The organism is Modestobacter sp. L9-4 (assembly GCF_019112525.1).
In the GTDB taxonomy this organism is placed as follows: Bacteria; Actinomycetota; Actinomycetes; order Mycobacteriales; family Geodermatophilaceae; genus Modestobacter.
The window spans coordinates 4108487-4164217 of the sequence record NZ_CP077800.1 but is presented as its reverse complement, the minus strand read 5'-3'; the positions used below and the strand labels follow the sequence as shown (position 1 = coordinate 4164217).

Genomic DNA, 55731 nt, shown 5'->3' with positions numbered 1-55731 from the left:
CGGCTGGTGCGGCTGTGCGCCGCCGGGCTGGCCGGCGGGGCCGTGGGCGCGGTGCTGCTGCTGCTCACGCCCTCCTCGGCGTTCGAGAAGCTGGTGCCCGTCCTGATCGCCGCGGCCTCCGCGGCGATCCTGGTGCAGCGCTCCCCCCGGGAGCTGGCCGCCGAGGGCGCCCGGACCGGGCACCAGCACCGCGACCACTGGGGCGTGGTGCTGGGCACCTTCGGCATCTCGATCTACGGCGGCTACTTCGGCGCGGCCGCCGGGGTCCTGATGCTCGCCACCTTCCTGCTGGTCATGGACGTGGGCCTGCCGCAGGGCAACGCGCTGAAGAACTCGGTGCTGGGCGTGGCGAACTCGGTGGCCGCGCTGGGCTACGTCTTCTTCGCCGACGTCGACTGGTCCGCGGTGCTGCCGCTGGCGATCGGCTGCCTGGCCGGTGGCCGGCTGGGCCCACGGGTGGCCCGGGTGGTGCCGCAGCTGCTGCTGCGCCGGGTCATCGCGGTGGCCGGCCTGGGCCTCGCGGTGCACCTGGGGCTGGACGCCTTCGGCTGACCGGGCAGAGTGTGCAGGGCAGTTCGCCCCGGCACCGCCGGGCGTGACGACGACGGAGGAACCAGATGACCGAGCCGGGTCCGGCAGCACAGCGCTTCCTGGCGGAGCTGGACAAGCTGCCGCCGCCGGAGCTCCGCGGCCCGGAGATGCTCGCCGTCCGGCTGGCCCGGGCTGCCGTGGCCGCACTGCCGGTGGACGGCGCGGGCCTGAGCATCCACGACATGGACGGGCACCGGACGCCGATCGGCGCCAGTGACGCGACCGCCTCGCAGGCCGAGCGGCTGCAGTTCACCCACGGCGACGGCCCCGCGCTGCGGGCGCACGACGACGGCGTGGTCATCGCCTTCGACGAGGCCGCCATCGCGCGCAACTGGCCCGAGCTGCACGAGGCGCTGGTCGGGAAGACGAAGTTCCACGCGGTGCTGTCGGTGCCGCTGCTGCCGCCGCTGGGTCCGCTGGTCGTGCTGGACCTCTACGTGCGCAACGCCGACCAGCTGCCGGCGACCGACCGTGAGGACGTCGCCGACGTGACCATCGCGATGACCCGGGCGATGGTCGCCGCCGCCCTGGGTGCCCCCGTCGAGGAGGGCCGCCGCGGCTGGTGGGACGGCCCCGACGCGCTGCGCCGGGCCCGGGTCTGGCAGGCCACCGGCATGGTCAACGTGGGCTTCGACCTGGACACCGCCGACGCCCTGGCCGTGCTCAAGGCGCACGCCTTCGCGACCGGCCGGGTGGTGGACGACGTCGCCGACGACCTGGTCGCCGGGCGGCTGGACCTCGACGAGCTGCGCACCCCCGACCGCGAGTGACCCGCGGCCCGGCCGGCACCCAGGGTTGCCGGCCGGGCCGGTGGTCGGTCGGTGGTGACGCTCAGTCGGTCGTGACGCTCAGTTGGTCGTGACGTAGGCGCTGAGCAGCAGCGAGAAGGCGCTCGCGGTGATCAGCAGCCGCGCGGGGGTGAGCCCGTTGAGCAGCCCGGCGATCATCCCGGCGTTGGCCGAGCGGGCCTCGACGGCCTGGGTGCCGCGGCGCAGCAGCCGCACCTCGTCGGCCAGCAGCGTGCCGCCGGCGCCGAGCAGCGACAGCCCCAGGACGACGAACACCAGCGCCATCCGCTGGTCGAAGGTCTCGGCGGACGAGGCGAGGAACGCCACCACGAGCAGGCCCAGCAGCAACCCGATCGCAGCACCCGCGACCGGCGCCCAGGGCCCCATCCGGATCATCGTCTCCGGGCGCGGCATCCGCGGCCGCGGGCGCGGACGCGCCTCCACCGGCGTCGTCGGCTGGTGCCCCGGCGCAGCTTCCTGACCGACCGGTTCCGCGGGCACCGGGTCGGTGGCCGCAGGGGCCGCCGTCTCGTGCTGTCGCGGTCCGACCATCGGCACCCCGGGCTGGGTCAGGTGCTCCGTCGCCGGCTCGGTCGGCGGGGTCACCGGGTGGGCCTCGGTGCGCTGGCCGGGCACCACGGCGGTCGCCCCGGTCTCCGGTCGCGCCTGGTCGACCCGTCCGGCCGCTGCCACGTCCTGCTCGTCACTCATGTCTGTGATCACCTCGGGTCAGACGCTAGGTGCACCCTCCGACGGGACCGGGAGGCGGCGGGGTGTGGCGCGCGGGGCCGGTGGTGTCGCGGCGCGGAGTGACCCTCCGTGGTCCGCCGGGGCCGCACGGTCAGAGCAGTGGGTGGCTGTCCTCGGCGACGACCCGCAACCAGTAGTACCCGTGGGAGCCGATCACCGTCGTGGGCCGTGCCCCCCGGGGTCGGTGACCCCCCGCAGGGTCCGGTGCGCCGGGCCACCTGACCGGCGTCCGAGGGTGATCACCTCGGGCTGGGCGTGGTCATCCCGGTCGCGAGGCCACCACCAGCCCGATCTCGTCCTTCCGGGACGGCGCCCCCGGGTGCCGGGCACGGACGGCGGCCGGTCAGGCCGACCGTCCGGCAGAGGAACGGTTGCCGGTGAGATCGGCCGGCCGGGCGGGTCGCCCGGCGCAGGAGCGGCGGCAGGTCAGGCCGACCGGGCGGGTCGCCCGGCGCAGGAGCGGCGGCAGGTCAGGCCGACCGGGCGGGTCGCCCGGCGCAGGAGCGGCGGCAGGTCAGGCCGGCCGGGCGGGTCGCCCGGCGTAGGAGCGGCCGGTCAGGTCGGGCGGGTCGCCCGGCGCTGGGGCGGCGGCCGGTCAGGTCGGTCGGCCGGGCGGGTCGCCCGGCGCAGGGGCGGCGGCCGGCACGGGCGCCGGCGTCCCGTCCGTCCCGGCTGCCGGCTGCCTCCGGTCGGCCAGGTGCTGCTGCACGGTGACCCCCACCCCGACGACCAGGGCCAGTGCGTAGCCCCCGCGGGTGACGGGGTCGTTCGGGGCCCCGAGGATCGCGATGAGGTAGCGGGTGTGGTCGGCGACGACGACCAGGCACCACTGCCACCGGCCGGTGAGCGCGATGAGCACGAGCAGCACCAGCTCGTACCAGGCCTCGCCGGGGGTCGCGACCAGCAGCAGGGTGACGAAGACGGTCAGCGCGGCCGGCAGCGGTGGCCCGAGCCGCCGCAGCAGCGCCAGCAGCAGGACGCCGGCCACGATCGCGTAGGCCAGCACCTTCACCGGCGTCCCGGTCAGCCCGGTGAGTGCCAGGAGCGCGAACCGCCCGCCCTCGTCGTACCCCTGCTCCTGCAGGTAGCCGCGCAGGTAGCCGAGGACGCCGCCGCCCACGCCGAGCACGTAGGGCAGGTAGGCGCCCAGGGTCAGCACCCCGACGACCAGCCACGCCAGCGGGCGGTGCCGCCGGAAGAGCGCCGGCAGCAGGACGAACGGGTACAGCTTCACCAGCCCGGCGGCGGCGAGGAGCCCGGCCGCCGCGACGGTGCGCCGCCGGCTGAGCTCGGGTCCGGACCGGTCGGGCGCACCCCGCGCGGTGAGCAGGACGGCCGCGGTGCCCGCCACCAGCAGGGCGGCGAGGGAGTCGACGTGCGCGTTCTGCACCGCCTCCAGCGGCACCGCCGGGCAGCACGCCCAGAGCACGACCCACCGCGGGTCGCGGCCGGTGCGGTGCAGCACCCAGGCGATCAGCACGCCCGTGGCGGTGGCCACCAGCAGGCCCAGCACCTCCCAGCCGAGGTCGCGGGCCGCCACGGGCAGCACGAGGCGCCCGAGCACGAACCAGACCTGCGCCCCGGGCGGGTAGATGGTGCGCACGTCCGGGCGGTTGATCCGCGTGCAGGGGACGTCCTTGCCCCGCTCCGCGCACTCGGCGGCCGACGGCCACAGCCAGGGGTCCCGCTGCGGGGCCAGGGCCGGGTCGCTGGGCGCGTACCGGTAGGGGTTCGTGCCGGACACCTGCACCCGCCCGTCCCAGGCGTACCGGTAGAGGTCGTCGGACAGCACCGCGGTGTGCGCCATCGCGGCGATGCCGGCCGCGGCACCGAGCACCAGCGCGGTGACCACCGCCAGCCGCCGGGGGGCGTGCAGCAGCGCGAAGGCGGTGACCGCGAACAGCAGCCACCACACGCCCAGGTCCACGAACACCTGCACGAGGACCTCGTGCCGCCGGCCCGGCGCCCAGGAGTCGCGGTTGATCGGCGGCAGCGTGCTGGTCAGGTGGGCCGGCACGAGCGCGGCCGCGCCGGTCAGCGTGCCGAGCACCCACCACCTGCGGGCGTGGTTCACGCGGCGACGCTAGCGGAGAGAGGCCGTCCTCCCGGGTCGACCCCACGAGGTGGCGCTCACCCTCCGGGGCGTCCGGTGGCGCGCCGTCGGGCAGCCCCCAGGACGAGCACGTAGCGTCCCGCCGCGTGCGTGTTCTCGTGACCGGCGGCGCCGGCTTCATCGGTGGTGCCGTGGTGTCCGCGCTGCTCGGCGCCGGCCACGACGTCCGCGTCCTCGACGCCCTCCTGCCCGCCGTCCACCCCCGGTACCCCGGGCGGCCGCCGGGCACCGAGGACGTCGACCTGGTGGTCGGCGACGTCCGCGACCCGGCCACCGTCGACGCGGCGCTCGCCGGGGTGGACGCCGTGTGCCACCAGGCGGCGATGGTCGGCCTCGGCGTCGACGTGCAGGACATGCCGGAGTACGCCGGCATCAACGTCCTGGGCACCGGCGTGCTGCTGGCCGCGATGGACCGCGCGGGCACCGGCCGGTTGGTGCTGGCCAGCTCGATGGTGGTCTACGGCGAGGGCCGCTACGTCTGCGCCGAGCACGGTGTCGTCCCCGCGGCGCCGCGCTCCCGCACCGAGCTCGACGCCGGCCGGTTCGACCCGCCGTGCCCGGTCTGCGGCCGCGCGCTGAGCTGGGGCGAGGTGACCGAGGACGCCGCGCTCGACCCGCGCAACACCTACGCCGCGACCAAGCTCGCCCAGGAGCACCTCGCCGCCGCCTGGGCGGCCACCGGCGGCGGCACCGCCGTCGCGCTGCGGTACCACAACGTCTACGGGCCACGGATGCCCCGCGACACCCCCTACTCGGGCGTGGCCGCGGTCTTCCGCAGCGCCCTGGAGGCCGGGCGGGCCCCGCGCGTGTTCGAGGACGGGCGCCAGCAGCGGGACTTCGTGCACGTCCGCGACGTGGCGCAGGCGAACCTGCGGGCCCTGGAGGCCGGACCGGCGGCCGGCACGCTGCGCGCCCACAACGTCGCCTCCGGCAGCCCGCACACGATCGGTGAGATGGCGACCGCGCTGGCCGAGGCGTTCGGCGGCCCCGCCCCGGTGGTCACCGGGCAGTACCGGATCGGCGACGTGCGCCACGTCGTCGCCAGTCCGCAGCGCGCCGCCGACGAGCTCGGCTTCCGCGCACAGGTGACCTTCGAGGACGGGGTGCGCGAGTTCGCGACCGCCCCGCTGCGGCCGGCGCCGTGACCGGGCAGCAGGGCCCGGCTCCGGTGGACGTCGTCCTGCCCTGCCTGGACGAGGCAGCGGCCCTCCCCTGGGTCCTCTCCCGCCTGCCGGCCGGCTACCGCGCGATCGTCGCCGACAACGGGTCGACCGACGGCTCGCCGGACGTGGCCGCCGCGCTGGGCGCCACCGTCGTCCCGGTCCCGCAGCGCGGTTTCGGCGCAGCCGCGCACGCCGGCCTGGAGGCGGCCACCGCCGACCACGTGTGCTTCTGCGACGCCGACGGCTCGATGGACCCCGCCGACCTCCCCCGGCTGGTGAGCCCGGTGCAGGCCGGCACCGCCGACCTGGTGCTGGGCCGGCGCCGCCCGACGACCCGCGGGGCCTGGCCGCCGCACGCCCGGGTGGCCAACCGGGCGCTCACCGTGCTGCTGCGCCGCCGCACCGGCCTGCGCCTGCACGACCTCGGCCCGATGCGGGCAGGACGGCGCACCGCGCTGCTCGACCTCGGCATCACCGACCGCCGGTTCGGCTACCCCCTGGAGATGGTCGTCCGGGCTGCCGACGCCGGCTGGCGGGTGCAGGAGCTCGACGTGCCCTACGCCCCGCGCACCGAGGGCGGGAAGTCCAAGGTCACCGGCACCTGGCTCGGCACCGCGCGCACGGTCCGCGACATGAGCGGGGTGCTGGCGCGGTGACCGCCGCCCAGCTGCTGGTCATCACCAAGGCGCCGGTACCCGGCCGGAGCAAGACCCGCCTGACCCCGCCCTGCACCCCCGGCCAGGCCGCCGCGATCGCCGCCGCCGCCGTCGGCGACACCCTCGACGTCGTGCGGGCCACACCCGTCCAGCGACGGGTCGTGGCCCTCGACGGTGCCCCCGGCGAGCTCGACCTGACCGGCTGCACGGTGGTCCCCCAGGTCGAGGGCGACCTGGGCACCCGGCTGGCTGCGGCCTTCGCGGCGGCGATGGCCCCCGCGCCGCTCCCGACGCTGCTGATCGGCATGGACACCCCCCAGGTGACGTCCGTCCTGCTGCACGACGCCCTCGAGGCGCTGCTCGCCGGCGGCCCGGGGACCGCCGTGCTCGGCACCGCACCCGACGGCGGCTGGTGGGCCCTCGGGCTGCACGGCGCCGCCGCGGCGCAGGTGCTCGTCGACGTGCCCATGTCCCGCGCCGACACCGGCCGGCTCACCCGTGCGGCACTCGAGGACGTCGGTCTGCAGGTGGTCGACCTGCCGCCGCTCACCGACATCGACCACTTCGCCGACGCACTGGCGGTCGCCGCCGACTGCCCGCCGGAGAGCCGCACCCGCCGGGTCGTGGGCGCGGTGGCGGCAGGACTGGGTGACCTCGGCCGGGTGCCGGGGCCCGGCCACCCCGGTGACCGGCCGCACCCGACCGGTGGGACCGGTGGCCTCGAAGACCGGGACGACGCGGCGCGCTGACGACGCGGCGCCCGCACCACCCCGCAGACCGCGACCACCACCAGACCTGCCGGGACACCGGCCCAGCCCGCACAGGAGTGACGTGACGGCGAGCGAGACGTCCGCGAGGTCCCACGACCGCGAGGGGGCCGAGGCCATCGGCTGGCGCCCCCCGAGCGGGCCGGGGCACCGGCTGGGGTCCGGGCACGCGCACGCACCGGGTGGGGGCGACCTGTACGGCCGGGCGCTGCTGTCCCGGCTGCCGGCCCGCGGCGTCCGCCAGTCCGGGTGGCGGGTGCGCGACGGCGACGGCGTGGTCCGTCCCCTCGACGCCGCGCTGGACCGCTGGCTGGGCCCGTGCGACGACGCCGACCGGACCGTCCTCGAGCGGTGCACCGGCGCCACCCTCGACGTCGGGTGCGGGCCCGGACGGCTGAGCGCGGAACTGCGGTCCTCGGGCGTGCTGGCCGTCGGCATCGACGTCAACGACGTGGCGCTGCAGATGACCCACGACCGGGGCGGCGCCGCCCTGTACGCGGACCTCTTCGGCCGGGTCCCGGACCAGGTGCGGTGGGGCACGCTGGTGCTGCTGGACGGCAACCTCGGGATCGGCGGTGACCCGGCCCGGCTGTTCGCGCGCTGCGCGGAGCTCCTCGTCCCGGGCGGGCAGCTCCTGGTCGAGGTCGAGGCGCCCGGTGCCGGCCGGGGCCCGGGCCGTCGCCGGCTGGAGAACACCACCGAGGTGGGGCCGTGGTTCCCGTGGGCCACCCTGGACGTCGAGGGCGTGACGGCCGCCGCCGCGGCGACACCGCTGGTGCTGCGTGAGTCCTGGTCGGCGGGTGACCGGTGGTTCGCGGCGCTGACGGCATGACCGGCGCGGGTGCCCCCCGCGAGGAGCCCGGTGACCGGGTCGCCGGTCCCGAGCCGTTCCGCCGCGCGGTGGGCCTGCTCGGTGAGCGGGTGCCCCCGGGTCCGTTCCGCCCGCCGTTCTGGCGCAGCCCGGTGCGCGGCCCCTGGCTGACCGCCGTCCTCGGCTCGGTGCTCCTCGTGGGGGTGACCGTCGTCTTCGTGACCGGCCTGCTGTCCTGGACCGCCTACAACCCCGGACTGCCCGGCAACGACCCGACGCCGGGGACGGGGTGGCTCGCCGGCCACGTGTTCGGCTGGCCGACGCGCCCGGCCTGGCTGTTCCGGCTGAACGAGGGCGTCCACGTCACGCTCGGGCTGGTGCTGGTCCCGGTCCTGCTGGGCAAGCTGTGGTCGGTGCTGCCCCGGCTGTTCACCTGGCCACCGGTCACCTCGCCGGCCCAGGCACTGGAACGGCTCTCGCTGCTCCTGCTGGTGGGCGGTGCGCTGTTCGAGTTCGTCACCGGCGTGCTGAACGTCCAGTACTGGTACGTCTTCCCCGGGTCGTTCTACGCGCTGCACTTCTGGGGCGGCTGGGTGTTCATGTCCGCCTTCGTGCTGCACGTGTGCCTCAAGTTCGGCCGCATGCGCAGCAGCCTGGGCTCCCGCCGGCTGCGCGACGAGCTGCGGACGCCGACGGCGGCGACGGTCCCCGAGCCGCCGGACGCCGACGGTCTGGTCAGCCCCGCCCCGGACCACCCGAGCGTCTCCCGCCGCGGCGTCCTCGCGCTCGTCGGCGCCGGCGCGGGGGTCGTGCTGGTCTCCACCGTCGGGCAGAGCCTCGGCGGACCGCTGCGCAGGACGGCGCTGCTGGCACCCCGCAACCGGGACCCCGGGACCGGCCCGAACGGGTTCCAGGTCAACCGGACGGCCGCGGCCGCCGGCATCGACGCGCAGGCGGCCGGGGCGGGCTGGCAGCTGGAGCTGCGCGGGGCCGGTGCTCCCGTGGTGCTCACGCGCGCGGACCTGCTGGCCCTCCCCCAGCACACCGCGGGGCTGCCGATCGCCTGCGTGGAGGGGTGGTCGACCGGTGACCAGACGTGGACGGGCGTCCGGCTGCGGGACCTCGCCGCGCTGGCCGGTCAGCCCGCTCCGTCGTCGGTGCTCGTGGAGTCGCTGGAGCAGGGCGGCGCGTTCGCCACCGCCCGGCTGCGCGGCAACCAGGTCGCGGACGGCGACTCACTGCTCGCCCTCACGGTGAACGGCGCCGACCTGTCCCCCGACCACGGCTTCCCGGCGCGGGTGATCGTGCCGGCCAACCCCGGGGTGCACAACACCAAGTGGGTCGCCCGGATGACCTTCGAGGCCTGAGCCGTGGACCGCTTCCGCCGCCTCTACGGCGCCTCCCCCCTGCACCTGGCCGGCACGCTGGCCGCTCTCGCCGTCGCCGGGGTCGCGGCCCGGCAGCTGCTGGGCGACCGGCCGGTCGCCGTCCTCGTCTGGCTGGTCGGTGCCGCGCTGGTCCACGACCTGGTCCTGGCACCGCTCTACCTGGCCCTGGACCGGGCCGGCCGCGGCGCCGGTGCCCGGCCCTGGTGGTGGGGCCACGTCCGGTTCCCCGCGGCCCTGTCCCTGCTCCTGCTGCTCGTGTGGGCACCGGAGATCACCCGCCGCAGCGAGGGCACCTTCCGGGCGGCGACCGGGCTGGACCAGTCGGGGTACCTCGGGCGCTGGCTGGCCCTCACCGGTGCGCTCTTCGCGCTGTCCGCGGTCCTCCTGCTGGTCCGCCTCGTGCGGTGGCGCCGGTCCCACCAGGCCGGCACGGGCCGCGCCACGCCCGGCGCGACGTCCCGCGCCTGAGCCGGACACGGGGTCGGGACCGCCGTCCCACCCGTTCGGGTGACCGTCGCGACAGGGTCCATCCGGTGCGCCGCACAGGCTCGAACCCCTGGTGATCGACGAGGTCCCGCCCACCCGGTGGGGCGCCGTCAGGTCCCAGACACGAGGAGTTCCCATGCGCACCACCACGGCTCTCGCCCGCACCTCCCTCGCCGCCGCCATCGCCGTCAGCGCGGCGTTCGGCCTGAGCGCCTGTGGCGGCTCGGCCAGCGCGGACACCGGCACCTCGTCGGTCAGCGCCCCCGCCGCGACCGCCACCGTCGCCGCCGTCCCCGGCGGCAGCTCCGCCGTCGCCCTGGACCCCGGCTTCACCGCCGCCCTCGGGCAGCTCGGCCTGACCCCCGGCACGGTCGGCACCGCCACGCTGGCCGACGGCTCGGTCAGCTTCCCGATCACCGGCGGCACCGTGACGCTGTACGACAAGGACTCGGGCTACCGCCCCTTCGTGCAGGGCGTCCTGTTCCACGAGGGCAGCGGCCTGAGCCTGACCGCGGGCGGCACGACCGTCGAGCTGACCGACTTCACGATCGACCCGGGTGACCCGGCCCGCCTGTTCGGCAACGTGTCGGTCAACGGCGAGCTCGCCGCCGCCAGCGCCCCGCTGTTCGACCTGGACGGCTCGACGCTCCAGCCGATCACGATGAACGCCGACGGCGCCGCGGTGCTCACCGGGACGCGCGTGCTCATGTCCGCCGAGGCCGCCGACCTGCTGAACAAGACCTTCAGCACCAGCGCGGTCACCAAGGGCCTCGTCGTCGGTGTCGCGACCCTCACGGTCGAGACCAAGTAGTCCCTGCACCGGGCCGCCCCGCGGCCCGAGCGACAGCCACGAGTCCCCGCCCGGTCCGCCGGGCGGGGACTCGTCGTCGTCCCCGACCCCGGACACCGGCGCAGGACCGAGGTGCACGACGGTCCGCGTGCGCCCGGACGGTGGGCCGGGTGGGCGCCGCCTCCACGGCCTGGGCTCCCCGGGTGGCGCGCCGGCCCCGGCACCCGCAGGCTCGTGTCCGCACCCGCCGGCTCCCACCCGCGGACGTGCACGCGGGTGACCGGGTCCCACAGCGCGGCCCGGCCCCCGTCCTGGTCCCCACCCCGGTGGACCAGCGCAGCCGAGAGCCTCATGGACATCGCCGCCCGCTTCACCACCGCGCTCGTCGAGGCGCGGTCCTCCCCCGACCGCACCGACCCCCTGCCCGACCAGCTGAGCCGGGCCGCTGCCGCGGCCCTGCGTGTGGACGGGGTGGGGTTGTCCCTGGCCGCCGAGCAGCCGACCCTGCTGGGTGCCAGCGGTGCCATGCCGAGGACGGCCGAGCAGCTGCAGTTCACCGTGGGCACCGGCCCGTGCCTGGTGGCGGTGGACACCCAGTTCCCGCTCTTCGCCGTCGAGTCCTACCTCCACCGGCGGTGGCCGGTCTACCACGACCTGCTGCGCACGCAGACCCCCTACCGCAGCGTCGTGGCCCACCCGATGACCCACGGTCTGACCGGCGTCGGTGCCCTGGTCGTCTACCTGGAGGACCCCGCCGGGCCGCTGCAGCTGGACAGCTTCGACGCCTCCGCCGTCGTCGGCCTGGTGTCGGCCGCGCTGACCACCTCCACCAGCTGGGCGGCCCCACACCAGCCGGGCCTGCAGCACTGGCTCGACACACCCGGCGCCCGGGTCCGGGCACTCACCTGGCAGGCGGTGGACCTGGTCCGGCAGGTCCTCGACACCTCCGACGTCGACGCGCTGGCGGTGCTGCGGTCCCGGGCCTACGGCTCCGGCCGCCTGGTCGACGAGATCGCCGGCGAGCTGCTCCGCGGAGAGCTCTCGGTGCACGACCTCGGCTGAGCCTGCTCCGCGAGACGGGCTCCGGCCCGTCCGCTGCGGACAGCTCGTGCACCACCCGATCGCCGGTCACCTACTCTCGCGCTCATGCGCGCAGCCGGTCACGACGGCCCCGCCCGGGGCGGGACGCCGGCCGCCGCGACCCCGGCGCAGGGCGGTCCGCCCGAGCCGACGAGCACCGACGCCCGGGCCGACGTCCTCGCCCGGACGGCGTCCGCGGTGTCGGCCTGGCCGGGCGACGCCGGGCGGGCGCTGCCCGCGGCCCTCGGCGACTCGCTGGTCGCGGTGCTGCTGATCGACCGGGCCGACGGCCGGGTGACCTTCGCCAACCGGGCGGCGATCGCACTGGCCGGGGACGTCGCCCTGCCGGTGGACCTCGACACCTGGGGCGCCGCGGCCGGGTTGACCGACGCGGACGGGCAGGCCCTGGCCGGCCCCGAGGGTCCGCTGGCGCAGGTGGCCCGGGGCCTGCCGGTGGACGGTCGGCCGGTCCGGCTGCGCCCAGCCGCCGGCCGTGGACTACCGTCGGACCCCGACGCGCGGGACCTGCTGTCGATGACCGGCGTCCCCCTCACCGGCGGCGCCATCGCGCACCCGCGGGGGCAGGACGGGTCCGAGCACCCCGGCCTGTCGCTCGTGGTGCTGGTGCCGCACCCCGGGCCCCGCGACACGGCGGGCCCGGCCGCGCAGCAGGAGCGGCTGCAGCGGCTGCGCGAGGAGGCGATCGCGGCCACCGAGGTCTGCTTCACCATCTCCGACGCCCGCCGGCCGGACAACCCGCTGGTCTGGGTGAACCCCGCCTTCACCGCGGTGACCGGCTACCCCGCCGAGGCGGCGATCGGCTTCAACTGCCGCTTCCTGCAGGGGCCCGCCACGGACCCGGCGGCGGTGACCGCCGTCCGGGAGGCCGTGGCCGCCGGGCGCCAGGAGACCGTCACCCTGCTCAACTACCGGAGCGACGGCTCCACGTTCTGGAACCAGCTCACCCTCACCCCGATCTTCGACGGCGCCGGCGAGCTGACCAACTACGTCGGCGTGCAGCACGACGTGACCCGGCAGGTCGAGCTCGAGCACCAGCGCGAGGCCACCTTGGCGGCCGAGCGCGTGGCCAGGGAGGCCGCCGAGGCCGCCCGGCGGCGGCTGCAGCTGATGAACGAGGCCTCGGCCACGATGACCGGCACGCTGGACGTCGACGACCTGATGGAGCGCATCACCGGGCTGTGCGTGCCCGCGCTGGCCGACTCGGCGTTCATCGCCCGGCTCGGCGCCGACGACGTCATCACCGCCACCGCCGTGCGCCACCGCGACGGGCGGGCCGACACCCTCGCCCAGCTGACCAGCCGGGTCACCGGCCGGCCGCTGGCCCACCACTCGGCTGCTGCGGACTCGCTGCGCAGCGGCGTCGCGACGCTGATCGAGGACGTCTCCTCCGCCGAGGCCCGGGCGCGCTACCCCGACTCCGAGGTGCACCACCTCGCCGACGTCCTGGCCATCGGGTCGCTCGTCGCGCTGCCCCTGCAGGCGCGCGGCGCCACGCTGGGCGTGCTGGTGCTGACCAGCGCACGGGCGGGCGCGTTCACCCCGGACGCGGTGGAGCTGCTCACCGACCTGGCCGGCCGCGCGGGCCTCGCGCTGGACAACGCCCGGCTGTACCAGAGCGAACGCTCGGTCGCCGAGACCCTGCAGCGTGCGCTGCTGCCCACCCTCCCCGACCTGGCCGGGGTGCAGGCCGCCGCGCGGTACGAGTCGGCGTCGGCGGCCGCCGCGGTCGGCGGGGACTTCTACGACCTCATGACCCTGCCCGACGCCAGCATCGGGATCAGCATCGGCGACGTCGCCGGCCACGACATCGACGCCGCGGCCACCATGGGCCAGCTCCGTGGGCTGCTGCGTGCCAGCGCCTACGACGCCACCCGCCCCGACCCCGCCGACGTCCTGGCCCGCGTCGACGAACTGATGGACGTCCTCGCCGTGCGGGGGCTCGCCACCCTCACCCACGTGCACGCGCACCGGCCGGTACCCGCGATCGAGGACCGGTGGCGACTGGTGATCGCCAACGCCGGCCACCCGCCGCTGGCCCTGCGGGACCCCGACGGCACCGTGCACCTGCTCGAGGAGGTGCACGGGCTGATCCTCGGCGTCGAGCCGGCCACGGTGCGCGCCTCGACCACGGTGTGGGCGCCCCGGGGCAGCACGCTCGTCGCCTACACCGACGGGCTCATCGAGCGCGCCGGCGACCAGCACCTGGACCAGGGCCTGGACCGGCTCACCGCGACGCTGGCCGCCCAGCCGCCCACCGCCTCGCCCGGCGAGCTGTGCGAGGTGCTGATGCGGCTGGCCGAGACGCCCTCCGACGACGTCGCCGTCATCGCCGTCCGGCTGGGCTGAACCGTCCGGCTGGACTGAGTCGCCCGCGCGTCCCGTCGCCGGGCGGGGGGCCCGGCGACGGGACGACCGTCAGAGGCTCTCGCCGGCGGGTGCGGCCAGCGGCTCGATGGCGGCGAGCTCGGCGTCGGTGAGGTCGGGACCCTGCAGCGCCTGCAGGTTGCCCTCCAACTGGGCCACCGAGCTGGCACCGATGATCGCGGTGGTGACGCGGGGGTCGCGCAGCACCCAGCGCAGTGCGAGCTGGGCCAGCGTCTGGCCGCGGCCGGCGGCGATCTCGTTCAGCGCGCGGGCGCGCTCGGTGAGGTCCTCGGTGACGTCGCCGGCGGAGAGGTAGGCGCTGCGGGTCGCCCGGGAGCCCTCGGGGACGCCCTTCAGGTAGCGGTCGGTGAGCCGGCCCTGCGCCAGCGGGGAGAACACGGCCACGCCGGCACCGGCGGTGGCCGCCGCGTCGAGCACGCCGCCCTCCGGGACCCGGTCGAAGATCGAGTACCTCGGCTGGTGCAGCGTCAGCGGCGTCCCCAGCCCGGCCAGCAGCTCCGCGGCGCGCGCGGTGTCCTCGGGCGAGTAGTTGGAGATGCCGACGTAGAGCGCCTTGCCCGCGCGGACGACGGCGTCCAGGGCGCCCATCGTCTCCTCGAGCGGGGTGTCGACGTCACGCCGGTGGGAGTAGAAGACGTCGACGTAGTCCAGGCCGGTGCGGCGCAGCGTCTGGTCGAGGCTGGCCACGAGGTACTTGCGGGAGCCGCCGTCGCCGTACGGGCCGGGCCACATGTCGTAGCCGGCCTTGCTCGAGATGAGCAGCTCGTCGCGGTACGGGCGCAGGTCGCTGGCCAGGACCTGACCGAAGGTGGTCTCCGCCGACCCGTAGGGCGGGCCGTAGTTGTTGGCCAGGTCGAAGTGCGTGACGCCGAGGTCGAAGGCCCGCCGCAGGATGTCCCGCGCGGTGGCCAGCGGCCGGTCGGCGCCGAAGTTCTGCCAGAGGCCCAGCGAGACCGGCGGCAGCAGCAGCCCGCTGCGCCCGGCCCGGCGGTAGTCGGTGGCCTGGTAACGGTCGGGCGCAGGCGCCCAGGTCTGGTCGGTGCGGTCGTCGGTGATCACGGTCGCCGATCCTCCCAGGACGGGCGGGCTGCGGCGCGTCCCACGGCCGGGCGCGAGTGGGCGCCCGGGGCAGCGGCCGCTCAGACCTCGACCCGTCGACCGGTGGCGGCGGACCGGGTGATCGCGTCGAGGAGCCGGTGCCGCACGACCGCGTCGTCGAAGTCGGGCACGACGGTCGCACCGCCCAGGAGCTGGTCGCGGATGCCCGCGTACGCGTGCGCCAGGGTGTGGACCGGAGACCGGGCGAGCTCGGGGAACCGGTCGTAGCGACCGGGGAGCGTCAGCTCGGCAGGCCGGCCACGACCGCGCACGCCGTGCACCGTGACCGGCGTGACGTGCGGGTGGTCGGGTGCCGTGGCCACGATCGTGCCGTCCGAGCCGTCGATGGTCATCGAGAACCCGGCCCCGGAGGCCGTGCCGCCCCGGTGGTGGGCGGAGAGCACCGCACCGCCGGGCAGGGTGCCCGAGACGGCGATCTGGTCCTCCGCCGTCATCGGCACCTGCCGACCGCCGGAGGCGAGTGGGACGTACCGGTGCCGGGTCGCCGTCGTCGCGACCACGTCCTGCAGCTCCCCGACGACCATCGACACGGAGTCGATGGCGTGACCGAAGGCGATGGCCATCATGCTGGCACCGAGATCGCGGTCGAGGGTGTGGAGCATGCGGTCCGCGACCGGGCTCCCCCACTCGGTCGACGCCGCGGAGACGGTGACCGAGAGCAGGTCGCCCACGTAGCCGTCGGACACGAGGTCGGCCAACCAGCGGAAGGTGGGCGAGGACCGGCCCTGCAGGCCGACGGAGGTGGGGATGCCCTGCGCCGCCGCGGCGAGCTCCTCCGCCTCCCGGAGGTCCACGGCGAGGGGCCACTCGCAGAACACCGGTGTGCCGGCGGCGAGTGCGGGCAGGACCAGCTCGCGGTGGCGAGGGGTTCGGACCGTGACCACGACGAGGTCGACGTCGGCTGCCGCGGCGAGCTCTCCGGCCGAGGGGTACGCGGGCACGCCGTACGCCCGGCTCGCCGCACGCGCCGACGTCGGCGAGCTGCCCACCAGACCACGGAGCTCGAACCCGCCGACCGCCGACAGCACCGGCAGGTGCGCCCCGGCACCCCAGCCCCCCGCCGCACTCAGTCCGACGACGCCCACGCCGATCGGCCGGCGCCCGTCCGGCTCGACGGCACGTCCGCCCGCACGAGGGTCTGTCACGTCCGCTGCCTCCTGGGATCCCGCATTCGACACTGCCGCACCACCTCCGCGCCCGGGCGCCACCGGCGTCCGGGGTCCTGCCCCGCGGGCCGACCGGCCCGGCCGGCCCCGACCTGACGACGTCGGGACCGACCGGGCCGGCCGCGGACCGTCAGTGGTCGATGGCGGCCATGTTGTCCCGGTCGTAGCGATCCCCGGAGGCGGGTGTGAGCGCGTCGAGGCGGGCCACCTGGTCGGCGGTGAGCTCGACGTCGGCGGCGGCGGCGTTCTCGGTGACCCGGTCGATCCGGGAGGTGCCGGGGATCGGCGCGATGCCCTCTCCCTGGGCGAGCAGCCACGCGAGGGCGACCTGCGCCGACGTCACCCCCGCCTCGGCGGCGACCGCCGACACCTCGTCGACGATGCGCAGGTTCCGCTCCAGGTTCCCGTCGGCGAACCGGGGGTTCGTGCGGCGCCAGTCGTCGGCGTCGAGGCCGTCGAGGGACCGGATCGTGCCGGTGAGGAAGCCGCGTCCCAGTGGGGAGTAGGGCACCAGACCGATCCCCAGTTCCCGCAGCACCGGCAGGACGTCGGCCTCGACGTCGCGGGTCCACAGCGAGTACTCGCTCTGCACCGCGGCCACCGGGTGGACGGCGTGCGCCCGGCGGATGGTCGACGGACCGGCCTCGGACAGGCCGATGTGCCGCACCTTCCCCGCGGTCACCAGTTCGGCCAGCGCCCCGACCGTCTCCTCGATGGGCGTGTCCGGGTCGACCCGGTGCTGGTGGTAGAGGTCGATGTGGTCGGTGCCCAGACGCCGCAGCGACCCGTCGACGGCGATGCGGATGTTCTCCGGCGTGCTGTCCGGGCCGGGGCGGCCGGTGTGGGAGACCAGCCCGAACTTGGTGGCCAGCACGACGCGGTCGCGGCGACCCGCGAGGGCGCGCCCGACCAGCTCCTCGTTGAGGAACGGCCCGTAGACCTCGGCGGTGTCGACGTGCGTGACCCCGAGGTCCAGGGCGTGGTGCACCGTGCGGACGGACTCCGCCTCGCCCCGTCCGGCGCCCGTGTAGGCGATGGACATGCCCATGGCCCCCAGGCCGATGCGGGAGACCTCGAGGCCCCCGAGCGATGTGTTCCTCATGTGGTCGTCCTCTTCCTCGAACAGGTCGCTGTGGTCGTCCCACCGGTCCCGGCCGGCGCCGGGCGTCGGAGGTGGGACGGTGCTGGTCGCCGAGACGCCGCCCGCGGTGACGTCTCCCTGCCTCGAAGTCACACCACCGGAGTTCTATTCCGTGCGGTACAGAAATAGCCACGAGTCGACTCCCGGGCCGTCGGTGGGGCGACGGGTGAGGTCCACCTCGGCCCCGGGGGGTGCTGCGGTCGGTCTCGACGACCGCACCCCCGGCCCGGGCGCCGGTCGGGGCGTCAGCCCTGAGGTCGCCAGTTCTGCTTCGCCACGTCGGCGACCAGCTGGAGGTCCGCGCGGCCCACGCCGCTGGCGGCCTGGACGGCGATGCCGAAGCCGACGGTCATGACGTACCGGGCCAGACTCCCCGGGTCCACGCCGGACGGGAGGTCGCCCTCGTCCACGGCGCGCCGGAAGCGCGCCTCCAGACGCGTGCCGGCGTCGTTCCGCCAGCCCGCGAGCACGTCGTGTGCGGTCCGGCCGGCACTGCTCGACGCGAGCGCACCCTGGACACCCAGGCACCCGGCCGGCCCCGCCTCCGGGGTCGTGGCGCGCACCGCACCGTCGAGGAACGCTGCGACGACCTGCCGGGCCGTCGGCTCCTCCAGCGCAGCGAGGGCGTAGGAGGCCGGCCCCTCGGTGTACCGGTCCAGGGCGCGCCGGAAGAGCTGCTCCTTGTCGCCGAACGCGGCGTAGAAGCTCGGCTTCGAGATGCCCATGGCGTCGGTCAGGTCGGCGAGACTGGTGCCCTCGTAGCCCCGTTCCCAAAACAGGCGGACGGCGACGTCCAGCGCCCGGTCCACGTCGAACTCCCGGGGGCGACCGACGGGACGCGACGGTGCACCCATGCGCGCAGGCTACCCACCGGTGCACGGCGGTGACCCCGACGGACACACCGGACGGGTCCGCCGCACCGGTCGGTGTGGCGCGGGCGGCGCCGAGGGTCCGTGGGCCCCGGGCCGCCGGGCACGGGAGCGGGGCCCTCCCCGGCGCGAGCCGTCGGACGACGCCACCGAGTCGGTCAGACTGACCCGGTGCTGCCACCGACCGGGACGCCGGGGACCGACCTCCCCGTGCGTTCGGTCCTCCAGGACCTGGACGCCGCCCTCGACCGCGGTGGCGCCGCCGTCCTGGTCGCCCCGCCCGGCACCGGCAAGACGACGCTCGTGCCGCTCGCGCTGGCCGACCGGCTCCCCGGTCGCATCCTGGTGGCCGAGCCGCGCCGGGTCGCGGCCCGCGCCGCCGCCCGGCGGATGGCCGCCCTGCTCGGTGAGCCGGTGGGCCGCTCGGTCGGCTACAGCGTGCGCGGGGACTCCCAGCGCAGCGCCGCCACCCGGGTCGAGGTGGTCACCACCGGGCTGCTGGTGCGCCGGCTGCAGGCCGACCCGGAGCTGCCCGGCATCGACGCCGTGGTGCTCGACGAGTGCCACGAGCGCGCCCTGGACACCGACCTCGCACTGGCGTTCACCCTCGACGTCCGCGGCTCGCTGCGCCCGGAGCTGGAGCTGCTGGCCATGTCGGCGACGGCGCAGGCCGACCGGCTGGCCGAGCTGATGGGGCACGCCCCGGTCGTGGCGGCCACCGGGTCGCTGCACGACGTCGAGCCGGTGTGGTGCCCGCCCTCTCCCCCGGTCGCGCCGGCGCACGGGCTGCACGTCGACCCGCGGCTGCTGGCTGCGGTGGCCGACACCGTGCGCCGGGCGCTGGCCGAGACCAGCGGCGACGTCCTGGTCTTCCTGCCCGGCGCCGCCGAGATCGGCCGGGTCGCCGGGCTCCTGTCCGGGATCGACGCCGACGTCCGGCCGCTGCACGGTCGGCTGCCCAGCGCCGACCAGGACGCCGCGCTCACCGCCGGGCCGCGGCGACGGGTGGTGCTGTCCACCGATGTCGCCGAGACCAGCCTGACCGTCCCCGGCGTGCGCACCGTGGTCGACGCCGGGCTCGCCCGGGTGCCGCGCTACGACGTCGCCCGCGGGCTCGGCTCCCTGGTCACCGTGCGGGTGTCGCGGGCCGCCGCCACCCAGCGGGCCGGTCGCGCCGGGCGCGAGGCGCCGGGCCGGGTGTACCGGCTGTGGTCGGCCGCCGAGCACGACCGGCTGCCCGCCGCGCCCGAGCCGGAGATCGCCGTCGCCGACCTGACCGGCCTGGCGCTGGAGCTGGCCTGCTGGGGCGAGCCCGACGGCACCGGGCTGGCCCTGCCCGACACCCCGCCGGACGCCGCGTTCACCGTCGCCCGCGCCACCCTGCGCCAGCTCGGTGCGGTGGACGACGCCGGCCGGGTCACCCCGCGCGGGCGGTCGCTGACCGCGGTCGGTGCACACCCGCGGCTGGCCCGGGCGCTGCTGGACGGCACACCGCTGGTCGGCCGGCGCCGGGCCGCGGAGGTGGTCGCGCTGCTGTCCTCCGACGTCCCGTCCCGCTCCGACGACCTGGTGTCCGACTGGCGCGAGGTCCGCCGGAGCCGCGACGGGCGCTGGCGCGACGAGGTGGCCCGGCTGACCCGCGCCGCCCCGGACGCCCCGGACACCCGGCTGCCCGACGACGTCGCCGCCGGCCTGGTCGTGGGGCTGGCGCACCCCGAGTGGCTGGCACGCCGCCGCCCGGGCACCGAGCGCACCTACCTGCTGGCCGCCGGCACCGGTGCCGAGCTCGCCCCGGGCACCGCGCTGGCCGGTGCACCCTGGCTGGCCGTCGCCGCGGCCGACCGGGCGCCGGGACGACGCGACGCCCGGGTCCGCACCGCGGTCGCCGTCGACGAGGCCACCGCGCTGGAGGCCGGGGCGGCCGCGCACACCGACGGCCCGGAGGTCACCTGGCGGGACGGCGACGTCTCCGCCGCCCGCGTCGAACGGCTCGGTGCGATCGTGCTGGCCGAGCGCCCGCTGCCCGACCCCGACCCGGCCGCGGTCACCGCCGCCCTGGCCGAGGGACTGCGCCGCGAGGGCCTGGCCCTGCTGCGCTGGACGCCGGCGGCCACCGCGCTGCGCGAACGGCTCGCTGCGGCCCGTGCCGGGCTCGGCGACCCCTGGCCGGCCGTGGACGACGAGTCGCTGCTGGCCGCGCTGGGACAGGGCCCGGCGCTGTCCGGCGCCCGCAGCCGCCGCGACCTGACCCGGGTCGACGTCGTCGCCGCGCTGCGCTCCCTGCTGCCGTGGGAGCTGGCCGGCCGGCTCGACGAGCTGGTGCCCGAGCGCGTGCAGGTGCCGACCGGGTCCGCGGTGCGCGTCGACTACTCCGACCCGGATGTGCCGACGCTGTCCGCGCGCGTGCAGGAGCTGTTCGGCTGGGCTGCGGCACCGGTGGTCGCCGGCCGGCCGTTGCGGCTGCAGCTGCTCTCCCCCGCTTCCCGGGTCGTCGCCACCACCGCCGACCTGGCCGGGTTCTGGGTCACCGGCTACCCGGCCGTGCGCAGCGAGCTCCGCGGCCGGTACCCGCGCCACCCGTGGCCGGAGGACCCGGCGTCCGCCGCGCCGACCCGCCGCGCCAAGCCCCGCGGCACCTGACCGCCCGGAGCCGGTCCCCGTCGGTGCTCGGTCTTCCTGCCGCCGATCGGCGGCAATGTTGGGGATAACGGTGGTTGCGACACGCCGGTGTCCGTGTGTACGACCGTACGCATCGTTGTGTACGGTCGTACACATGACGTCCGACGAGCGCTCGATGCGCGACCGCATGCTGGCCGGCGACGCCTACATCGCCGACGACCCGGAGATCGCCCGGGACAGCACCCGCGCCCAGGCCCTCGCCCACCGCTACAACTCGATGGACCCCACCGACGGCGCCCAGCGGCGGGCCGTGCTCGAGGAGCTGCTCGGCGCGTTCGGCCCGGGCAGTGAGATCCGCGCCCCGTTCCACTGCGACTACGGCTACCAGACCACGGTCGGCGCACGGACCTTCGTCAACTTCGGGCTGGTCTGCCTCGACGTCGCCCGGGTGACCATCGGCGACGACGTGCAGATGGGCCCCGGCGTCCAGCTGCTCACCGCCACCCACCCGATCGAGCCCGGCCCCCGGCGGGACAAGTGGGAGGGCTCGCAGCCCATCACGATCTCCGACAACGTGTGGCTCGGCGGCGGCGTCATCGTCTGCCCGGGCGTGACCATCGGCGCCAACACCGTGGTCGGTGCCGGGTCCGTGGTCACGCGCGACCTGCCCGCCGACGTCGTGGCCGTGGGCAGCCCGGCCCGGGTCGTGCGGTCGATCGGGTGACCGCCGAGCTGGACCGCCCGGCCCGCCGGCACGACCCCGAACGCCGGCAGCGCATCGTCGACGCCGCCATCGGGGTCATCGCCGAGCACGGCGTCGCCGGCACCACGCACCGGCTGGTCGCCGCCGCCGCCGACGTCCCGCTGGGGTCGATGACGTACCACTTCAGCGGCCTGGAGGACCTGCTCGAGCAGGCCTTCACCGTGCACGCCGAGCGGATGGCGGTGAAGTACGAGGCGCACTTCGCCGACGTCCGCAGCCGGGACGACGTCGTCGAGGCCGTCACCGCCCTCATCCACGCCGACGCCGACGCCGACGAGCGCGACTGGGCGGTGTCCTACGAGCTGTTCCTGGCCGCCCTGCGCAACCCGGCGCTGCGCACGGTCACCGAGTCCTGGATGCGCCGCAGCCGGGGCGTGCTCGAGCGCTTCGTCGACCCGACCACGTCCCGCGGGGTCGACGGCCTCATCGAGGGCCTGGTCATGCACAAGGTCCTCTCCACCGGCCCGGTGTCCCGCGCCGAGACCGCCGAGATCATCGCCCGGGCCGTCCGGCCCACCACCGAGGGAGCAGCACAGTGACCAGCACCGACGCCCGCCGGGCACCCGGCCCGGCGCAGGTCGACGCGGCCAAGCGGGGGGTCTACGTCGCCTTCATCGGCGCCGGGTTCGCCTTCGCCAGCTGGGCCTCGCGCATCCCGCAGGTGCGCGACCGCCTCGACCTCGACCCGGCCGCCCTGGGCCTGGTGCTGCTGGCGATCGCGGCCGGCTCGGTGATCGGCCTGCCGCTGGCCGGCACGGTGATCGCCCGCCTCGGCTCGCGCCGCACGGTCGTCGTCATGTCCCTGTCGCTGGCCGCGGCGCTGGGCGTGGTCGCCGCAGGCTCGGTCACCGGGGTCGCCGTCCTGGTGACCGGGCTGTTCGTGATGGGCCTGGCCAACGGCGCCTGGGACGTGGCGATGAACGTGCAGGGCGCGGTGGTCGAGCGGCACCTGGGCCGGGCCACGATGTCCCGCTTCCACGCCGGCTTCAGCCTCGGCACCGTCGCCGGCGCGCTGCTGGGCGCGGCGATGGTGCACCTGGGCGTGGGGGTGCCGGCACACCTGGCCGGTGTCGCGGTGCTGATCGCCGTGGTCGTGCCGGTCTCCGTCCGCGGCTTCGTCAGCGACGTCCACGTCGACGCCGACGGCGCCCCGGCGCCGAAGGGCAGCGCGCTCACCGCCTGGCGCGAGCCGCGCACCTGGCTGATCGGCGTCGTGGTCATGGCCTTCTCCTTCGCCGAGGGCACCGCCAACGACTGGCTGGGGGTGGCGCTCATCGACGACCACGGGACCTCCGAGACCGCCGGCACGCTCGGTTTCGCGCTGTTCCTGACCGCGATGACCGTCGCCCGCTGGTTCGGTGGGTCCGTGCTGGACCGGTACGGGCGGGTGCAGGTCATCCGGGGCCTGGCCGGGCTGGCCGTCGTCGGGCTGCTGCTGTTCGTCTTCGGCTCTCCCCAGCTCGCCTTCGTCGGCGCCCTGCTGTGGGGCGCGGGTGCCTCGCTGGGCTTCCCGACCGGGATGAGCGCCGCCGCCGACGAGCCCGCCGCCGCGGCCGCCCGGGTCAGCGTCGTCGCCTCGATCGGCTACTGCGCCTTCCTGGCCGGCCCGCCGCTGATCGGTCTGCTCGGCCAGCAGGTCACCGTGCTGCGCGCGCTCACCGTGGTCGCCGTCCTGCTCGGCGTCGCCGCGCTGGTGGCCGGCGCCCTCAAGCCGCCGGCGGGCAGCGACCCGACGCCGGTGTGACGGTCCGCGCAGCCGCTCCACCGGGCAGAACACGCCGGGACCGTCGAGGATCGGGGCGTGACGAGCACCGACCCGAAGCCGAAGCCCACGACCGACGCCTGGGGCATCGACGCCAGTTGGCTCGACGCCTTCGACGAGGAGCACCACGTCGCCCCCGCGACGATCGACCGCCTCCGGGAGGTCATCGGCACCCCGCCGGCCGACCTGCTGGACCGGGCGCCGATCGTCGCCCGCCCCGGCGACGCCCTGGAGGTCGAGGCCGGGGACGTCGAGTGCGAGGACGGGACGACGCGGCACGTCGACGGCGTGCTGCCCGCGGACTTCCCGCTGGGCTACCACCGGCTGCGCACCCCCGAGGGCCGCACCCGCTCGTTGATCGTCTCCCCCGGCCGCTGCTGGCTGCCCGAGGACTGGCGCGCCTGGGGCTGGGCCGTGCAGCTGTACGCGACCCGCGGCCGGGGCAGCTGGGGCATCGGCGACCTCGGCGACCTGCGCACCGTGCGCGGGTTCGCCCAGGCCCAGGGTGCCGGCTTCGTGCTGGTCAACCCGCTGCACGCGGTCGCCCCCACGCCGGAGCAGGAGGCCAGCCCCTACCTGCCGGCCACCCGCCGCTTCCGCAACCCCGTCTACCTGCGCATCGCCGACGTCCCGGGCTCGGACGCCGTCGACGTCGAGGCCGACGCCGGGCGGGCGCTGAACGACGGCGAGCTGATCGACCGCGACGCCGTCTGGGCGCTCAAGCGCCGGGTGCTGCAGCGGGTCTTCGACGCCGGGTTCGACGAGGCACCCTTCCGCACCTGGTGGTGGGACCAGGGCCAGCCGCTCATGGACTGGGCCACCTGGTGTGCGGTCGCCGACGAGCACGGCCCCGACTGGCACACCTGGCCCGCCGCCCTGCAGGACCCGCAGGGCGAGGGCGTCGCCACCTTCGCGAAGGCCCACGAGCAGGAGATCGCCTTCCACGCCTGGCTGCAGTGGCAGCTGGACGTGCAGCTGCGCGCGGCCGCCGAGGGCGTCACCGTGATCCAGGACCTCCCGATCGGTGTCGCCGGTGGCGGCGCGGACGCGTGGGCCTGGCAGGGCGTGCTCGCCCAGGGCGTGAGCGTCGGCGCCCCGCCGGACGCCTTCAACGCCCTCGGTCAGGACTGGGGCTCCCCGCCGCTGGTGCCCTGGCGCCTGCAGGACGCCGACTACGAGCCCTTCATCCAGTCGATCCGGGCCACCATGGCCGGTGCCGGCGGGCTGCGGGTCGACCACGTGATGGGCCTGTTCCGGCTGTGGTGGGTGCCTTCGGACGGCTCGGCCGCCGACGGCGCCTACGTGCGCTACCCGTACGAGGACATGCTCGACATCGTCGCGCTGGAGAGCCACCGCGCGAAGGCGATCGTGGTCGGTGAGGACCTCGGCACCGTCGAGGACGGCGTCCGGGAGGCCATGGCCGAGCACGGCATCCTGAGCTACCGCCTGCTGTGGTTCGAGGACGACGCCCCCACCGAGTGGCCGGCCGAGGCGATGGCCGCGATCACCACCCACGACTTGCCGACCGTGGCCGGGCTGTGGACCGGGTCGGACATCGCCGAGCAGCGCGAGCACTCCCTGGGCACCGACGCCGACCTGGAGCGTGGGCGCAGCTCGCTGCTGGAGCACCTCGCCGGGCTCGCCGAGGACGCCACCCCGACCGAGGCGGTGCTGGAGGCCCACCGCCGCCTGTCCACCGCGCCGTCGGTGCTGCTGTCGGCGACGCTGGACGACGCCCTGGCCGAGGAGCGCCGGCCGAACATGCCGGGGGCGAACGAGCGGCCGAACTGGTGCCTGCCGCTGCCGGTGGCCACCGAGGACCTGGCTGCGCACGCCGGTGTCCAGGCGGTGGCCGGGGTGCTCGCCGAGGGGCTGCAGCCCGCGCCGGTCACGAGCAAGCACAAGGTCAAGGACGCCAAGCAGGGCAAGAGCGGCGGGAAGAGCAGGAAGAAGTGAGGTCGGCGCGGGAGACCGCGCCGACCGGAGGGCGTCGCCGGGGCATGCCCGGCCCCGGCGACCAGTCCCCCACGCGACCCGTCCGGACGGAGCTCCCCCCGGACGGGTGACCGCGCTGTTCCCTGACTCACCTCCCGGAAGCCGATGATCAACTCACCGGTTGCCGCCCGTGGGTCGATCGGCTGCCCGGCCGGTCTCGGGGCGGAGCGAGGGACGACGTGGCGATCGTCAGGCAGGCGGGGACGGCGCACCGGCACCGCTGGGGCATCTGCCCGGTGGCCCTGCGGGAGACGGCCCTGGTGCTGGCGATGCTGTTCGCCTACACCCGCATCCGGCTGGTGGCCAGCGACGACAGATCGGTCGCCGAGGGCCACGCCCGCGACGTCCTGTCGGTGGAGCGGTGGCTGCACCTGGACGTCGAGTCGACCCTGAACCGGGTCCTGGGCGCGCTGCCGCCGCTGGAGGTGGCCGCGTCCTACTGGTACGCGGCGCTGCACTACACGGTGACGCCGCTGGCGCTGGTCCTGCTCTACCGCTCCCGGCCGGCGGAGTACCGCCGGCTGCGGACGGCGCTGGTGCTGGCCACGGCGGTCGCGCTGATCGGCTACGTCACCTTCCCGACCGCACCGCCCCGGCTGGTCGGCGGCTACACCGACACGCTGGCCGCGACGTCCTCGGTGGGCTGGTGGGGTGCGGAGGGCTCGGCGGTGCGCGGCGCCGGCGGCGCGGTCAACCAGTTCGCCGCGATGCCCTCGATGCACGTCGGGTGGGCGCTGTGGTGCGGCCTGGTGTTCTGGCGGCTGGCCCGGACGCGCCGGCAGCGGGCGCTGGCTGCCGCCTACGCGCCGGTGACGGCGCTGGTCGTGGTGTCCACCGCCAACCACTGGGTGCTCGACGTGGTCGTCGGGGCCCTGCTGATGACGGCGGCCTGGGTGGCGGTGCAGCCCCGGACCCGGCGCCGCACCCCGGCCGCCGTCCCGGGCGTGCGGGCCGTCGTCCCGGTGCCGCGGTCCGGTACGGCCCCGCTGCCGCCGGCCGTGGCGACCGGCGGCAGCGGGGCCGCGGACGTCAGCTCTGCAGAAACGCCAGCAGGTCCGCGTTGATCGTGGCGGCCTCGGTGGTCGGCATGCCGTGCGGGAAGCCGGCGTAGGTCTTCAGCGTCCCGTTCTGCACCAGCTCGGCCGACAGCGGGCCGGAGTCGGCGTAGGGCACGACCTGGTCGTCGTCACCGTGCATGACCAGCACCGGCACCGTGATCTTCTTCAGGTCGTCGGTGAAGTCGGTCTGGGAGAAGGCCACGACGCCGTCGTAGTGGGCCTTGGCGCCGCCCATCATCCCCTGGCGCCACCAGTTCTGGATCACGGCCTCCTGCGGCTCCCGGTCGGGCCGGTTGAAGCCGTAGAACGCCGTCGCGGGCAGGTCGCGGTAGAAGTTCGAGCGGTTGGTGGCCACCTGCTCCTGGATGCCGTCGAAGACGCTCTTGGGCAGCCCGCCGGGGTTGGACTCGGTCTGCACCATGATCGGCGGCACCGCGCTGATCAGCACCGCCTTGGACACGCGGTCCTCACCGTGCCGGGCGATGTGGTGAGCCACCTCGCCGCCACCGGTGGAGTGGCCGACGTGCACGGCGTCGTGCAGGTCCAGGTGCGCGACGACCGCGGCGAGGTCGTCGGCGTAGTGGTCCATGTCGTGGCCGTCGGCGACCTGGGTCGAGCGGCCGTGGCCACGGCGGTCGTGGGCGACGACCCGGTAGCCGTGGGCCAGGAAGAACATCAGCTGGGCGTCCCAGTCGTCGCTCGACAGCGGCCAGCCGTGGCTGAAGACGATCGGCTGACCGGTGCCCCAGTCCTTGTAGAAGATCTCGACGCCGTCGGTGGTGGTGACGAAGGGCATGGTGCTGCTCCGTTGCTCGGGGCGGGTGCGACGCGTTCGGTCGCGCTGGACATGGCCCGGCCCGCCGCCTCGCGGGCTGGCCGGACCGCACCGACGCTAGGGCGCACCGGCCGGCACCGGGTGTGCTCTCCGTGCCAGGACCCGGACCCTGCCTGCCCATCGCGATCGGGCGCACCGGGAGGGGGTGCCTTGTCACCGGACGGACCGACCCACCACGATCGACGGGGTCAGGGCAGCGCCGCCGCGGACCCGTCCGGAGAGCTCCCCATGGTCACGCTGGTCGACACCGACCTCCTCGCACCGTCCGAGCGCCGTCCGTCCACGATCGGCGCGCTGCTGGAGGAGGCGATCGGCTCCCGCGTCCGCTTCCCGGGGCGCCGTCCGCCGTCGCGGTCACACGTGGAGGCCTGGGACCTGGGCGGGCTGACCGTCACACGCGCCGAGCACACCGGTGGGCTCGAGCTCACCCGGTCCGCCCGGCAGGCCAGGGAGGACACCGAGCCGCTGCTGTCCTTCGCCGTCCACGAGGTGGGCCGGGTGCTGCAGGACCACCTCGAGGGCCGCCGGGTCGTGCCGGTCGGCGGCCTCACGCTGACCGACGTCTCCTCGCCGTGGACCTACCGCTGGGCCGACCACGGGGTGTGCCGGTCGCTGCAGGTGCCCGTCGCCCGGCTCGGGCTGTCGGTCGACGTCGTCCGGCAGGCACTCCCGCAGGTCCGCCGGAGCCCGCTGTACGGGCTGGTCAGCGCCCACCTCGAGCAGGTGACCCGGGACGCCGAACGGCTGGCGACCGAGCCGATGGTGCACTCGCTGGCCTCGGCGACGGTCGACCTCACCCGGGCGCTGCTCGCCTCTGCCGTCGGCGCGGGCCCGACGACGGCGGACGCGAACGCGGAGACGGTGCTGAGCCAGGTGCGCAGCTACGTGCGCCAGCACCTCACCGAGCCCGACCTCGACGCCGAAGGGGTCGCCGCAGCCCTGGCCGTCTCGGTGCGCCAGCTCTACCGGCTGTGTGCCACGGCCGGGTTCAGCCTGGAGCAGTGGGTGATTGACCAGCGACTGGAGGGCGCCCGCGCCGAGCTGGCCGACCCCGGCAGCCGTGGCCGGTCGATCGCGGCGGTGGCGCGGCGCTGGGGGTTCACCGACGCGTCCTACTTCAGCCGCCGGTTCCGGCAGGCGTACGGGACCACCCCGCGGGAGTGGCGGCTCAGCGGGCCCGTCGCGCTGCCCGTGCCGCGCCCCGGGAGCTGAGCCCGTCCGTCGAACACGTGTTCGATCGGCATGAGAGCATCACCCGGTGGCCGGAGGGATGAACCGTGGGCAGCACGGCATCTCGCTGGCCGACCGCGCCGCGCGCTCCGGGGTCCCCGCGCCGCCGTCCGAGCCCGAGCCCCGGCCGGCTCCCCGCCGCCCCGCCGGGGACGGCTCCGGGCGGCACTGCTGGGTGCACGACCCGCCCGACGCCCCCGGCACCTGGCCGGGCCTGCTGGTCGAGTGGCGCCAGCAGGAGGACGGCTGGCACGGTCGGGTCGCCTACGCCGTCCCCGGCGTGCACGGCCCGGTGCTGGTCGAGGCGTGGCTGCCCGCCGACCAGCTGAAGCAGGGCTGACCGCCCGGCGCCCCCTGCTGCCACTCGGTCCCTCGGTCCGGCCGAGGCCGTCGGACGTGCACGCCAGCCCCTCGATGTCCACGTCGGCTCGCTCGGGACCAAGCCGGTTCGCAGAGCTTCCCTGACCGACGCCCGGCGGGTGCTGGCCGAGGCGGAGGTCGCCGACCCCCAGGGTCACGCGGAGGCGCGGCGCGCCGGGTGGAACTCGGCCGATCTGAAGGCTGTCGGCCAGGGCTGACCCCGGCGCCCAGATCGGCGGTGCGCCCGGCGGTGGATCGGTCAGCCCGGCTGCGGGCCGGTCGGCGTCGAGGGGACGAACATGCTGCCTGCGCCACGACTCGAGGGGTCGCGAAGCGGTCTATCCCGACGTCGAACCCGGCGTGGACCCGGTGGGGAGAGCCGGGTCAGAGAGCCGGGCGGGCGGCACGAGGCGGACGACGAGGCGCGGGAGGAAGCGCTGGACGAGGGGCCCGATGGACAACGCGTAGAGAAGCGTGCCGAGCCCGACCGTGCCACCGAGAGCGAACCCGACGCCGACCACCGCGAGTTCCTGCACGGTGCGGACGAGCCGGATCGACAGTCCGCTACGACGGGAGATCCCTGTCATCAGGCCGTCGCGCGGGCCGGGACCGAGTTGCGCCCCGATGTACATGGCGCTGGCGAGCCCGTTGAGCACGATGCCGAGCACGAGGAGCAGCGCGCGCAGCCAGAGTTCGGAGGGGCGAGTGAGCACCGAGAGGATGACGTCGGAGGTCACGCCGATGACCAGGACATTGGCGATCGTGCCGACCCCGGGGGCCTGCCGCAGCGGGATCCAGGCGAGCAGGACCACCAAGCTGACGATGGTCACGACGGCCCCGAAACTGAGCGGGAGGTGACCGGTGAGGCCGTAGTGGAAGACGTCCCACGGGTCGAGTCCCAGGGCGCCGCGGATCATCATGGCCATCGAGACGCCGTAGAGGACGAGACCGGCGAGCAGCTGGCTGAGCCGGCGTGGCAGTCGGCCGGCGCGCAGCTGGGCGCCTGGGCCGAGGTCGGCCAGCACCGTCGAAGTGGTCGGCATGCGCCCAAGTCTGTCCTGTAGTGGCCTGGTGGATGAGAGCCAATGCGGGAACAGTGGCCTGCATGAACCGCACCTTGTCAGGGCCGCGAACCGCCACCCTGCTCGGTGACTTCCCCACGTCCCCCGCCTACCAGGGTCTGGCCGACGGCTTGCGCCGGCTGATCGCCGACGGTCGGATCCCGCTCGGCACCCGGCTGCCGAGCGAGCGTGACCTCACGGCCGCCCTCGGAGTCAGCCGGACGACGGTGACCCGGGCCTATCAGCTGCTCCGGGAGGCCGGCTATGCCAGCGCGCGGCAGGGCTCGGGAACACTGGCGGCGCTCCCGGTTGCTCGGGGTCACCGCGGCGACCACCTGCTCACGCCCGCTGAAGGTGGCGGTGACGACCTCGACCTGACGTGCGCGGCCACCGTCGCGCCGGCCGGGATGTCGGCGGCCTACGAGGCGGCCGTGGCCGAGCTGTCGTCCTACCTGGGTGGCAACGGCTACTTCCCCTCTGGACTGCCGGCGCTGCGGGAGGCGCTGGCCGCCCGCTTCACGGCCCGGGGGTTGCCGACCTCCCCGTCGCAGATCATCGTGACGGCCGGCGCCCTCGGCGGCCTGGCCATCGCGGCACGGGCGGTGACCGCCATGGGGGACCGGGTGCTCATGGAGAGCCCGACCTACCCGAACGCGATCGCCACCCTGCAGCACGCGGGATGCCGGATCGCCGGCGTGGACGTCGACGTGCACGGCTGGGACGTCGCCTCGATGGCCGCCGCCCTGCGCCAGGTCGCCCCGCGAGCGGTCTATCTGATCCCGGACTTCCAGCACCCGACCGGCGCTCTGATGCCCTCGGAGCAACGGGCCGAGCTCGGTGCTGCCCTGCGCGCCTCCCGGACCGCGGCGCTCATCGACGAGTCGATGGTCGACGTACCACTGGAGGAACAGACGATGCCGGCCCCCCTCGGCTGCTTCGTGGCCGACAGCATCACCATCGGCAGCGCGAGCAAGAGCTTCTGGGGTGGCCTGCGGATCGGGTGGCTCCGCGTCCCTGACCCCCGCTCCGCCACGGTCATCGCGGCGCGGCTCTCGCTGGACCTCGGTGCCCCAGTCCTCGAGCAGCTCGTCCTGCTGCAGCTGCTCGCCGCGGAGGACGAGATCATGACCTGGCGACGAGCCCAGCTGCGGGCGTCCCGAGACACCCTCGTGGCGGCGCTACGGGCCGAGCTGCCGTCCTGGACCGTGACCCCGCCCCGCGGCGGGCTCGCGATCTGGGCCGAGCTCCCCGAACCCGTGTCCTCCACCCTGACCTCCGTCGCCGAGCGACACGGCCTCCTGCTGGCCTCGGGACCGTCGTTCGCGCCCGAGGGCGGACTGGAGCGCCACCTGAGACTGCCCTACGCGCTTCCCCCTGCGTCCCTGATCGAGGCAGTCCGTCGCCTCCGGCTCGCCTGGGACGAGACCCTCACGAACGGCACCCAGCACCCGGTCCGACGCACCCTCGTGGCGTAGCTCGGCGAGCGGCCCTGGGCCGTGGTGGAACGTCTCAGTCGGCGTGATCGTCGCTTTCGACGTCGACTTCACCCGGCGGACCACAGGACACCGGGCGAGCAGCGGCAACGTCGAGCTGTAACGCTTCGTCGACGGCCGGAATCGCCCGCATCGACGTCTACCACCAAGACGCGGGCGCGGTCGGTGAGCTGGTCCCCAGTGTCCGCGGGACTTCCGGCCGAACGGCGAGAAGTCCGTGCGAGCGAGCCCCTGAGCACCCTGGCCTCTGAGGTCCCACATGAGATCGCCGACGCGATCGACACGGACATCGATGAGCAGCGACCCCGAGCACGTCACGACGACGAGATGTCCGCACATCGGCGCGCCACTATTCACTCAGTGCCTACACCCGGTGTAGACACTGCGCATGTCGTTGACCGAGCTCCACCTGGCCCTGCTCGCGGGTGCACCGCGGCACGGCTACGACATCAAGCAGGAGCACGACTCCTGGTTCCCCGACACCCGCCCCCTCCCCTACGGCCAGGTGTACGCGACGTTGGCCCGGCTGCAGCGCGATGGGCTGGCCGAGGTCGTGGAGACCCGGGTGGACGGGGGGCCCGAGCGGACGGTGTACGCGCTGACCGCCGAGGGGTCGGAGCGGCTGCGCGCCTGGCTGGCCGAGCCCGCCGCACCGACCGGGGCCGGCGCCGAGGAGATCGTCCGCAAGACCGTGTCGGCGCTGCACACCGGCATCGACGTCTCCGGGTTCGTGGCCCGCCAGCGCGCGGCGCACCTGCGCCGGATCCGCGACCTGCAGTCCACCCCGCCCGGCGCCGGCCCGGCCGAACGGCTGGTCCGGGAGCACCTGATCGCCCACCTGGACGCCGACCTGCGGTGGCTCGAGCTGGCCGCCGAGCTGTTGCCGTCCCCTGATGACCAGCCGACCGTTCGTCCCGAGGAGAGGAAGCCCGCATGAGCACGGTGCAGCTGTCCGGTGTCAGTCACGCCTACGGCAGGACGCAGGCCCTCAGCGACGTGTCGCTGACCGTCGAACCCGGCGAGGTCGTCGCGATCACCGGACCCAGCGGGTGCGGGAAGTCGACCCTGCTCCTGCTCGCCGCCGGGGTCCTGCGGGCTCAGTCCGGACGCGTCCTGGTCGCCGGCACCGAGCTGTCCGGTGCCGACGACGCCGCCCGCGCCCGGTTCCGGCGCCGGTCGATCGGCCTGGTCCTGCAGTTCGGGCAGCTGGTGCCCGACCTGTCGGTGCGGGACAACGTCGCACTGCCCCTCCTGCTGGAGGGCCACCGGCCGGCCGACGCCCGGGCGGCCGCCGACGGCTGGCTGGCCCGCGTCGGGCTGGACGTCGAACCGGACACGGCGCCCACCGACCTCTCCGGTGGGCAGGCCCAGCTGGCCGCCGCGGCCCGCGCCCTGGTGACCGGCCCGCGACTGCTGCTGGCGGACGAGCCGACCGCGAGCCTGGACACCACCAGCGGCCGGGCACTGCTGGACCTGCTGGTCGACACCACGGTGCAGGCCGGCGGCTCGGTCGTCCTGGTCAGCCACGACAACGCCGTCGCCGCCCGCGCCGACCGCGAGATCCGGCTGCGCCGCGGCGTCATCGCCCACCAGGTGGCGCTGTCATGAGCCCGGCCACCGTCCTCCTGCTCGCAGCGCCCGGCGTGCGGGCCTCCCGCACCCGAGCCGCGCTCGTCGCCGGCGGCACTGCGGCCGCCGGCGGGCTGGTCCTGGTCACCCTGGCGCTGTTCCGGGTGCCGGCGACCGCGCTCCCGCCCCGCGACAGCGCCGACCCGACCATCACCCTGAGCTTCGATCCCCGGTACTCCAACATCGTGACCAGCGCCGAGACCCGGATCGGCGTGGCCACCGCGGTCCTCTTGGTCGCCGGTACCGCCCTGGTCCTCGCCTGGCAGGCCGTCTCCTCCGGCAGCGCCCGCCGGGACCGCCGCAACTCCGCGCTGGTCACGGCCGGCGCCACGCCCGGTGACCTGCGGCGGCTGGGGGCGGTCGAGACCGCCGTCGCAGGCGCGGTGGGCGGGCTGCTCGCCGGCCCGGCGTACCTGCTGCTCTGGTTCCTGCTCGGCCCTGCCCAGCCGGCCCGGAGCCGACTGCTCCCCGACCTGGCAGCGGCTGACCTCGCGGCGTGGGCGTGCCTGGTGCCCGCGGCCGCAGCACTGGCCGCTCTGGCCGGCGCCCGCTCGGGCACCGGCGAGCCCCGTCGCCCACTCAGCCGCTGGGTGTGGCTGGTACTGGCCGTCATCGCCCTGGGCGCGATGATCGCCCTCCCGCAGCTGGACCAGATCAGCGACCGCCAGCTCCAGGTCGCCCTCATGTCGGCCGCGGTGACGGTGCTGCTGCTGACCGCGCTGGCCGGCGGGAGCCCCTGGGCCCGGAGCAAGGCCGCCAGGATGGCCCGGCGCGACAGCACCACCGCGATCCTCGCCGCCGGCGGGCTGCGTGCCCTCGCCGGACCGGCGGGACGGGCCGCCGTCGTCCTGCTGGGCGCAGGACTGACCACCGGGGTCGCGGCCGACATCCTGGGGCACACCCTCCGCCAGGCCACCAGTGTCCGCACCGCCGACCACCTCCCCGGGGTCGTGCTGGCCTGCGTCGCCGCCGGGCTGGCGGCACTGGCCGGGCTGGCGACCATCACCCTGGCTGCCGTCGACGACCTGCTCACCAACCGCCGGCGGCTGGCCGCCATGGCCGCCATCGGCGCCGACCTGTCCGTGCTGCAGGCACTGCAGCGGCGGCGGCTGCGGGCAGCGACGATCGCACCCCTGGCCACCGGGCTGCTGGTCGGTGGCCTCGGCTACGGCGCCCTCGGGGCCGCCGGGGACCCGGCATCGAGCACCGACCCGTGGCCGCTGCTCGTCGTCGGCCCTGTCGCGCTCGGTCTGCTCCTGCTGGCCAACGCCGCGATCGTGCGGCTGCTGGGCGGCCGCACACGCCAGGCCATCGACCCCGCCAACCTCCGCGTCGCATGAGCACCCACGAGCCGGCCAGCATCATCGCCGCCAGACAGCTGGCCGGGGACGCCCACGCCCGACGGCACCGCACCGAAGCCGGCACCCGGGCCGTCCTCGCCTCGGCCCGTCGGCGCCAGGCGGAGATCACCGAGCGGCGGACGGCGGCGCGGGAGCCCACGGATCCGGGCGCGACTCCTGCCACGGGGTGACCATGTCGACGTCCCGGGCGGCGCGCGCCGGCGCCACGCGTCGTAGATGGAGACGCCGGTGGTCTGCCCGCAGTCGGCTGCGGGCAGCGCCGCCGTCCCCCAGGACCCGGTGCACCCGCTGCGACCCGGCCGCCGCCGCACTCCCGCCCAGATCCGGCGCGGGCCAGGAGGACGACCTGTCAGCGGCGAGCCGGACACGAGGGCGCCGAGCACCTCACCCGCGGCGGTCACGAGTCGGCGGGCTCGGCCAGCAGGTCGCTGACCAGCTCCAGCGTCAGCTCGGGGAACCGCTCGGCCACCGACTCCGCCATCAACCGCTCACCCTCGGGCTCGTCGAACGCGCAGCGCTCCCGCGTCGCCGCGTCGGGCCAGCGTGCGTAGGCGACCCACGTGCCGTCGGCCGCCCGGTGCAGCCGGGACCCGTAGCTACTACATCCGGCGTGGATCGCCCGGGTCACCCGCTCCCAGCCGTCCTGGAACTGCTGCTCGCGCCCCGGCCGGAGCCGCCACCGGTAGACCACCGCGAACACGTGTCCTCCTCCTCCGACGGCGCCACCCGCGTCGCCAAGGAGACCCTCACACGCCGGACGGGTCCGGGGTCAGGCCCGGCGGGCGCAGGCCGGCAGCAGCACCTGGTCGACGGCCGCCTCGAAGGACGCCCGGCTCGGAGGTGGGTCGGTGAACATCAGCCAGTGCGTGGCCAGCGCGGGGACGACCTCGGCCAGCACCTCGAGGCCGGGTCCGGGCGAGATCTCACCGCGCTGGGCAGCCCGTTCCAGCAGTGCCCGGTAGGCGTCGGTGTACGGCTGGACGACCTGCTGCCGGAGGGCATCGGCCAACCGGGGTGAGTGCAGCGCGGCCGAGGTCAACCCCCGCATGCCCCGCAGCCGGCTGACCGGCCCACCCAGCCAGGCGGAGTCGATGAGGGCGAGCAGGTCCGCACGCAGGTCGCCGGTGTCGGGCAGGTCGTCCCGCCCAGGACTGCGGCCGACGTCGGCGACGACCGCCAGGACGAGGGACTCCTTGGTCGGCCACCGGCGGTACAGCGTGGCCTTGCCGGCTCCCGCCCGGGCGGCCACCGCGCTGATGGTCATGTCCTCGTAGCCGGTCTCCGCCAGCACGTCGTAGGCCGCGCCCAGGATGACCGCGTCGAGCGAGGCGTCGCGCCGGCGTCCTCCGGCTCCCCGCTGCCGGCCGCTGACCACATCGGCGTCCGGCGCTCCACCACCGCTGTCAACGTCCTGCTGCGGTGCCCTGGTCACGGGAGGACGGTACCGGACCCCGACCGACATACGGACTCACCGTCTCCGATACGGTCGGTCTCCGTTGGCGTCGCGCCATCAGTCGGCCGAACACGGAGGCAGCAGTGCAGATCGATGGAGCAGTCATGGTGGTCACGGGTGCCTCGTCCGGCATCGGGGCGGCCACCGCACGGGCCGCGGCCGCCGCAGGAGCGCGGGTCGTGCTGGCCGCCCGGCGCGAGGACCGGCTCGCGGCGCTGGCGGCGGAGCTGAGCGGCACAGGGGCCGAGGTGCTCGCCGTCCGCTGCGACGTGACCGAGCCCGACCAGGTCGCCGCCGCACTGGGGACGGCGGTGGCCACCTTCGGCCGGGTCGACGTCGTGGTCAACAACGCCGGCCAGGGGCTGCAGGGCACCGTGACCGACGTCGACCTCGACGACGTCCGGGCGGTCCTGGAGCTCAACGTCCTGGGCCCGCTCGTGGTCATGCAGGCGGCGGTGCCGCTGATGCGCGCCGGCGGCGGGGGCAGCATCGTCAACATCAGCTCCGGGACGACGCTGGCCGCCGCCCCCGGGACCGGCCCGTACGCCGCGTCCAAGAGCGCGCTGGAGAAGCTCTCCGCCGTCGCCCGCGAGGAACTGGCGCCCGAGGGCATCACCGTGTCCTGCCTGCTGCCCTTCGCCACCTCCACCGAGTTCATGACCTCGATCCGGGCCGGGCGGGAGGCGGCCGAGGAGATGACCGCGGGGGCCACGTTCGACCCGCCGGAGCGGGTGGCCGAGGCGGTCCTGGACCTCGTCCGCACCGGCGCCGCGCAGGTCGACCTGGTGCCGCGGGCCTACGGCGGCAGCGCCTAGCGGGTCCCGCGCCACCGCCCGGCGGGGTCACCAGGGCACGGTGCCGGCGTCCTCGAAGAAGCCACCGGTCGGGCCGCCGTCGGGCAGGGTGGCCAGCCGGACGGCGGTCGCCGCGCCCTGGGCGGGGGTGCGCACGCCGCGGAAGCCGTTGAGGTCGGTGGCCACGAAGCCGGGACACGCCATGTTGACCAGGACGCCCGTGCCGGCCAGCTCCTGGACGTACTGCAGGGTCACCGCGTTGAGGAACGTCTTCGACGGTGCATAGGCGACCGCGACCGGGCCGGTGGTCGTCTCGCTGCCGGGCCCGGCCTGCCGGGTCAGCGAGCCCACGCTGCTGGACATGTTCACGATCCGCGGCGACGCCGAGCGGCGCAGCAGCGGCAGCATGGCGTTGGTGACCCGCACGACGCCGATCACGTTGGTCTCCACCACGGTTTGGATGACCTCCGGGTCGACGGTGCTCGGCTGCTGCGGGTGGCCACCGGTGATGCCGGCGTTGTTGACCAGGGCGTCGAGGTGCCCGGCTCGCCCCTCGACCAGCGCGGCGGCGGCGGTGACGCTGGCGTCGTCGGTCACGTCCAGCGGGACGCCGAACGCGTCGACCCCGGCGTCGCGCAGCCGGTCCACCGCGGCCTGGCGCCGGGCGTCGTCCCGCGCCCCGACCCCGACGCTGTAGCCGAGAGCCCCCAGCCCCGCGGCGATCTCATAGCCGATGCCCTTGTTCGCCCCGGTGACCAGGGCGGTCCTCGTGTCCGTCATGTCCTCAGCCTGCAAGCCGGGTCCGGTGGCCGTCCAACACCGTCTCGGTCGCCTCCGATACCGTAGGGGTATCGCTGCACTAGGCTGGACCTGTGGAGACCCGCGAGCTGCGGTACTTCGTCGCCGTCGCCGAGGAGCTGCACTTCGGCCGGGCGGCGCAGCGCCTGGGCATGGCCCAGCCGCCGTTGTCCCGCGCCATCAGCCAGCTCGAGCGCCGGCTGGGCGTCGTCCTGCTGGAGCGCACCCACCGGTCGGTGAGCCTCACGGAGGCCGGCGCGGTGCTGTTGCACGAGGGGCGGACTGCGCTGGACGCCGTGGAGGCCGCCGAGCAGCGCGTCCGCCGGGTGGCCGAGGGCCGGGCCGGCATCGTGCTGGCCACCAAGGCCGGGGCCTCCAGCGAGCTGCTGGCCAAGCTGCTGCACGCGTACTCGGCCGAGCCCGGGGCGGTGCAGGTCGAGGTGCTGCTGTGCGGGCCCGGCGAGCAGGTCGGGTTGCTGCGCACGGGCCGCGCCGACGTGGCCGTGCTGCACCACCCCTTCGACGACACGGCGGGCCTGGACGTCGAGGAGCTGCACACCGAGGGCCAGGTCGCGGTCCTGCCGGCCGGTCACCCGCTCACCGTGCGCACCGACCTGCGGCTCGGCGACCTGGCCGACGTCCCGGAGCTGCCACTGCCCCGCTGGCCCGGCCCGGACGGCACCGTCCCGCCCGGGGCGGGGCCGGAGGTGCAGAGCCACGCCCAGCTGCTCCAGCTCATCTCGCTGGGCCGCACGCTGATGCTCGCGCCCGACTCCTTCCGATCGCAGCTGCGCGACGACCTGGTCGCCGTGCCGGTCGTCGACGCGCCGCAGGTCACCACGGTCATCGCCTGGCCACCGCACAGCCGGTCCCGCGCCGTCGCCGACCTGGTCCGGGTCGCGCTGCGGCTCTGACCCCGGCGTCCCGGTTTGCCCGCACCCCGTCCCGGGATACGGAGGGGAGGACGCCGTCCGGGAGCAGCCCGGACAGCGAGAGCGGAGGCAGAGATGACCAGCCCGCACGACGAGCCCACGCTCGACGACGTGATCGACCCGACCGAGCCGGCCCCCGCGGACCGCACCCAGCACGCCAAGGACCCGCACGTCTCCGACGAGGTCCTCGAGCACCGCACCGAGCTCGAGCGCCAGGCCGTCGGCTCCGACGACGCGGACCCCGCCGGCGCCTACGAGCACGACGCGACCGAGGCCTGACCCCTCGGCCCGCCCGACGGGGCGGCGTCCCGGCACCCCCGGGACGCCGCCCCGTCGCGTCAGGGGGTCAGTGCGCGGGTGCGACCGAGCAGCACGGTGAGCACGAACGCCCCGGCGGTGCACCCGCCGGCGAGCAGGACGACGCCGCTCCAGCCGGCGCCCTGCCAGGCCCGGCCGGCGAGCGTGCCGGCCACCGAGGAGCCGACGTAGTACCAGAACGAGTAGAGCGACGCGGCCTGCCCCACGGCCCGCCCGCCCAGCTGGGCCCGGACCGCCACCCACCCGCTGGCCACCCCGTGCGCGGCGAAGAAGCCCACGGTGAGCACGCAGAGCCCGAGGACCACGCACCACAGCGGCGAGGCGACGGTGAGCCCGACCCCGCCGCCCATCACCACGACGGCACCGGGCACCACCACCCGGCGGCCGTACCGGTCGGCGAGCGCCCCGGCGGTCGGTGAGCTGGCCGACCCGAGCAGGTAGGCGAGGAAGACCAGCCCGGCCAGCGCGGGGGTGAGCAGATAGGGCGCGGCCTCGAGCCGGAAGGTCACGGCGTTGTAGACCGCCACGAACCCGCCCATCAGCAGCGCGGCGGTGCCGTACAGCGCCAGCAGCGCCGGGTCGGTGAACGCCCGGGCCAGCTGGCGCAGCAGCCGGCCCTCTCCGACCACCCGGACGAAGCGCCGGGAACCGGGCAGCAGCAGCCGCACGGCGACCGCGCAGGCCACCGCGACCACCGCGGTCCCGCTCAGCGCCGTCCGCCAGCCGCCGAGCTCGGTGAGGAACCCGGTGATCAGCCGGCCCGACAGCCCGCCGATGGCCGTCCCGCTGACGTAGAGCCCGATCGCCCGCGAGCTGACGCCGGGGTGCAGCTCCTCGCGCAGGTAGGCCACTGCCACCGCCGGCAGCCCGGCCAGCGCGAAGCCCTGCAGTCCGCGCAGCACCAGCAGCACCGGCCAGGCCGGGGCTACGGCGATCAGCACCCCGAGCACGGCGTTGGCGGCCAGGCTGGCGTGCAGGATGCCGGTGCGGCCGCGGCGGTCGGACAGCGGCCCGAGCACCAGCAGCCCGACTGCCAGCGCGGCCGTGCTCACCGAGATGGCCAACGTCGAGGCGGCCGGGGTGACGCCGAAGGAGCGCGTCAGCTCCGGGAGCAGCGCCTGCGGCGCGTACAGGCTGGAGAACACCGCCACGCCGGCGAGGAACACCGCCACCGCGGCACGCCGGAACCCGGGCTCCCCGGTGCGGTGCCCGGCCCACTCCCCCGTGCTCATCGCGGGCCAGCTTGCCCCGCGGCCCCGGGGTGACGGCGGCGGGGTCAGGAGGCGCGGTCGGCCAGGAGCTCGACGACGGCCTCCTCGTCCAGCGCGGCGACGACGTTGGGCTCGCGGTCCCGGGCGGGCAGCGACCCGAGCGCCTCGCGGGCGACGTCGGCGTCGTCGAAGGCCACCGGGGGGCCGTCGTCGGTCATCGTCGTCTCGTGGCCGCGGCCCACGACGAGCACCACATCGGCGTCGCTCCCGGCCTGCACCGCGGCGGTGATCGCCGTCCGGCGGTCCAGCACGGTGCGCACCTCGGCGGTGCCGCCGAGCAGCCCGACCCGCAGCTCCTCCACGATCGCCTCGGGCCGCTCGCCGTGGCTGCCCTCGTTGGTCAGCCACACGACGTCCGCGGCGCGGGCGGAGACGCCGAGCCCCTGGCGCTTGTAGCGGTCGCGACGGCCGCGTGCGCCGAGCACCAGGTGCACCCGGCCACCGTCGCCGGTCAGCTCGCGGGCGGTCTGCAGCGCCGCGGCCAGCGCGCGCGGGGTGTGCGCGTAGTCGACGACGACCAGGGGCCCGGTGTCCCCGCGCAGCAGCGTGTTGCGCCCGGCCGGCGGCGCGGTGGTGGCCAGGCCCGCCGCGACGGTCGGCGCCGGGATGCCCAGCGACCGGCCGGTGGCCCAGGCGGCCGCGAGGTTGCCCACGTGCACCCGCCCGACCAGCGGCGAGGACAGCCAGTGCCGCCCGTCGCCGTCCTCGACGACCAGGCTGGTGCCCCCGGCACCGGTGCTCCAGCTGAGCACCCGCACGTCGGCGTCCGGGTCGTCGGTGGCCGACACCCGGGTCACCGGCACGCGGGCCTGGTCGGCGAGGCGCCGTCCCCACGGCTCGTCGACGACGACCACCGCGCTGTCGGTGCGCTCGGGGCTGAAGAGGCGGGCCTTGCTGGCCCAGTACTGCTCGAGGGTGCCGTGGTGGTCGAGGTGGTCCTCCTCGAAGCCGGTGAACACCGCGACGGCCACGTGCACGCCGTCGACCCGGCCCACGTCCAGGGCGATGGAGGAGGCCTCGAGCACCGCGCTGGTGGCGCCGGCGTCGAGCATCCAGGCCAGCAGGCCGTGCAGCTCGGGGGCCTCGGGCGTGGTGAGCCGGGTGCCGCGTTGCTGGTCACCGACCCGGGCGCCCAGCGTGGTGACCACCCCCGCGCACTCCCCCGCCGCCTGCAGCACCCCGCGCACCAGCGTGCTCGTCGTCGTCTTGCCGTTGCTGCCGGTGACCCCGACCAGCCGCAGCCGCTCGGCCGGGTCGCCGGCCAGCAGCGCGCCGAGCGGGCCGAGCTGGGCGCGCACCGAGGGCACCAGCAGCTGCGGGACGTCGACGTCGACCGGCCGGTCGACCAGCAGGGCCGCGGCGCCGGCGGCCACCGCACCCGCCGCGAAGCGGTGGCCGTCGCTGCGCCCGCCGCGCACGCAGGCGAACAGGCAGCCCGGCGTCACCGCGCGGGAGTCGGTGACCAGCCCGTGCAGCACCAGCCCGTCGACGGGACCGGACGTCGCCACCGGACCGGTCGCGACGTCGCGCGCCCGGCGTTCGACGGCTGACCAGGGGATCCCGGGGAGCGGCACACAGATGACGCTAGGGGGAACGGGCGGGTTCAGCAGCACGAGACCGGGCGGTGCACCACCGGAACCGCCCGCTCGGGTGATGCCGGCGGCTGGTTGGCTGGCGGCATGGGCCGACTCACCGCCGACGACGTGGCCTGCTGGGTGATCAAGAGCACCCGGCTCCCCGACGCCGTCCTGCCCGGCTGGCTGCCCGGGGCCAGCGCCGAGATCGACCGCTGTCTGCGGCCCTCCTACCGGCTGGGGCTGGTGCGGGCCGGGCAGCCGGTGCTGCTGTGGGTCAGCGGTCGGGATCGCCCCGGCGTGCACGCCCTGGGCGTGGTGACCGGCCCGGTGCGTGACACCCACGACGGGCCGGCGGTGCCGGTGCAGCTGACCCGGCTGGCCGAGCCGGTCGACCGGGCCGAGCTGCTGGCCGACCCGGCCGTGCGGGACGCCGAGGTGCTGCGGATGCCCGCCGGCAGCAACCCGTCCTGGCTGTCGGCCGGGCAGTACGCCGCGGTGCTGGCGCTGACCTGAGTCAGCTGCCGCGCGGCGCGTACATGATCACCGAGACGCCGACCAGGCAGACCGCCGCGCCCAGGAGGTCCCAGCGGTCGGGGCGGAAGCCGTCGGCGACCACCGCCCACAGCAGCGACCCGGCGACGAACACCCCGCCGTAGGCGGCCAGCACCCGGCCGAAGGCGGCGTCGGGCTGCAGGGTGGTGACCACGCCGTAGAGCGCCAGGGCCACCATGCCCAGCCCCACCCACAGCCAGCCGCGGTGCTCGCGCAGCCCCTGCCAGACCAGCCAGGCCCCGCCGATCTCCAGCAGCGCGGCGAGCCCGAACACGGCGAGGGAGCGCATGGTCACACCCCCACTCTGCCGCCCCGGCCCCCGCGGCCCTGCCGGGGCTGGGACCATCAGACCTCGTGACGGACAGCCGGTACCGCCTGGGCGGACTCGCATGGGTGCTGACTCTGCAGTTCTTCGTCGTGGAGGCGATCGCGGCCTCCCGGTTCGGGGGCTACTCCTACGCCGAGGACACGATCAGCGACCTGGGGACGGCGGTGTCCCCGGCCCGGCTGCTGATGAACGGCTCGTTCATCGTCCAGGGCGTGCTCATCGCCGCCGGCGCCCTGCTGCTCGGTCCCGGACTGGCCGGCACGGGCGGGCGGCTGACCCGGCTGCTGCTGACCCTCTCGGGCATCGGCGTGCTGCTGGTCGGGATCTTCCCCTCCGACGGCGACGGCGGCGTGCACGCGGTCGCCGCCGGGGTGCACCTGCTGGGTGGCGCGATCGGGCTGACCGCACTGGCCTACGGCGTGCGGCCCCGCTCCGAGGGCCTGGGCACCACGCTGGCCGCGCTCGGCCTGCTCGGCATCATCGCGACGATCTTCTTCGGCGCGGCCGTGTTCCTCTTCCTCGGCGAGGGCGGCACCGAGCGGGTCGCCGCCTACGTCCTGCCGATCGGGCTGGCCGCGGCCGGCATCGCGCTGTGGCGGCAGAAGGACGACTGGCTGGCGCTCACCAACGCCGACGGGACGCCGAGCCGGCGCCAGCTGCGCGAGGACGCCCGGCTGCAGCGCGCCCAGCAGGCCGCCGCCCGGGACGCCGCGCTGGAGGCCGCCGCCCGCGGGGCCGCCACCCCCGCGCCCCGCCCGGCCGCGCCCGCACCAGCCGACGTGCAGGACGACGACTTCGACCCCGACGACCCCTGGGCCCCCCGCCGCCGCTGACCCGCTCCCGTCGAGAGTGCGGTCAGCGGGCGCCCGCTCAGCGCACTCCCGACGCCGGCCAGCACGTCGGTCGGGACGAGAGTGCGGTCAGCGGGCGTCCTCCGCGGGTCGGCGCCCGCTGGGCGCACTCTCGCGGCGCCGAGGGCGCGCCCTGCGTTGGCGCCTGACGCTGATCACCCCGCCGGCCAGCGACAGCAGCACGGTGACGGCGAAGCCCAGCCCTGCCCACGGGGTGCTGTCGCCACCGGTCGAGGAGAAGCCACCGACGACGGCCACGACGTCCACCACGACAGCTCTCCGCTCATCCGGGCCGTGCACTGCCGCGCCATCATCGCGCGTCCGGGGTCCGGGCGCGCCAGGCCTCACGGGTGAGCGCGTACTCGACCTCACCGTGCTCGGCCCCGGGCAGCGGCGTCTCCCACTCCAGGTGGAACGTGCGGACGTGCTCCAGGCCGGCTGCGGCCATCACCGCACGCGACCCGGCGTTGACCGCCATCGTCTCGGCGAACACCCGGCGCAGACCGAGGTCGGCGAAGGCGTGCCGCACCAGCTCGCGCGCGCCCTCGGTGGCCAGCCCGCGCCGCCACCAGCGCGGCAGCAGCCGGTAGCCCAGCTCGGCCTGCCCCTCGGCCGCCCCCTGGTCGGGGCGCTCGGGCACGTCGAGCAGCCACCAGCCGACCGGGTCGCCGTCCACCGAGCCCACCCAGAACCCCAGCCCGGGCGCCCGGTCGGCCACCGCCAGCCGTTGCGGGTGGCGGGCCAGCACCTCGTCGCGGGTGCGCGGCCGGACCTCCAGGTACCGCATCACCTGCGGGTCGCCGTCCAGCTCCACCTCGAGCTCGACATGGGCGTCCGACAGCGGCTCGAGCAGCAGCCGGTCGGTGCGCAGGACGGCCTGGGTCACCGGGCGGCGACGTCCAGCTCGGCGAGCAGGCCGCGGATGCGGACCTCGATCTCGTCGCGGATCGGTCGCACCGCCTCGACGCCCTTGCCGGCCGGGTCGGTGAGCGCCCAGTCCAGGTACTGCTTGCCGGGGAAGACCGGGCAGGCGTCGCCGCAGCCCATGGTGATCACCACGTCGGAGGCCTCGACGGCGTCGGTGGTGAGCACCTTCGGCCGCTGGTCGGAGATGTCGATGCCGACCTCGGCCATCGCCGCGACCGCGGCCGGGTTGACCTGGTCACCGGGCACGGAACCGGCGGAGCGGACCTCGACGGCGTCGCCGGCCAGGTGCCGCAGCCAGCCGGCGGCCATCTGGGAGCGGCCGGCGTTGTGCACGCAGACGAACAGGACGCTGGGGGTGCTCACGGGATCCTCCTGAGGGGGACGGTGGGGTCGTCGGACAGCCAGCGGCGGCCGGCCCACAGCGAGACGTACACCAGCGCGACGAGCACCGGCACCTCGATCAGCGGCTCGACCACGCCGGCCAGCGCCTGCCCGGAGGTGACGCCGAACGTGCCGATGGCCACCGCGATGGCCAGCTCGAAGTTGTTGCCGGTGGCGGTGAAGGCCAGGGTCGCGGTCTTCGCGTACCCGAGCCGCAGCCGCAGGCCGAGGGCGAACGAGCCGCTGAACATGAGCGCGAAGTAGGCCAGCAGCGGCAGCGCGATGCGGACGACGTCCCAGGGTGCTGCGGTGATCGCCTCGCCCTGCAGCGCGAACAGCATGACGATGGTGAACAGCAGACCGTAGAGCGCGACCGGGCCGATCCGCGGCAGGAACCGGCTCTCGTACCAGGTGCGGCCGCGGGTCCGTTCCCCGATCGTGCGGGTGAGGAACCCGGCGGCCAGCGGGACGCCCAGGAAGACGAGCACGCTGACCACGATGGCGCCGACGCTGAACTCCGCCGAGGTGGTCGACAGGCCCAGCCAGCCGGGCAGCACCTGCAGGTAGAACCAGCCCAGCGCGGCGAAGGCGACGATCTGGAACACCGAGTTGATCGCCACCAGCACCGCGGCGGCCTCGCGGTCACCGCAGGAGAGGTCGTTCCAGATCAGCACCATCGCGATGCACCGGGCCAGGCCGACGATCACCAGGCCGGTGCGGTACTCGGGCAGGTCGGGCAGCAGCAGCCAGGCCAGGGCGAACATCAGCGCCGGGCCGACCAGCCAGTTGAGCACCAGCGAGGCGCCCAGCATCCGGCGGTCACCGGTCACCCGGTCCAGCTCGGAGTACCGGACCTTGGCCAGCACCGGGTACATCATCAGCAGCAGCCCGACCGCGATCGGCAGGCTGACCTCCCCCACCCGGACGGAGTCCAGGGCGTCGTCCAGGCCGGGGACGCTGCGGCCCAGCAGCAGCCCGGCGGCCATCGCGGCGAGGATCCACACCGGCAGGAACCGGTCCAGCCGCGAGAGCCGGGCCAGGACCGGGGCGTCGGGGGCGGGGCGGGCGAGGTCGCCGACGACGTCGCTCACGCGGGCTTGACCGCGCGCACGACCGCGCCGTGCATCCCGTCGGCGACCGGGTGCGTGAGCACGACCTCCGGGTCGGTGAAGCCCGCGGCCAGCAAGCCAGCGGTGTACTCGCTGATCGACAGCGCGCCGGCGATGCAGCCGACGTGACTGCCGCGGGCGGCCCGCTCCGCCGGGGTGAGGGAGTCCTCGGCGACGACGTCGGAGACGCCGAACCGGCCGCCGGGCGTCAGCACCCGGAACGCCTCGGCGAGGACGGCGGCCTTGTCGGTGGACAGGTTGACCACGCAGTTGCTGATGACGACGTCGACGCTGGCGTCGGGGAAGGGCAGCGCCTCGATCTCCCCGCGGCGGAACTCCACGTTGGTGACACCGGCCTGCTCGGCGCTGCGCCGGGCCAGGGCGAGCATCTCCTCGGTCATGTCCACCCCGTACGCGAAGCCGGTCGACCCCACCCGGCGGGCGGACAGCAGCACGTCGATGCCGCCGCCGGAACCGAGGTCCAACACCCGCTCCCCCGGCCGGAGGTCGGCGACCACCATCGGGTTGCCGCAGCCCAGGCTGGCCGCCAGCGCCTCCGCGGGCAGCCCCTCGGTCTCGCCGTCGGCGTACAACCCGGCACCGAAGCGCTCGTCGACCTCGACCGGCTGCGGACCACAGCACCCGGCGTCGGTGACCTCCCGGGCCAGCGCGGCGTAGCGGTCGCGCACCTGCTCGCGGAGCTCGCTCATGGTGTCCTCCCCCATCGACGTCCGTCGATGCCTCGACGGGGGCAACTCTGACCGCAAGCATCGACGGATGTCAATGTCTGCGGCACGATGGGCGCATGACCGCTGTCGCCTGCTGCTCCCCCCTGCAGGGGTCCCCCCTGTCGGCGGAGGACGCCCGGACGCTGGCCCGCACGGTGAAGGCGCTGGCCGACCCGACCCGCCTGCGGCTGGTGTCCCTGGTCGCCGCGCACGGTGGCGAGGCCTGCGTCTGCGACCTGACCGAGCCGGTGGGCCTGTCCCAGCCGACGGTCTCCCACCACCTCAAGGTGCTCGTCGACGCCGGGCTGATGACCCGGGACAAGCGCGGGGTGTGGGCCTACTACGCCCTGGTGCCCGGCGCGCTGGCCGACCTGGCCCGGGTGCTGTCGGCACCCTGACCGCTCACGTGGACGCACCGGCCTCGGCGGGCACCGGTACCGGTACCGGAGTACGCACCCGGCGCCGGGACACCGCCACCCCGACCAGGCAGACCGCCCCGCCGACGATCGCCAGGGCGGCCGGCACCTCGTCCAGCAGCGCCCAGCCCAGCAGCACCACGATCGGCGGCACCAGGTAGGTGGTCACCGCCAGCCGGCCGGCGTCCATCCGGCCCAGCGCGTAGGCCCAGGTGCTGAACGCCAGCGCCGTCGGCACCGCGCCGAGGTAGACCATGCCCAGCACCGAGGACACCGGCGCCGTCCCGAGGTCGGTGACCAGGGCCCCGGCCCACGGCAGGCAGCACACCGCGCCGATCGCGCAGGCGGTGGCGGTCACCTGCAGCGCCGGCAGCCGGCGCAGCAGCGGCTTCTGGGAGACCACGCCGACGGCGTAGGTGAGCGCGGCGACCAGGCAGAGGACGACGCCGAGCAGGTCGGCACCCGCGCTGCGGGTGGCCAGCCCGATGAGCAGGACGCCGCAGAAGGCGATCGCCAGCCCGATGACCAGCCAGCGCGGGAAGCCCTCCCCGAGCAGCAGGCCGGCGAAGACCGCGATGAGCAGCGGGCCGATGTTGACCAGCATCGCGGTGGTGCCGGCGTCCAGGTGCTGCTCGGCGGCGTTGAGGGCGACGTTGTAGACCCCGAACCAACCGACCCCGCACACGACCAGCAGCCGCCACTCCCCCGCGGTGGGCCGCACCCAGCCGCGCCGGGCCAGCAGCAGGCCGAGCACGACCGTGCCGACGGCCAGCCGGCCCAGCGCCAGCGCGCCCGGTGAGAGGTGCTCACCGACCGAGCGGATGCCGATGAAGGCCGACGCCCAGGCCAGCACGGTCACCGACACCGCGAGCAGGACCAGGGGGACGCGCGGGGTGGAGGGCACGTCGCCGACCCTAGGCGGGGCCGGCGACGTGTTCCGGCGGGTTCCGGCCACCGCACCGGGACTGGCCGTCCCGTTGCGACCGACGGCAGGAGAGGTGCGGTCGCCTCAGTGAGCCGGCGCCGCGAGCACGTCGCGGACCGTCCGCGGCTCGCGACCCAGCAGCTCGCCGAGCAGCGGGTCGACACCGGCGAAGAAGCCCTGCTCGGCGGCGGAGTACATGCCCAGCATGAAGCGGGCGACGAACTCCGGTGTCCCGCCCGCGACCTGACCGGCGATCCACTCGTCGGGGTCGACGAGCACGCGCTCGACCGGCCGCCCGCTGACCTCGGCGGCGATCGCGGCGACGTCGGCGAAGGTCGGCGCGGCGCTCGCGGTGAGCGTCACCGGGCCGTCGTGCCCACCGTCGGAGAGCAGCACCAGCGCGGCGGCCTCGGCCTCGTCCTCGCGGGAGGTCCAGGAGACCGGGCCGTCGGCCGGGACCTCGATCCGGCCGGTCTCCCGCCACGACCCGGTCATGAACAGCAGGCTGTGGGCGTAGAAGCCGTTGCGCAGCGAGGTCCACGGGAGACCCGACTCCGCGAGCAGCTGCTCGGTGGCGGCGTGGTCGCGCCCGGGGCCGAACGGCGTCGTGGGCGCGGCGCCCTGGTGGCTGGTGTAGAGAACGCGGCCGACACCGGCCGCGACCGCGGCCTCGACGGCGGTGCGGTGCAGGGCCACGGCGTCGGCGGCGGGGTCGCTGGAGGACACCAGCAGCAGCTGGTCCGCACCCGCGAAGGCGGCCGGGAGGGACGACGGGTCGGCGTAGTCGCCGTGGCGCACCTGCACCCCCCGCTCGGCGAACCGCTGGGCCTTCGCGACGTCGCGGGCGACGACGACGAGCTGGTCGGCGGGCAGTCGCTCGAGCAGGTGGTCGACGGTCGCGCCGTTGAGGGCGCCGGTCGCTCCGGTGACGGTGATCATGGTGGTCTCCTGTGCTCGTATCACTGGAATCGGTGAAGCGGTTCCATTGATATCACAGCGGTACCGCTCGTGCGATATCGTCGATACGTGACCGAGACCGACCGGGGCGACCTGCGCACGCGCATCGTCGACGGCGCCGCCCAGCTGCTGCGCGAGCATGGCCCGGCGGCGGTGACCACCCGGGGCGTGGCCGAGGCGGCCGGCGTGCAGCCGCCGGCCATCTACCGCCTGTTCGGTGACAAGGACGGCCTGCTCGACGCCGTCGCCGAGCACGTGATGACCCGGTACGTGACCGAGAAGGCCGCCCTCGTGGAGTCCGCGACCGCCGAGGACGTCGACCCGGTCGAGGACCTGCGCGCCGGGTGGGACCGGCAGATCGAGTTCGGCGTGGGCAACCCGACGCTGTTCCGGCTGCTCAGCGACCCCGACCGGGTGCGCCCCTCCCCCGCCGCCCAGCAGGGCCGGGAGGTGCTCGCCGCCCGGATCAGGCGGGTCGCCGCGGCCGGCCGGCTGCAGGTGAGCGAGCAGCGCGCCGTCGCGGTGTTCCAGGCGGCCGGGATCGGCGCCATCCACGTCCTGCTGGCCACCCCGCCCGCCCAGCGCGACCCCGGACTGGCCGACAGCATGTTCCAGGCGGTGCTGCGCGAGGTGCTCACCGACGCCCCGGCCGCGGCCGACGCCGGCCCGATGGCCGCAACCGTCGCCTTCCGGGCGGTGGCGCCGCAGCTGCACGTGCTCACCCCCGGGGAGCAGCACCTGCTGGGCGAGCTGCTCGACCGCGCCGTCGACGCCCTCGCGGCCGCACCGGACACGGTCTCCGGCTGAACCCGGGCACCCGGGCCGGCCGTCGTCCGGTGGGCCGGGCGGGACCGGGCGCACCCGGTGCCGCGGACATCAGGCTGCCGAGCGGTGGGCGGGGCGGGACCGGGCGCACCCGGTGCCGCGGACATCAGGCTGCCGAGCGTTCCTCCGGCCTGGCCCGCGTGCCGCCGACCAGCAGGTGCACCTGGGCGCCGACGCCCAGCCCCAGGCCGAGCACCAGCAGGGTGATCGCGGTCTCCTGACGTTCGGCGCGCTGCTCTCCGCAGGAGGGCGCGATCATCAGGTCCGGGCGGTTCAGCTCGTCGGCGCTACCGAAGGCCGGGGGGCACCCGTAGTCGGCGAGCGGCATCGACATGCCGCCGAGGAGCAGGCCTCCGACGACGGCGACACCACCGGCGGCCTGCAGGGCGCGGTCCAGTGCTCTGCTCATCGCGCGACCGTAGGGCCCGGGTACGGGCACCAGCGGATCCCCCGCTCCGGACACGCCGCCGGTGCGGCACGATGCCGGGCATGCCGCCCTCGCTGCACCTGGCCGTGTCGATCGACCGGCCCGCCGCCGAGGTCTACGCCTACGCCCGCGACCCCGCCCACCTGCCCGAGTGGGCCGCAGGACTGGCCGGCGGCATCGCCTGCGTGGACGGCGAGTGGGTGGCGGACTCACCCATGGGACGGGTCGTCGTCCGCTTCGCCGAGCGCAACCCGTTCGGCGTCCTCGACCACGACGTGACCCTGCCCGACGGCACCACGGTGACCAACCCGCTGCGGGTGCTGCCCGACGGCGCGGGTTGCGAGGTCGTGTTCACGCTGCGCCGCGCGCCGGGGACGACCGACGAGGCGTTCGCCGCCGACGCCGCCGCGGTCACCGCCGACCTCGCCACCCTCAAGCGGGTGGTCGAGGCCGGACGGTGAGGGTCAGCGCTGCTGGGCGGTGGGGCGCACCAGCACCTCGTTGACCGCCACGTGCGGCGGCTGGGTGACCAGGTAGAGCACCGCGCGGGCGATGTCGTCGGCCTGCAGCGGCACCATCTCGGTGTACATCTTCTGCGCGCCGGCCTTCGCGTCGGCCTGGGTGATGTGGTCGGTCAGCTCGGTGGCGACCGCGCCGGGCTCGACCAGGCCGATCCGCACGCCGCGCTCGGTGACCTCCTGGCGCAGCGACTCGCTGAAGGCGTTCACCGCCCACTTGCTGGCGTTGTAGACACCGGCACCGACCCGGGCCTGGCGCCCGGCGACGCTGGACATGTTCACGATGTCGCCGGAGCCCTGCGCGACCATGCCCTCGATCGCGGCGTGGGTCATGTACATCACGCCCATGACGTTGGTGTCGATCATGCGGCGCCAGTCCTCCGGGTCGGCGCCGGTGATGACGCCCAGCAGCATGACGCCGGCGTTGTTGACCAGGACGTCGAGACCGCCGAGCTCCTCACGGGTGCGGGCCACCGCCGCCGTGCACTGCGCCTCGTCGGTGACGTCGAGGTCCAGCTGCAGCACCCGGGCGCCGCCGTCGCGCAGCCGGGTGGCCAGGGCGTCGAGCCGGTCCCTGCGGCGCGCACCGATGGCCACCGCGGCACCGGCCTCGGCCAGCGCGACCGCGGTCGCCTCACCGATGCCCGACGACGCGCCGGTCACCAGCGCGACCTTGCCCTCGAGCGGGCGGGTGTTCTCGGTCATGCGGACGTGCCTCCTCCGGGCCGCCGGACGCGGCCCCCGGGAGACCGGTGCCCGCCGGGCGCCCCCGGCACGCGCGGAGTGGTTGCGCAGCGCATCACTCCGCGCGGCCGGTCAGACCAGGGACTCGAGCCCGTCGTCCAGGACGGCGGCGGCGACGCTCTCCACCGGCGGCCGGTGCGGCTGGTCCAGCCCCCGGATCCGCGCGGCGTGCAGCGCGAGCAGCAGGTTCAGCCGCAGCGTCGGGTCGGTGGTGAAGGGCCCGAGCATCCGCTCCAGCTTGCCGATCCGGTAGCGCATCGTGTTGTAGTGGAAGTGCAGCCGGCGGGCGGACTCCGCCACGTTGAGGTTGGTCTCCAGCAGCACCCGCAGCGTGTCGCGCAGGTCGACGGAGTCCGGGTCGGTGGAGTCGGCCAGCGACCCGAGCACCTCGTCGACGTAGGAGCGCAGCTCGGAGCTGTCCGGGATCAGCGACAGCAGCCGGAAGACGCCCAGCTGGTCGAAGTGGGTGACCGCGTGACCGCCGTGGATCTCCTGGCCGACGACCAGCGCGCGCTGGGCCTGCTGGTAGGCATCGCCCAGCACCTGCAGCGACTCCGCCGGGCGCCCGATGCCGGTGCCCAGGAGCCGGCCGACCCGGCGGAGGCGGGCGTTGACCCGTGCGGTCACCGCGGCGACCAGCCCGGAGAGCTCCTCGGGCGTGCGCCCGTCCAGCGGCAGCACGGTGACGATCTCCGTGGCCAGGCCCGCGACCGCCGCACCGGCGACCTCGCCGTCCACCGCGGAGCGCCAGCCGTCGGCCAGCCGGTCCAGCACGTCGAGCGCACGGGTGGGGTCGGCGCCGGCGTCGGCGACGGTCTCGGTGGCGGTCACCAGGACCACGACCGGGCCGTCGAGCCGCCAGCCGAAGGACCGCGCGTAGGCCAGGGCCCGCTCGGTGTGGGCGAAGGAGCCCCCGACGAGGCGGCGCACCATGTCGCCCTGGAAGCGCAGCTCGACCGAGTGCACGGCCTGCATCCGGATCTCCGACAGCGCCGCGATGACGGCGGCCTGCTCGAGCACCGCACCGGCCCCCAGCAGCATCGGCCCGTGCCGGTTGACCGCGACCAGCCAGCCGTGCCGCTGCTCACCGGCCATGACCGGGGCGACCGCGTACTCCCCCACGCCGCCGGGCAGCTCGTGGTGCCCGGGGACGAGCAGGATGCCGTCGGCCGGGGACAGGTCGGCGTCGGCCAGGACGTCGGCGGGGGTGACCACGGACTGGTCGGCGCGGTTGCCCGACAGCCGGCGGGCCGGGGTGAGGTCACCGAACGCGTCGTCGGCGGCGGCGTCGAGCAGCCACAGCCAGTCGCGGATCTCGGTGACCTCCTCGGGCGGGCCGGCGTGGGTGGCGACCTCACGGTCGGGCCCGAGCCCCAGCACCGCCGCCCCTGCCAGGAACGTCGAGACCTGCGTGGTCACCTCGGCCAGCCCACCGCCGGACAGCGCCACGTCGATGAACTGGTTGTGCATCCGGTTGGCGAGGCTGAGCGCCTGGGTCTGCTTGTCGATGATCGCGCCGAGCACCTCGGCGACGACCTCGTCCAGCCGGGTGGACGACGGCAGCGCGAGCACCGGGAAACCGCGCCGGTCGGCCTCGGCGAGCACCTCGGCAGGCACCTCACCGGCCGCGTTGCCCTGCCCGCCCTCGGAGCGGAACGCGAGCGCGCCGCTGCCGGCGCGGTGCAGCCGCTCGATGACCGCACGGCTCTGCGCGGGGTCACGGGACCCGAGGCGGCCGTCCAGGACGACGAGCACGTCGGGCCCGGCGCTGCCGAGCGGCTCGTTGGGCTCCTCGACCACGACGTGCCGCACGATCCGCCGGGTGCCGGTGGCCCCGCCGACGACGATGGTGCCGGTCAGGCCGGGCAGGTCGAGCAACTGGTCGACCGTGAGCCCCATGCTGTCCTGCAGGGCCGTGCGATCGGCCGGCGGCAGCTGCGACAGCACCGGCTCCGCCGACGGCGGGACCGAACTGAAAGTGGCCGACCGATCACTGTGCGCAGCGTATGTCACGGACGTCTCACGTTCGGTCACTGTACGTACCCCCAAAACGCCGTGCTCTCAAGAACCAGGCGAGATTCTGTCAGACGTCTCTGGACGCGAGAACCGACCCTTGGCGAGAATCGCCATACAGGCCTGGGGGGCGCGCCACATACGTTCGTCCCCCGACCTGTGTCCGCAACGGATGGTAGGCGGCCCTGAGCAGCAGGGGGCGCCGCCGCCGCCAGGGTGAGCAGACCGGGACGGCAGTCGGCACATCGACCACTGCCGGCGACCGCACGGGGGTGGAGGTCAGATGCGCACGATCGACGAGGACACCGGTGGGCAGGGCGAGCTCGTGACCAGCGAGGACACGGTTGTCAGCGGCCCGCGGCACACGACCGCAGCACGCTCTGCGGCACCACGTACACCGGCACCACGTCCGACCGGGTCGCGTTCGGTGGCGGCCCGCGGCCCGGCGCCGTCGGAGCTCGAGCGCTCGGCGCCCGCGCCACGCTCGGGCCGTCCGGGCCGCGCGGCCCGGGCGGGCATGCCGACGCTCCACCTGTCCGGGGCCACCTCCGCCGGGTCCGGGCCGGGCGCGCGCCCCTCGGTGCCGGCGCAGGCGAGCACCGGGGTGGCCGAGCTGCTCCGTGGTCCGCTGCGCCAGGGCACGGTGCTGCTCTCGGCGCCCTCGGCCCTGTACGTCAGCGTCCCGACGCCGTCCGGGCCCGAGGTCGTCGGGGTCCTCACCTCCGACGCGGCGCGGCTGCCGCTGGGGTGCGTGCTGTTCCGCCCGTCCAACGGGCGGCCGCTGGTGTCCGCGCCCAGCGGTGCCCCGGCCCAGGTGGGTGGGGGGCGGCTGGTCGTCGGGGACCTGACCGTCAGCGCGGCGGCGTGGTGGGACCCGCGGCCCAAGCTGCCCACGGCCCGGCCGGCGCTGCTGCCCGAGGGGGTGCGTGAGCTGCGCGCCGCGCTCTACGGCGAGGGCGTGCCGCACAGTGCGTTCGTGCTGCCGGGTCTGGCCGGTGGGCCCAGCGGGCCGCTGGCCGCACTGCGCGGTGCGGTCCGCCGGGCCGACCTGGACGCGGCGCTGCGCACGGCCACCCGGCTGATCGGTGAGGGCCCCGGCCTGACCCCGGTCGGCGACGACGTGCTGGCCGGCACCACCGCCGGGCTGGTGCTGCTGGGCCACCCGGCCGCGGAGCGCTTCGGCAGCGGGGTGACCGCCCTGGCCGCCGGCCGCACCACCGAGCTGTCCCGCGCGCTGCTGCGGCACGCCGCCGCAGGCCGGGTCACCGGTGAGTACGCCGCCGTGCTCCGCGCGATGGTCGGCGACGGCCCGCTGGTCCCGGCCATCCGGGCGCTGCTGGCCAGCGGCTCGAACAGCGGCCGCGCGCTGGCGCTCGGGCTGTGCACCGCGATCGACCTGGTCGAGCGGACCGCCCGCCCGCGCTGAGCTCCCCCGGTCCGGTCGGCACCAGCCGGTCGGACCGGGCAGCGCCGGCGTCAGCCGGGCAGCAGCGCGCCGAGCCGGTCCCACTGGGCGGTCTGGCAGCCGTCGCTGCGGGAGAGCTGCAGGTCCACCGGCTCCCCCGCCCAGCGACCGGTGACGTGCGCGGTCTGCGGGCCGCCGAACAGCTGGGTGCACATGACGTCCGCCGCGAGCGGGGCGAACGGGTCGGGCTGACCGGCGAGCTGGGCGCAGGCCGCGGCCGGGTCGGGCAGGTCACCGGCGGGCGTCCCGGCGCAGCTGAGGCGGTACGTCTGCGCGGGCTCGCCCTGGTCGGGCACCAGCTCGACGACCAGCTCGTCGGCGGCCGGCCCGCTCGAGACGGCCGCCGAGCTCGGTGCCTGCCCGGACGCGCCCCCCGCCGTGGACGTCCCGCCGTCCCCGCAGCCCACGAGGACGGCGGACGAGAGCAGCAGGACCGGGACGGCTGTGCGGCGCATCGCCCCAGCATGCCGCCTCGGACGCCGTCCCCGTCCGAGGCTGCGCCCGGTGCCCCGACTCGTCCGCGAGCCGAGCGGCGTCAGATGCGGGAGGCGGCGATGCTGGTGACGAGGATGGCGCGGGCACCGAGCTCGTAGAGGTCGTCCATGACCCGGTTGGTGTCCTCCTTGCCGACCATCGCCCGCACCGCCGACCAGCCCTCGGTGTGCAGCGGGCTGACCGTGGGGCCCTCGAGCCCGGGGGTGATGGCGGTGGCCCGGGCGAGCAGCTCGTTGGGGCAGTCGTAGTCGAGCATCACGTAGCGGCGGGCGACCAGCACGCCCTGCAGCCGCCGGCGCAGCTGGGCCACGGCCGGGATCTCCTCGGCGCCCTCCCGGCGCACCAGCACCGCCTCGCTGGCCAGCACGGGCTCGCCGATGATGCGCAGCCCGGCCGCGCGCAGCGTCGTCCCGGTCTCCACGACGTCGCAGACGGCGTCGGCGACACCCAGCCGGCAGGCGGTCTCGACCGCGCCGTCGAGCTTGACGACGTCGGCCTTCATGCCGCTGGAGTCCAGGAACCGCTGCAGCAGCCCGGGGTAGGCGGTGGCGATCCGCTTGCCCTCGAGCTTGGCGACGTCGTCGACCGGGGAGTCCGCCGGGCTGGCGAAGCGGAAGGAGGACCGCCCGAAGCCCAGCGGCATCACCTCGGCCGCGACCGCCCCGGCGCCGTCGGTC

The 55731-nt window shown here is 75.7% G+C and carries 58 protein-coding genes (2 of these 58 only partly in view); 32 read left to right on the top strand and 26 right to left on the bottom strand.

The genetic code is table 11. The features are described 5' to 3' along the window. Window positions 1-552: the 3' portion of a sulfite exporter TauE/SafE family protein gene (locus tag KUM42_RS19785; protein WP_237494222.1), read on the top strand. 216 nt of this gene lie to the left of the window's left edge; 552 of the gene's 768 nt are visible here — the last part of the coding sequence; the start codon falls outside the window, past its left edge; its stop codon occupies window positions 550-552. A 65-nt stretch (window positions 553-617) separates the two neighbouring features. Then, window positions 618-1361 (top strand): hypothetical protein, encoded by a 744-nt coding sequence (locus tag KUM42_RS19780; protein ID WP_237494221.1) that lies wholly within the window; start codon window positions 618-620, stop codon window positions 1359-1361. 78 nt (window positions 1362-1439) lie between these two features. On the opposite strand, the gene KUM42_RS19775 is transcribed toward KUM42_RS19780, so the two are convergent. Together KUM42_RS19775 and KUM42_RS19770 are read right to left on the bottom strand one after the other, a co-directional pair. After that, on the bottom strand, window positions 1440-2090 hold the full coding sequence (locus tag KUM42_RS19775; protein WP_237494220.1) for a hypothetical protein: 651 nt from the start codon (window positions 2088-2090) through the stop codon (window positions 1440-1442). Between the two features lie 634 nt (window positions 2091-2724). Continuing rightward, entirely contained in the window at window positions 2725-4203 is a 1479-nt protein-coding gene (locus KUM42_RS19770; RefSeq protein ID WP_237494219.1) for a hypothetical protein, read from the bottom strand. Window positions 4204-4328: 125 nt separating this feature from the next. Here KUM42_RS19770 and KUM42_RS19765 point away from each other — a divergent pair, with 125 nt between their 5' ends. The 9 genes from KUM42_RS19765 (at window position 4329) to KUM42_RS19725 (ending at window position 13750) form a co-directional block, all read left to right on the top strand. After that, window positions 4329-5387: an NAD-dependent epimerase/dehydratase family protein gene (locus tag KUM42_RS19765; RefSeq protein ID WP_237494218.1), complete on the top strand. Its 1059-nt coding sequence runs from the start codon at window positions 4329-4331 to the stop codon at window positions 5385-5387. After that, a complete protein-coding gene (locus KUM42_RS19760) occupies window positions 5384-6061 on the top strand; it encodes a glycosyltransferase family 2 protein (protein WP_237494217.1) in 678 nt (225 codons plus the stop codon). Before KUM42_RS19765 ends, KUM42_RS19760 begins: the two co-directional genes overlap by 4 nt. After that, window positions 6058-6810, top strand: a complete 753-nt coding sequence (locus tag KUM42_RS19755; protein WP_237494216.1) for a DUF2064 domain-containing protein — start codon at window positions 6058-6060, stop codon at window positions 6808-6810. The genes KUM42_RS19760 and KUM42_RS19755 overlap by 4 nt, the downstream gene beginning before the upstream one ends. An 82-nt stretch (window positions 6811-6892) precedes the next feature. Beyond that, on the top strand, window positions 6893-7660 hold the full coding sequence (locus KUM42_RS19750) for a bifunctional 2-polyprenyl-6-hydroxyphenol methylase/3-demethylubiquinol 3-O-methyltransferase UbiG (RefSeq protein WP_237494215.1): 768 nt from the start codon (window positions 6893-6895) through the stop codon (window positions 7658-7660). Continuing rightward, window positions 7657-9006 carry a molybdopterin-dependent oxidoreductase gene (locus tag KUM42_RS19745; RefSeq protein ID WP_237494214.1) on the top strand — a complete coding sequence of 450 codons (1350 nt, stop codon included), beginning with the start codon at window positions 7657-7659 and terminating at the stop codon, window positions 9004-9006. The genes KUM42_RS19750 and KUM42_RS19745 overlap by 4 nt, the downstream gene beginning before the upstream one ends. Window positions 9007-9009: 3 nt before the next feature. Then, entirely contained in the window at window positions 9010-9495 is a 486-nt protein-coding gene (locus KUM42_RS19740; protein ID WP_237494213.1) for a hypothetical protein, read from the top strand. A gap of 154 nt (window positions 9496-9649) precedes the next feature. Then, window positions 9650-10324: a hypothetical protein gene (locus tag KUM42_RS19735; RefSeq protein ID WP_237494212.1), complete on the top strand. Its 675-nt coding sequence runs from the start codon at window positions 9650-9652 to the stop codon at window positions 10322-10324. 330 nt (window positions 10325-10654) lie between these two features. Continuing rightward, window positions 10655-11365, top strand: a complete 711-nt coding sequence (locus tag KUM42_RS19730; protein ID WP_237494211.1) for a GAF domain-containing protein — start codon at window positions 10655-10657, stop codon at window positions 11363-11365. A gap of 84 nt (window positions 11366-11449) precedes the next feature. Next, window positions 11450-13750 carry a SpoIIE family protein phosphatase gene (locus KUM42_RS19725; protein ID WP_237494210.1) on the top strand — a complete coding sequence of 767 codons (2301 nt, stop codon included), beginning with the start codon at window positions 11450-11452 and terminating at the stop codon, window positions 13748-13750. 69 nt (window positions 13751-13819) lie between these two features. Here the strand turns inward: KUM42_RS19725 and KUM42_RS19720 are convergent, their stop codons facing one another. The 4 genes from KUM42_RS19720 to KUM42_RS19705 form a co-directional block, all read right to left on the bottom strand. Further along, entirely contained in the window at window positions 13820-14848 is a 1029-nt protein-coding gene (locus KUM42_RS19720) for an aldo/keto reductase (protein WP_304610722.1), read from the bottom strand. An 80-nt stretch (window positions 14849-14928) separates the two neighbouring features. Continuing rightward, complete coding sequence (locus KUM42_RS19715; protein ID WP_237494209.1) at window positions 14929-16053, bottom strand: Gfo/Idh/MocA family protein; 1125 nt, start codon at window positions 16051-16053, stop codon at window positions 14929-14931. A gap of 151 nt (window positions 16054-16204) precedes the next feature. Then, window positions 16205-17176, bottom strand: coding sequence for an aldo/keto reductase (locus KUM42_RS19710; RefSeq protein WP_237494208.1), 972 nt, complete (start codon window positions 17174-17176; stop codon window positions 16205-16207). Window positions 17177-17460: 284 nt separating this feature from the next. Beyond that, window positions 17461-18069: a TetR/AcrR family transcriptional regulator gene (locus tag KUM42_RS19705; RefSeq protein WP_237494207.1), complete on the bottom strand. Its 609-nt coding sequence runs from the start codon at window positions 18067-18069 to the stop codon at window positions 17461-17463. Window positions 18070-18255: 186 nt separating this feature from the next. On the opposite strand from KUM42_RS19705, the gene hrpB reads away from it, so the two are divergent. The 6 genes from hrpB (at window position 18256) to KUM42_RS19675 (ending at window position 26287) form a co-directional block, all read left to right on the top strand. After that, window positions 18256-20724 (top strand): ATP-dependent helicase HrpB, encoded by a 2469-nt coding sequence (gene hrpB / locus KUM42_RS19700; RefSeq protein WP_237494206.1) that lies wholly within the window; start codon window positions 18256-18258, stop codon window positions 20722-20724. A 133-nt stretch (window positions 20725-20857) separates the two neighbouring features. Next, complete coding sequence (locus tag KUM42_RS19695) at window positions 20858-21427, top strand: sugar O-acetyltransferase (RefSeq protein ID WP_237494205.1); 570 nt, start codon at window positions 20858-20860, stop codon at window positions 21425-21427. Continuing rightward, window positions 21424-22005, top strand: coding sequence for a TetR/AcrR family transcriptional regulator (locus tag KUM42_RS19690; protein WP_237494204.1), 582 nt, complete (start codon window positions 21424-21426; stop codon window positions 22003-22005). Before KUM42_RS19695 ends, KUM42_RS19690 begins: the two co-directional genes overlap by 4 nt. After that, on the top strand, window positions 22002-23210 hold the full coding sequence (locus KUM42_RS19685) for an MFS transporter (protein ID WP_237494203.1): 1209 nt from the start codon (window positions 22002-22004) through the stop codon (window positions 23208-23210). Before KUM42_RS19690 ends, KUM42_RS19685 begins: the two co-directional genes overlap by 4 nt. 57 nt (window positions 23211-23267) lie before the next feature. Then, window positions 23268-25184, top strand: coding sequence for a 4-alpha-glucanotransferase (gene malQ, locus KUM42_RS19680; RefSeq protein ID WP_237494202.1), 1917 nt, complete (start codon window positions 23268-23270; stop codon window positions 25182-25184). Between the two features lie 218 nt (window positions 25185-25402). Continuing rightward, window positions 25403-26287, top strand: a complete 885-nt coding sequence (locus KUM42_RS19675; RefSeq protein ID WP_237494201.1) for a phosphatase PAP2 family protein — start codon at window positions 25403-25405, stop codon at window positions 26285-26287. On the opposite strand, the gene KUM42_RS19670 is transcribed toward KUM42_RS19675, so the two are convergent. Beyond that, window positions 26253-27077, bottom strand: a complete 825-nt coding sequence (locus tag KUM42_RS19670; protein WP_237494200.1) for an alpha/beta fold hydrolase — start codon at window positions 27075-27077, stop codon at window positions 26253-26255. The two genes, KUM42_RS19675 and KUM42_RS19670, sit on opposite strands and share 35 nt — an antisense overlap. A 267-nt stretch (window positions 27078-27344) precedes the next feature. On the opposite strand from KUM42_RS19670, the gene KUM42_RS19665 reads away from it, so the two are divergent. Continuing rightward, on the top strand, window positions 27345-28328 hold the full coding sequence (locus tag KUM42_RS19665; protein ID WP_237494199.1) for a helix-turn-helix domain-containing protein: 984 nt from the start codon (window positions 27345-27347) through the stop codon (window positions 28326-28328). Window positions 28329-28374: 46 nt separating this feature from the next. Beyond that, entirely contained in the window at window positions 28375-28686 is a 312-nt protein-coding gene (locus tag KUM42_RS19660; protein WP_237494198.1) for a hypothetical protein, read from the top strand. A 358-nt stretch (window positions 28687-29044) separates the two neighbouring features. Here KUM42_RS19660 and KUM42_RS19655 read toward each other — a convergent pair whose 3' ends face one another. Beyond that, window positions 29045-29749, bottom strand: coding sequence for a YitT family protein (locus tag KUM42_RS19655; RefSeq protein WP_237494197.1), 705 nt, complete (start codon window positions 29747-29749; stop codon window positions 29045-29047). Between the two features lie 62 nt (window positions 29750-29811). Here KUM42_RS19655 and KUM42_RS19650 point away from each other — a divergent pair, with 62 nt between their 5' ends. The 4 genes from KUM42_RS19650 to KUM42_RS19635 all read left to right on the top strand — a co-directional run bounded on the left by KUM42_RS19650 (window position 29812) and on the right by KUM42_RS19635 (window position 34229). Beyond that, complete coding sequence (locus KUM42_RS19650) at window positions 29812-31242, top strand: PLP-dependent aminotransferase family protein (protein WP_237494196.1); 1431 nt, start codon at window positions 29812-29814, stop codon at window positions 31240-31242. Between the two features lie 406 nt (window positions 31243-31648). Beyond that, window positions 31649-32197 carry a PadR family transcriptional regulator gene (locus KUM42_RS19645; RefSeq protein ID WP_237494195.1) on the top strand — a complete coding sequence of 183 codons (549 nt, stop codon included), beginning with the start codon at window positions 31649-31651 and terminating at the stop codon, window positions 32195-32197. Further along, complete coding sequence (locus KUM42_RS19640; protein WP_237494194.1) at window positions 32194-32868, top strand: ABC transporter ATP-binding protein; 675 nt, start codon at window positions 32194-32196, stop codon at window positions 32866-32868. The genes KUM42_RS19645 and KUM42_RS19640 overlap by 4 nt, the downstream gene beginning before the upstream one ends. Then, window positions 32865-34229: a hypothetical protein gene (locus KUM42_RS19635; RefSeq protein ID WP_237494193.1), complete on the top strand. Its 1365-nt coding sequence runs from the start codon at window positions 32865-32867 to the stop codon at window positions 34227-34229. The genes KUM42_RS19640 and KUM42_RS19635 overlap by 4 nt, the downstream gene beginning before the upstream one ends. A 418-nt stretch (window positions 34230-34647) precedes the next feature. Here KUM42_RS19635 and KUM42_RS19630 read toward each other — a convergent pair whose 3' ends face one another. Together KUM42_RS19630 and KUM42_RS19625 are read right to left on the bottom strand one after the other, a co-directional pair. Then, a complete protein-coding gene (locus tag KUM42_RS19630) occupies window positions 34648-34950 on the bottom strand; it encodes an antibiotic biosynthesis monooxygenase (protein WP_237494192.1) in 303 nt (100 codons plus the stop codon). A gap of 69 nt (window positions 34951-35019) precedes the next feature. Continuing rightward, the gene (locus KUM42_RS19625) at window positions 35020-35682 is read right to left on the bottom strand and encodes a TetR/AcrR family transcriptional regulator (protein ID WP_237494191.1); all 663 of its coding nucleotides are present in this window, start codon (window positions 35680-35682) and stop codon (window positions 35020-35022) included. A 125-nt stretch (window positions 35683-35807) separates the two neighbouring features. Here KUM42_RS19625 and KUM42_RS19620 point away from each other — a divergent pair, with 125 nt between their 5' ends. Then, entirely contained in the window at window positions 35808-36518 is a 711-nt protein-coding gene (locus KUM42_RS19620; RefSeq protein WP_237494190.1) for an SDR family oxidoreductase, read from the top strand. A 27-nt stretch (window positions 36519-36545) separates the two neighbouring features. On the opposite strand, the gene KUM42_RS19615 is transcribed toward KUM42_RS19620, so the two are convergent. Continuing rightward, the gene (locus tag KUM42_RS19615; RefSeq protein ID WP_237494189.1) at window positions 36546-37277 is read right to left on the bottom strand and encodes an SDR family oxidoreductase; all 732 of its coding nucleotides are present in this window, start codon (window positions 37275-37277) and stop codon (window positions 36546-36548) included. 92 nt (window positions 37278-37369) lie between these two features. Here KUM42_RS19615 and KUM42_RS19610 point away from each other — a divergent pair, with 92 nt between their 5' ends. Beyond that, window positions 37370-38209 carry a LysR family transcriptional regulator gene (locus KUM42_RS19610; protein ID WP_237494188.1) on the top strand — a complete coding sequence of 280 codons (840 nt, stop codon included), beginning with the start codon at window positions 37370-37372 and terminating at the stop codon, window positions 38207-38209. 93 nt (window positions 38210-38302) lie between these two features. Further along, the gene (locus KUM42_RS19605; RefSeq protein ID WP_237494187.1) at window positions 38303-38506 is read left to right on the top strand and encodes a hypothetical protein; all 204 of its coding nucleotides are present in this window, start codon (window positions 38303-38305) and stop codon (window positions 38504-38506) included. A gap of 59 nt (window positions 38507-38565) precedes the next feature. Here KUM42_RS19605 and KUM42_RS19600 read toward each other — a convergent pair whose 3' ends face one another. Both KUM42_RS19600 and KUM42_RS19595 read right to left on the bottom strand, forming a co-directional pair. Continuing rightward, window positions 38566-39777 (bottom strand): MFS transporter, encoded by a 1212-nt coding sequence (locus tag KUM42_RS19600; protein ID WP_237494186.1) that lies wholly within the window; start codon window positions 39775-39777, stop codon window positions 38566-38568. 44 nt (window positions 39778-39821) lie between these two features. Continuing rightward, window positions 39822-41390 (bottom strand): Mur ligase family protein, encoded by a 1569-nt coding sequence (locus KUM42_RS19595; protein ID WP_237494185.1) that lies wholly within the window; start codon window positions 41388-41390, stop codon window positions 39822-39824. 105 nt (window positions 41391-41495) lie between these two features. On the opposite strand from KUM42_RS19595, the gene KUM42_RS19590 reads away from it, so the two are divergent. Further along, a complete protein-coding gene (locus KUM42_RS19590) occupies window positions 41496-41906 on the top strand; it encodes a hypothetical protein (protein ID WP_237494184.1) in 411 nt (136 codons plus the stop codon). Window position 41907: 1 nt separating this feature from the next. Here KUM42_RS19590 and KUM42_RS19585 read toward each other — a convergent pair whose 3' ends face one another. Then, window positions 41908-42234 (bottom strand): YnfA family protein, encoded by a 327-nt coding sequence (locus KUM42_RS19585; RefSeq protein WP_237494183.1) that lies wholly within the window; start codon window positions 42232-42234, stop codon window positions 41908-41910. 104 nt (window positions 42235-42338) lie between these two features. Here KUM42_RS19585 and KUM42_RS19580 point away from each other — a divergent pair, with 104 nt between their 5' ends. After that, window positions 42339-43106 carry a DUF998 domain-containing protein gene (locus KUM42_RS19580; protein ID WP_237494182.1) on the top strand — a complete coding sequence of 256 codons (768 nt, stop codon included), beginning with the start codon at window positions 42339-42341 and terminating at the stop codon, window positions 43104-43106. 87 nt (window positions 43107-43193) lie between these two features. Here the strand turns inward: KUM42_RS19580 and KUM42_RS19575 are convergent, their stop codons facing one another. The 5 genes from KUM42_RS19575 to arsM are packed head-to-tail and all read right to left on the bottom strand — an operon-like array spanning window position 43194 to window position 46251. After that, on the bottom strand, window positions 43194-43394 hold the full coding sequence (locus KUM42_RS19575; protein WP_237494181.1) for an LPXTG cell wall anchor domain-containing protein: 201 nt from the start codon (window positions 43392-43394) through the stop codon (window positions 43194-43196). Between the two features lie 40 nt (window positions 43395-43434). After that, window positions 43435-44010 (bottom strand): GNAT family N-acetyltransferase, encoded by a 576-nt coding sequence (locus KUM42_RS19570; RefSeq protein ID WP_237494180.1) that lies wholly within the window; start codon window positions 44008-44010, stop codon window positions 43435-43437. Then, a complete protein-coding gene (locus KUM42_RS19565; protein WP_255557523.1) occupies window positions 44007-44414 on the bottom strand; it encodes an arsenate reductase ArsC in 408 nt (135 codons plus the stop codon). Before KUM42_RS19565 ends, KUM42_RS19570 begins: the two co-directional genes overlap by 4 nt. Beyond that, window positions 44411-45523: an ACR3 family arsenite efflux transporter gene (gene arsB, locus KUM42_RS19560; RefSeq protein WP_304610720.1), complete on the bottom strand. Its 1113-nt coding sequence runs from the start codon at window positions 45521-45523 to the stop codon at window positions 44411-44413. The genes KUM42_RS19565 and arsB overlap by 4 nt, the downstream gene beginning before the upstream one ends. Next, entirely contained in the window at window positions 45520-46251 is a 732-nt protein-coding gene (arsM, locus tag KUM42_RS19555; protein WP_237494179.1) for an arsenite methyltransferase, read from the bottom strand. Before arsM ends, arsB begins: the two co-directional genes overlap by 4 nt. 95 nt (window positions 46252-46346) lie before the next feature. Between arsM and KUM42_RS19550 the strand changes: the two genes are divergently transcribed. Beyond that, complete coding sequence (locus KUM42_RS19550) at window positions 46347-46667, top strand: metalloregulator ArsR/SmtB family transcription factor (protein ID WP_237494178.1); 321 nt, start codon at window positions 46347-46349, stop codon at window positions 46665-46667. Between the two features lie 4 nt (window positions 46668-46671). Here the strand turns inward: KUM42_RS19550 and KUM42_RS19545 are convergent, their stop codons facing one another. Both KUM42_RS19545 and KUM42_RS19540 read right to left on the bottom strand, forming a co-directional pair. After that, entirely contained in the window at window positions 46672-47589 is a 918-nt protein-coding gene (locus KUM42_RS19545; protein WP_237494177.1) for a DMT family transporter, read from the bottom strand. 105 nt (window positions 47590-47694) lie between these two features. After that, entirely contained in the window at window positions 47695-48549 is an 855-nt protein-coding gene (locus tag KUM42_RS19540; protein WP_237494176.1) for an SDR family oxidoreductase, read from the bottom strand. A gap of 87 nt (window positions 48550-48636) precedes the next feature. Between KUM42_RS19540 and KUM42_RS19535 the strand changes: the two genes are divergently transcribed. Next, window positions 48637-49374: a TetR/AcrR family transcriptional regulator gene (locus tag KUM42_RS19535; protein ID WP_237494175.1), complete on the top strand. Its 738-nt coding sequence runs from the start codon at window positions 48637-48639 to the stop codon at window positions 49372-49374. Window positions 49375-49498: 124 nt separating this feature from the next. Here the strand turns inward: KUM42_RS19535 and KUM42_RS19530 are convergent, their stop codons facing one another. Further along, the gene (locus KUM42_RS19530; protein ID WP_237494174.1) at window positions 49499-49801 is read right to left on the bottom strand and encodes a hypothetical protein; all 303 of its coding nucleotides are present in this window, start codon (window positions 49799-49801) and stop codon (window positions 49499-49501) included. Between the two features lie 80 nt (window positions 49802-49881). Here KUM42_RS19530 and KUM42_RS19525 point away from each other — a divergent pair, with 80 nt between their 5' ends. After that, a complete protein-coding gene (locus KUM42_RS19525; RefSeq protein WP_237494173.1) occupies window positions 49882-50280 on the top strand; it encodes an SRPBCC family protein in 399 nt (132 codons plus the stop codon). Between the two features lie 3 nt (window positions 50281-50283). Here the strand turns inward: KUM42_RS19525 and KUM42_RS19520 are convergent, their stop codons facing one another. Then, window positions 50284-51042 carry an SDR family NAD(P)-dependent oxidoreductase gene (locus KUM42_RS19520; protein WP_237494172.1) on the bottom strand — a complete coding sequence of 253 codons (759 nt, stop codon included), beginning with the start codon at window positions 51040-51042 and terminating at the stop codon, window positions 50284-50286. Between the two features lie 111 nt (window positions 51043-51153). Then, the gene (locus tag KUM42_RS19515) at window positions 51154-53028 is read right to left on the bottom strand and encodes a PucR family transcriptional regulator (protein WP_237494171.1); all 1875 of its coding nucleotides are present in this window, start codon (window positions 53026-53028) and stop codon (window positions 51154-51156) included. 583 nt (window positions 53029-53611) lie between these two features. On the opposite strand from KUM42_RS19515, the gene KUM42_RS19510 reads away from it, so the two are divergent. Next, window positions 53612-54520, top strand: a complete 909-nt coding sequence (locus KUM42_RS19510) for a DUF2877 domain-containing protein (protein WP_237494170.1) — start codon at window positions 53612-53614, stop codon at window positions 54518-54520. 50 nt (window positions 54521-54570) lie between these two features. Here the strand turns inward: KUM42_RS19510 and KUM42_RS19505 are convergent, their stop codons facing one another. After that, complete coding sequence (locus KUM42_RS19505) at window positions 54571-55014, bottom strand: SSI family serine proteinase inhibitor (protein ID WP_237494169.1); 444 nt, start codon at window positions 55012-55014, stop codon at window positions 54571-54573. An 80-nt stretch (window positions 55015-55094) separates the two neighbouring features. Then, window positions 55095-55731 carry the 3' portion of an ATP phosphoribosyltransferase gene (gene hisG / locus KUM42_RS19500; protein ID WP_237494168.1) on the bottom strand. 230 nt of this gene lie beyond the right edge of the window, so the window shows 637 of its 867 coding nt (coding positions 231-867); its start codon lies off the right edge, out of view; its stop codon occupies window positions 55095-55097.

Excerpts from the sequence above, each read along its gene's own strand:
- KUM42_RS19780 (WP_237494221.1), top strand. The coding sequence starts at position 618 with ATGACCGAGCCGGGTCCGGCAGCACAGCGCTTCCTGGCGGAGCTGGAC.
- KUM42_RS19775 (WP_237494220.1), bottom strand. The coding sequence starts at position 2,090 with ATGAGTGACGAGCAGGACGTGGCAGCGGCCGGACGGGTCGACCAGGCG.
- KUM42_RS19745 (WP_237494214.1), top strand. The coding sequence starts at position 7,657 with ATGACCGGCGCGGGTGCCCCCCGCGAGGAGCCCGGTGACCGGGTCGCC.
- KUM42_RS19735 (WP_237494212.1), top strand. The coding sequence starts at position 9,650 with ATGCGCACCACCACGGCTCTCGCCCGCACCTCCCTCGCCGCCGCCATC.
- KUM42_RS19730 (WP_237494211.1), top strand. The coding sequence starts at position 10,655 with ATGGACATCGCCGCCCGCTTCACCACCGCGCTCGTCGAGGCGCGGTCC.
- KUM42_RS19725 (WP_237494210.1), top strand. The coding sequence starts at position 11,450 with ATGCGCGCAGCCGGTCACGACGGCCCCGCCCGGGGCGGGACGCCGGCC.
- KUM42_RS19710 (WP_237494208.1), bottom strand. The coding sequence starts at position 17,176 with ATGAGGAACACATCGCTCGGGGGCCTCGAGGTCTCCCGCATCGGCCTG.
- KUM42_RS19705 (WP_237494207.1), bottom strand. The coding sequence starts at position 18,069 with ATGGGTGCACCGTCGCGTCCCGTCGGTCGCCCCCGGGAGTTCGACGTG.
- KUM42_RS19695 (WP_237494205.1), top strand. The coding sequence starts at position 20,858 with ATGACGTCCGACGAGCGCTCGATGCGCGACCGCATGCTGGCCGGCGAC.
- KUM42_RS19670 (WP_237494200.1), bottom strand. The coding sequence starts at position 27,077 with ATGCCCTTCGTCACCACCACCGACGGCGTCGAGATCTTCTACAAGGAC.
- KUM42_RS19665 (WP_237494199.1), top strand. The coding sequence starts at position 27,345 with ATGGTCACGCTGGTCGACACCGACCTCCTCGCACCGTCCGAGCGCCGT.
- KUM42_RS19655 (WP_237494197.1), bottom strand. The coding sequence starts at position 29,749 with ATGCCGACCACTTCGACGGTGCTGGCCGACCTCGGCCCAGGCGCCCAG.
- KUM42_RS19650 (WP_237494196.1), top strand. The coding sequence starts at position 29,812 with ATGAACCGCACCTTGTCAGGGCCGCGAACCGCCACCCTGCTCGGTGAC.
- KUM42_RS19645 (WP_237494195.1), top strand. The coding sequence starts at position 31,649 with ATGTCGTTGACCGAGCTCCACCTGGCCCTGCTCGCGGGTGCACCGCGG.
- KUM42_RS19640 (WP_237494194.1), top strand. The coding sequence starts at position 32,194 with ATGAGCACGGTGCAGCTGTCCGGTGTCAGTCACGCCTACGGCAGGACG.
- KUM42_RS19635 (WP_237494193.1), top strand. The coding sequence starts at position 32,865 with ATGAGCCCGGCCACCGTCCTCCTGCTCGCAGCGCCCGGCGTGCGGGCC.
- KUM42_RS19620 (WP_237494190.1), top strand. The coding sequence starts at position 35,808 with ATGGTGGTCACGGGTGCCTCGTCCGGCATCGGGGCGGCCACCGCACGG.
- KUM42_RS19615 (WP_237494189.1), bottom strand. The coding sequence starts at position 37,277 with ATGACGGACACGAGGACCGCCCTGGTCACCGGGGCGAACAAGGGCATC.
- KUM42_RS19605 (WP_237494187.1), top strand. The coding sequence starts at position 38,303 with ATGACCAGCCCGCACGACGAGCCCACGCTCGACGACGTGATCGACCCG.
- KUM42_RS19600 (WP_237494186.1), bottom strand. The coding sequence starts at position 39,777 with ATGAGCACGGGGGAGTGGGCCGGGCACCGCACCGGGGAGCCCGGGTTC.
- KUM42_RS19590 (WP_237494184.1), top strand. The coding sequence starts at position 41,496 with ATGGGCCGACTCACCGCCGACGACGTGGCCTGCTGGGTGATCAAGAGC.
- KUM42_RS19585 (WP_237494183.1), bottom strand. The coding sequence starts at position 42,234 with ATGCGCTCCCTCGCCGTGTTCGGGCTCGCCGCGCTGCTGGAGATCGGC.
- arsM (WP_237494179.1), bottom strand. The coding sequence starts at position 46,251 with ATGAGCGAGCTCCGCGAGCAGGTGCGCGACCGCTACGCCGCGCTGGCC.
- KUM42_RS19550 (WP_237494178.1), top strand. The coding sequence starts at position 46,347 with ATGACCGCTGTCGCCTGCTGCTCCCCCCTGCAGGGGTCCCCCCTGTCG.
- KUM42_RS19540 (WP_237494176.1), bottom strand. The coding sequence starts at position 48,549 with ATGATCACCGTCACCGGAGCGACCGGCGCCCTCAACGGCGCGACCGTC.
- KUM42_RS19530 (WP_237494174.1), bottom strand. The coding sequence starts at position 49,801 with ATGAGCAGAGCACTGGACCGCGCCCTGCAGGCCGCCGGTGGTGTCGCC.
- KUM42_RS19525 (WP_237494173.1), top strand. The coding sequence starts at position 49,882 with ATGCCGCCCTCGCTGCACCTGGCCGTGTCGATCGACCGGCCCGCCGCC.
- KUM42_RS19520 (WP_237494172.1), bottom strand. The coding sequence starts at position 51,042 with ATGACCGAGAACACCCGCCCGCTCGAGGGCAAGGTCGCGCTGGTGACC.
- KUM42_RS19510 (WP_237494170.1), top strand. The coding sequence starts at position 53,612 with ATGCCGACGCTCCACCTGTCCGGGGCCACCTCCGCCGGGTCCGGGCCG.
- KUM42_RS19505 (WP_237494169.1), bottom strand. The coding sequence starts at position 55,014 with ATGCGCCGCACAGCCGTCCCGGTCCTGCTGCTCTCGTCCGCCGTCCTC.